The sequence below is a fragment of the Rouxiella sp. T17 genome, from assembly GCF_036663475.1.
Taxonomy (GTDB): Bacteria; Pseudomonadota; Gammaproteobacteria; order Enterobacterales; family Enterobacteriaceae; genus Rouxiella.
Genome location: NZ_JAWUEA010000008.1, coordinates 1 through 55643 on the forward strand (window position 1 = coordinate 1; position 55643 = coordinate 55643).

The 55643-nt window shown below is 43.9% G+C and carries 63 protein-coding genes and 4 pseudogenes (1 of these 67 running past the window's edge); 37 read left to right on the plus strand and 30 right to left on the minus strand.

The features are described from left to right. Positions 1 to 474 precede the first annotated feature (474 nt). The 5 genes from SC206_RS01875 (at position 475) to SC206_RS01895 (ending at position 2717) form a co-directional block, all read left to right on the plus strand. Complete coding sequence (locus SC206_RS01875; protein ID WP_332733632.1) at positions 475 to 720, plus strand: AbrB/MazE/SpoVT family DNA-binding domain-containing protein; 246 nt, start codon at positions 475 to 477, stop codon at positions 718 to 720. A gap of 1 nt (position 721) precedes the next feature. After that, a complete protein-coding gene (mazF, locus tag SC206_RS01880) occupies positions 722 to 1057 on the plus strand; it encodes an endoribonuclease MazF (protein ID WP_332733634.1) in 336 nt (111 codons plus the stop codon). A 200-nt stretch (positions 1058 to 1257) separates the two neighbouring features. Beyond that, positions 1258 to 1461: a hypothetical protein gene (locus tag SC206_RS01885; RefSeq protein ID WP_332733636.1), complete on the plus strand. Its 204-nt coding sequence runs from the start codon at positions 1258 to 1260 to the stop codon at positions 1459 to 1461. Positions 1462 to 1561: 100 nt separating this feature from the next. Continuing rightward, a complete protein-coding gene (locus SC206_RS01890; protein WP_332733638.1) occupies positions 1562 to 1777 on the plus strand; it encodes a hypothetical protein in 216 nt (71 codons plus the stop codon). A gap of 355 nt (positions 1778 to 2132) precedes the next feature. After that, positions 2133 to 2717, plus strand: a complete 585-nt coding sequence (locus SC206_RS01895) for a recombinase family protein (protein WP_332733640.1) — start codon at positions 2133 to 2135, stop codon at positions 2715 to 2717. Between the two features lie 464 nt (positions 2718 to 3181). Here SC206_RS01895 and SC206_RS01900 read toward each other — a convergent pair whose 3' ends face one another. Beyond that, a complete protein-coding gene (locus tag SC206_RS01900) occupies positions 3182 to 5053 on the minus strand; it encodes a DUF7380 domain-containing protein (protein WP_332733642.1) in 1872 nt (623 codons plus the stop codon). Between the two features lie 483 nt (positions 5054 to 5536). Between SC206_RS01900 and SC206_RS01905 the strand changes: the two genes are divergently transcribed. Next, positions 5537 to 7288 (plus strand): ATP-binding protein, encoded by a 1752-nt coding sequence (locus SC206_RS01905; protein ID WP_332733644.1) that lies wholly within the window; start codon positions 5537 to 5539, stop codon positions 7286 to 7288. A 37-nt stretch (positions 7289 to 7325) separates the two neighbouring features. Here the strand turns inward: SC206_RS01905 and SC206_RS01910 are convergent. Beyond that, positions 7326 to 7510, minus strand: a pseudogene (locus SC206_RS01910) (tyrosine-type recombinase/integrase); the annotation flags it as partial. A gap of 10 nt (positions 7511 to 7520) precedes the next feature. On the opposite strand from SC206_RS01910, the pseudogene SC206_RS01915 reads away from it, so the two are divergent. The 3 genes and pseudogenes from SC206_RS01915 to SC206_RS01925 form a co-directional block, all read left to right on the plus strand. Continuing rightward, positions 7521 to 7823, plus strand: a pseudogene (locus tag SC206_RS01915) (LysE family translocator); the annotation flags it as partial. A 376-nt stretch (positions 7824 to 8199) separates the two neighbouring features. After that, on the plus strand, positions 8200 to 8541 hold the full coding sequence (locus SC206_RS01920; protein WP_332733646.1) for a hypothetical protein: 342 nt from the start codon (positions 8200 to 8202) through the stop codon (positions 8539 to 8541). Beyond that, on the plus strand, positions 8538 to 9176 hold the full coding sequence (locus SC206_RS01925) for a LysE family transporter (protein WP_332733648.1): 639 nt from the start codon (positions 8538 to 8540) through the stop codon (positions 9174 to 9176). The genes SC206_RS01920 and SC206_RS01925 overlap by 4 nt, the downstream gene beginning before the upstream one ends. Here SC206_RS01925 and SC206_RS01930 read toward each other — a convergent pair. Further along, positions 9147 to 9965, minus strand: coding sequence for a helix-turn-helix transcriptional regulator (locus SC206_RS01930; RefSeq protein ID WP_332733650.1), 819 nt, complete (start codon positions 9963 to 9965; stop codon positions 9147 to 9149). The two genes, SC206_RS01925 and SC206_RS01930, sit on opposite strands and share 30 nt — an antisense overlap. 545 nt (positions 9966 to 10510) lie before the next feature. Between SC206_RS01930 and SC206_RS01935 the strand changes: the two genes are divergently transcribed. Further along, complete coding sequence (locus SC206_RS01935) at positions 10511 to 10870, plus strand: hypothetical protein (protein WP_332733652.1); 360 nt, start codon at positions 10511 to 10513, stop codon at positions 10868 to 10870. Positions 10871 to 11102: 232 nt separating this feature from the next. Here SC206_RS01935 and SC206_RS01940 read toward each other — a convergent pair whose 3' ends face one another. After that, positions 11103 to 11384 (minus strand): hypothetical protein, encoded by a 282-nt coding sequence (locus tag SC206_RS01940; RefSeq protein ID WP_332733654.1) that lies wholly within the window; start codon positions 11382 to 11384, stop codon positions 11103 to 11105. A 368-nt stretch (positions 11385 to 11752) separates the two neighbouring features. On the opposite strand from SC206_RS01940, the gene SC206_RS01945 reads away from it, so the two are divergent. Beyond that, positions 11753 to 12370, plus strand: a complete 618-nt coding sequence (locus tag SC206_RS01945; protein WP_332733656.1) for a LysE family translocator — start codon at positions 11753 to 11755, stop codon at positions 12368 to 12370. A gap of 140 nt (positions 12371 to 12510) precedes the next feature. Here SC206_RS01945 and SC206_RS01950 read toward each other — a convergent pair whose 3' ends face one another. Beyond that, the gene (locus SC206_RS01950; RefSeq protein WP_332733658.1) at positions 12511 to 12873 is read right to left on the minus strand and encodes a VOC family protein; all 363 of its coding nucleotides are present in this window, start codon (positions 12871 to 12873) and stop codon (positions 12511 to 12513) included. 57 nt (positions 12874 to 12930) lie between these two features. On the opposite strand from SC206_RS01950, the gene SC206_RS01955 reads away from it, so the two are divergent. Next, positions 12931 to 13647, plus strand: coding sequence for a helix-turn-helix transcriptional regulator (locus tag SC206_RS01955; protein WP_332733660.1), 717 nt, complete (start codon positions 12931 to 12933; stop codon positions 13645 to 13647). 164 nt (positions 13648 to 13811) lie between these two features. Here SC206_RS01955 and SC206_RS01960 read toward each other — a convergent pair whose 3' ends face one another. Further along, on the minus strand, positions 13812 to 14705 hold the full coding sequence (locus SC206_RS01960; protein ID WP_332733662.1) for a LysR family transcriptional regulator: 894 nt from the start codon (positions 14703 to 14705) through the stop codon (positions 13812 to 13814). Positions 14706 to 15209: 504 nt separating this feature from the next. Between SC206_RS01960 and SC206_RS01965 the strand changes: the two genes are divergently transcribed. Then, positions 15210 to 16400 (plus strand): MFS transporter, encoded by a 1191-nt coding sequence (locus SC206_RS01965; protein WP_332733664.1) that lies wholly within the window; start codon positions 15210 to 15212, stop codon positions 16398 to 16400. A gap of 345 nt (positions 16401 to 16745) precedes the next feature. Further along, positions 16746 to 17279: a GNAT family N-acetyltransferase gene (locus tag SC206_RS01970; RefSeq protein ID WP_332733666.1), complete on the plus strand. Its 534-nt coding sequence runs from the start codon at positions 16746 to 16748 to the stop codon at positions 17277 to 17279. A gap of 164 nt (positions 17280 to 17443) precedes the next feature. Here the strand turns inward: SC206_RS01970 and SC206_RS01975 are convergent, their stop codons facing one another. The 5 genes from SC206_RS01975 to SC206_RS01995 form a co-directional block, all read right to left on the minus strand. Then, positions 17444 to 18178, minus strand: a complete 735-nt coding sequence (locus tag SC206_RS01975; RefSeq protein ID WP_332733668.1) for a metallophosphoesterase family protein — start codon at positions 18176 to 18178, stop codon at positions 17444 to 17446. A 242-nt stretch (positions 18179 to 18420) separates the two neighbouring features. Next, on the minus strand, positions 18421 to 18879 hold the full coding sequence (locus SC206_RS01980; RefSeq protein WP_332733670.1) for a GNAT family N-acetyltransferase: 459 nt from the start codon (positions 18877 to 18879) through the stop codon (positions 18421 to 18423). A gap of 229 nt (positions 18880 to 19108) precedes the next feature. Beyond that, positions 19109 to 19762, minus strand: a complete 654-nt coding sequence (locus SC206_RS01985) for a LysE family translocator (protein ID WP_332733672.1) — start codon at positions 19760 to 19762, stop codon at positions 19109 to 19111. Positions 19763 to 19841: 79 nt separating this feature from the next. Continuing rightward, positions 19842 to 20693, minus strand: a complete 852-nt coding sequence (locus SC206_RS01990) for an AraC family transcriptional regulator (RefSeq protein ID WP_332733674.1) — start codon at positions 20691 to 20693, stop codon at positions 19842 to 19844. A gap of 220 nt (positions 20694 to 20913) precedes the next feature. Further along, the gene (locus SC206_RS01995; RefSeq protein WP_332733676.1) at positions 20914 to 21591 is read right to left on the minus strand and encodes an HAD family hydrolase; all 678 of its coding nucleotides are present in this window, start codon (positions 21589 to 21591) and stop codon (positions 20914 to 20916) included. A gap of 466 nt (positions 21592 to 22057) precedes the next feature. Here SC206_RS01995 and SC206_RS02000 point away from each other — a divergent pair. Then, positions 22058 to 22801 (plus strand): annotated as a pseudogene (locus SC206_RS02000) (manganese catalase family protein); the annotation flags it as partial. Positions 22802 to 23138: 337 nt separating this feature from the next. Here the strand turns inward: SC206_RS02000 and SC206_RS02005 are convergent. Next, entirely contained in the window at positions 23139 to 23450 is a 312-nt protein-coding gene (locus tag SC206_RS02005) for an antibiotic biosynthesis monooxygenase (RefSeq protein WP_332733678.1), read from the minus strand. 110 nt (positions 23451 to 23560) lie between these two features. On the opposite strand from SC206_RS02005, the gene SC206_RS02010 reads away from it, so the two are divergent. Next, on the plus strand, positions 23561 to 24073 hold the full coding sequence (locus SC206_RS02010; RefSeq protein WP_332733680.1) for a GrpB family protein: 513 nt from the start codon (positions 23561 to 23563) through the stop codon (positions 24071 to 24073). Between the two features lie 217 nt (positions 24074 to 24290). Here the strand turns inward: SC206_RS02010 and SC206_RS02015 are convergent, their stop codons facing one another. Next, a complete protein-coding gene (locus SC206_RS02015) occupies positions 24291 to 25418 on the minus strand; it encodes an FAD-dependent monooxygenase (RefSeq protein WP_332733682.1) in 1128 nt (375 codons plus the stop codon). Positions 25419 to 25518: 100 nt separating this feature from the next. Between SC206_RS02015 and SC206_RS02020 the strand changes: the two genes are divergently transcribed. The 4 genes from SC206_RS02020 to SC206_RS02035 all read left to right on the plus strand — a co-directional run bounded on the left by SC206_RS02020 (position 25519) and on the right by SC206_RS02035 (position 29755). Continuing rightward, entirely contained in the window at positions 25519 to 26427 is a 909-nt protein-coding gene (locus tag SC206_RS02020) for a LysR family transcriptional regulator (RefSeq protein WP_332733684.1), read from the plus strand. Positions 26428 to 27441: 1014 nt separating this feature from the next. Next, positions 27442 to 28356 carry a hypothetical protein gene (locus SC206_RS02025; protein ID WP_332733686.1) on the plus strand — a complete coding sequence of 305 codons (915 nt, stop codon included), beginning with the start codon at positions 27442 to 27444 and terminating at the stop codon, positions 28354 to 28356. An 11-nt stretch (positions 28357 to 28367) separates the two neighbouring features. Beyond that, entirely contained in the window at positions 28368 to 29180 is an 813-nt protein-coding gene (locus SC206_RS02030; RefSeq protein WP_332733689.1) for a sulfite exporter TauE/SafE family protein, read from the plus strand. Positions 29181 to 29182: 2 nt separating this feature from the next. Further along, positions 29183 to 29755, plus strand: coding sequence for a GNAT family N-acetyltransferase (locus SC206_RS02035; protein ID WP_332733691.1), 573 nt, complete (start codon positions 29183 to 29185; stop codon positions 29753 to 29755). Between the two features lie 311 nt (positions 29756 to 30066). Here the strand turns inward: SC206_RS02035 and SC206_RS02040 are convergent, their stop codons facing one another. From SC206_RS02040 to SC206_RS02055, 4 genes are all read right to left on the minus strand, one after another. Continuing rightward, positions 30067 to 30468 (minus strand): helix-turn-helix domain-containing protein, encoded by a 402-nt coding sequence (locus SC206_RS02040; protein ID WP_332733829.1) that lies wholly within the window; start codon positions 30466 to 30468, stop codon positions 30067 to 30069. Positions 30469 to 31013: 545 nt separating this feature from the next. Further along, positions 31014 to 31565, minus strand: a complete 552-nt coding sequence (locus tag SC206_RS02045) for a hypothetical protein (RefSeq protein WP_332733693.1) — start codon at positions 31563 to 31565, stop codon at positions 31014 to 31016. Positions 31566 to 31961: 396 nt separating this feature from the next. Continuing rightward, the gene (locus SC206_RS02050; RefSeq protein ID WP_332733695.1) at positions 31962 to 32306 is read right to left on the minus strand and encodes a hypothetical protein; all 345 of its coding nucleotides are present in this window, start codon (positions 32304 to 32306) and stop codon (positions 31962 to 31964) included. Between the two features lie 38 nt (positions 32307 to 32344). After that, positions 32345 to 33250, minus strand: a complete 906-nt coding sequence (locus SC206_RS02055; protein WP_332733697.1) for a LysR substrate-binding domain-containing protein — start codon at positions 33248 to 33250, stop codon at positions 32345 to 32347. Positions 33251 to 33468: 218 nt separating this feature from the next. On the opposite strand from SC206_RS02055, the gene SC206_RS02060 reads away from it, so the two are divergent. Then, positions 33469 to 34098: a LysE family translocator gene (locus tag SC206_RS02060; protein WP_332733700.1), complete on the plus strand. Its 630-nt coding sequence runs from the start codon at positions 33469 to 33471 to the stop codon at positions 34096 to 34098. Positions 34099 to 34367: 269 nt separating this feature from the next. On the opposite strand, the gene SC206_RS02065 is transcribed toward SC206_RS02060, so the two are convergent. After that, a complete protein-coding gene (locus tag SC206_RS02065) occupies positions 34368 to 34877 on the minus strand; it encodes a GNAT family N-acetyltransferase (RefSeq protein WP_332733702.1) in 510 nt (169 codons plus the stop codon). Positions 34878 to 34940: 63 nt separating this feature from the next. On the opposite strand from SC206_RS02065, the gene SC206_RS02070 reads away from it, so the two are divergent. Together SC206_RS02070 and SC206_RS02075 are read left to right on the plus strand one after the other, a co-directional pair. Further along, positions 34941 to 35519, plus strand: a complete 579-nt coding sequence (locus SC206_RS02070; RefSeq protein WP_332733704.1) for an XRE family transcriptional regulator — start codon at positions 34941 to 34943, stop codon at positions 35517 to 35519. A gap of 232 nt (positions 35520 to 35751) precedes the next feature. Beyond that, positions 35752 to 35895, plus strand: a pseudogene (locus tag SC206_RS02075) (ISNCY family transposase); the annotation flags it as partial. Here SC206_RS02075 and SC206_RS02080 read toward each other — a convergent pair. Both SC206_RS02080 and SC206_RS02085 read right to left on the minus strand, forming a co-directional pair. Continuing rightward, positions 35835 to 36434 carry an SOS response-associated peptidase family protein gene (locus SC206_RS02080; protein WP_332733706.1) on the minus strand — a complete coding sequence of 200 codons (600 nt, stop codon included), beginning with the start codon at positions 36432 to 36434 and terminating at the stop codon, positions 35835 to 35837. The pseudogene SC206_RS02075 and the gene SC206_RS02080 sit on opposite strands and share 61 nt — an antisense overlap. A gap of 194 nt (positions 36435 to 36628) precedes the next feature. Further along, a complete protein-coding gene (locus SC206_RS02085) occupies positions 36629 to 36826 on the minus strand; it encodes a hypothetical protein (RefSeq protein WP_332733708.1) in 198 nt (65 codons plus the stop codon). A 222-nt stretch (positions 36827 to 37048) separates the two neighbouring features. Here SC206_RS02085 and SC206_RS02090 point away from each other — a divergent pair, with 222 nt between their 5' ends. The 4 genes from SC206_RS02090 to SC206_RS02105 all read left to right on the plus strand — a co-directional run bounded on the left by SC206_RS02090 (position 37049) and on the right by SC206_RS02105 (position 38654). Further along, positions 37049 to 37384: a hypothetical protein gene (locus SC206_RS02090; RefSeq protein ID WP_332733710.1), complete on the plus strand. Its 336-nt coding sequence runs from the start codon at positions 37049 to 37051 to the stop codon at positions 37382 to 37384. 67 nt (positions 37385 to 37451) lie between these two features. Further along, a complete protein-coding gene (locus SC206_RS02095) occupies positions 37452 to 37694 on the plus strand; it encodes a helix-turn-helix domain-containing protein (RefSeq protein WP_332733712.1) in 243 nt (80 codons plus the stop codon). A gap of 190 nt (positions 37695 to 37884) precedes the next feature. Next, complete coding sequence (locus SC206_RS02100; protein ID WP_332733714.1) at positions 37885 to 38454, plus strand: hypothetical protein; 570 nt, start codon at positions 37885 to 37887, stop codon at positions 38452 to 38454. Then, positions 38451 to 38654, plus strand: coding sequence for a hypothetical protein (locus tag SC206_RS02105; RefSeq protein ID WP_332733716.1), 204 nt, complete (start codon positions 38451 to 38453; stop codon positions 38652 to 38654). The genes SC206_RS02100 and SC206_RS02105 overlap by 4 nt, the downstream gene beginning before the upstream one ends. Before the next feature lie 36 nt (positions 38655 to 38690). On the opposite strand, the gene SC206_RS02110 is transcribed toward SC206_RS02105, so the two are convergent. From SC206_RS02110 to SC206_RS02125, 4 genes are all read right to left on the minus strand, one after another. Next, on the minus strand, positions 38691 to 38996 hold the full coding sequence (locus SC206_RS02110; protein WP_332733718.1) for a hypothetical protein: 306 nt from the start codon (positions 38994 to 38996) through the stop codon (positions 38691 to 38693). A gap of 237 nt (positions 38997 to 39233) precedes the next feature. Further along, a complete protein-coding gene (locus SC206_RS02115; RefSeq protein WP_332733720.1) occupies positions 39234 to 39392 on the minus strand; it encodes a hypothetical protein in 159 nt (52 codons plus the stop codon). Positions 39393 to 39405: 13 nt separating this feature from the next. Beyond that, entirely contained in the window at positions 39406 to 39879 is a 474-nt protein-coding gene (locus SC206_RS02120) for a hypothetical protein (RefSeq protein ID WP_332733722.1), read from the minus strand. A gap of 314 nt (positions 39880 to 40193) precedes the next feature. Then, on the minus strand, positions 40194 to 40631 hold the full coding sequence (locus tag SC206_RS02125; protein WP_332733724.1) for an NUDIX hydrolase: 438 nt from the start codon (positions 40629 to 40631) through the stop codon (positions 40194 to 40196). 110 nt (positions 40632 to 40741) lie between these two features. On the opposite strand from SC206_RS02125, the gene SC206_RS02130 reads away from it, so the two are divergent. The 5 genes from SC206_RS02130 (at position 40742) to SC206_RS02150 (ending at position 45898) form a co-directional block, all read left to right on the plus strand. Then, positions 40742 to 41149 (plus strand): H-NS histone family protein, encoded by a 408-nt coding sequence (locus tag SC206_RS02130; protein ID WP_332733726.1) that lies wholly within the window; start codon positions 40742 to 40744, stop codon positions 41147 to 41149. A 102-nt stretch (positions 41150 to 41251) separates the two neighbouring features. Then, complete coding sequence (locus SC206_RS02135; RefSeq protein ID WP_332733729.1) at positions 41252 to 41557, plus strand: hypothetical protein; 306 nt, start codon at positions 41252 to 41254, stop codon at positions 41555 to 41557. A gap of 325 nt (positions 41558 to 41882) precedes the next feature. After that, on the plus strand, positions 41883 to 43718 hold the full coding sequence (locus SC206_RS02140) for a type IV secretory system conjugative DNA transfer family protein (protein ID WP_332733731.1): 1836 nt from the start codon (positions 41883 to 41885) through the stop codon (positions 43716 to 43718). A 15-nt stretch (positions 43719 to 43733) separates the two neighbouring features. After that, a complete protein-coding gene (mobC, locus tag SC206_RS02145; protein WP_332733733.1) occupies positions 43734 to 44480 on the plus strand; it encodes a MobC family replication-relaxation protein in 747 nt (248 codons plus the stop codon). A 431-nt stretch (positions 44481 to 44911) separates the two neighbouring features. Beyond that, on the plus strand, positions 44912 to 45898 hold the full coding sequence (locus SC206_RS02150; RefSeq protein ID WP_332733735.1) for a tyrosine-type recombinase/integrase: 987 nt from the start codon (positions 44912 to 44914) through the stop codon (positions 45896 to 45898). A gap of 202 nt (positions 45899 to 46100) precedes the next feature. Here SC206_RS02150 and SC206_RS02155 read toward each other — a convergent pair whose 3' ends face one another. Beyond that, a complete protein-coding gene (locus SC206_RS02155) occupies positions 46101 to 46838 on the minus strand; it encodes a hypothetical protein (protein WP_332733738.1) in 738 nt (245 codons plus the stop codon). Next, a complete protein-coding gene (locus SC206_RS02160; RefSeq protein ID WP_332733740.1) occupies positions 46831 to 48021 on the minus strand; it encodes an AAA family ATPase in 1191 nt (396 codons plus the stop codon). The genes SC206_RS02155 and SC206_RS02160 overlap by 8 nt, the downstream gene beginning before the upstream one ends. A gap of 357 nt (positions 48022 to 48378) precedes the next feature. On the opposite strand from SC206_RS02160, the gene SC206_RS02165 reads away from it, so the two are divergent. From SC206_RS02165 to SC206_RS02175, 3 genes are all read left to right on the plus strand, one after another. Beyond that, entirely contained in the window at positions 48379 to 48690 is a 312-nt protein-coding gene (locus SC206_RS02165) for a hypothetical protein (RefSeq protein ID WP_332733743.1), read from the plus strand. Positions 48691 to 48715: 25 nt separating this feature from the next. Further along, a complete protein-coding gene (locus SC206_RS02170; RefSeq protein ID WP_332733745.1) occupies positions 48716 to 49123 on the plus strand; it encodes a hypothetical protein in 408 nt (135 codons plus the stop codon). 225 nt (positions 49124 to 49348) lie between these two features. Continuing rightward, positions 49349 to 50281 carry a DUF4238 domain-containing protein gene (locus SC206_RS02175; protein WP_332733747.1) on the plus strand — a complete coding sequence of 311 codons (933 nt, stop codon included), beginning with the start codon at positions 49349 to 49351 and terminating at the stop codon, positions 50279 to 50281. A gap of 37 nt (positions 50282 to 50318) precedes the next feature. Here the strand turns inward: SC206_RS02175 and SC206_RS02180 are convergent, their stop codons facing one another. Together SC206_RS02180 and SC206_RS02185 are read right to left on the minus strand one after the other, a co-directional pair. Beyond that, entirely contained in the window at positions 50319 to 50657 is a 339-nt protein-coding gene (locus tag SC206_RS02180) for a type II toxin-antitoxin system RelE/ParE family toxin (protein ID WP_332733749.1), read from the minus strand. A gap of 12 nt (positions 50658 to 50669) precedes the next feature. Beyond that, a complete protein-coding gene (locus SC206_RS02185; RefSeq protein ID WP_332733751.1) occupies positions 50670 to 50939 on the minus strand; it encodes a hypothetical protein in 270 nt (89 codons plus the stop codon). A 479-nt stretch (positions 50940 to 51418) separates the two neighbouring features. On the opposite strand from SC206_RS02185, the gene SC206_RS02190 reads away from it, so the two are divergent. Both SC206_RS02190 and SC206_RS02195 read left to right on the plus strand, forming a co-directional pair. Continuing rightward, the gene (locus tag SC206_RS02190; protein ID WP_332733753.1) at positions 51419 to 51580 is read left to right on the plus strand and encodes a hypothetical protein; all 162 of its coding nucleotides are present in this window, start codon (positions 51419 to 51421) and stop codon (positions 51578 to 51580) included. Between the two features lie 92 nt (positions 51581 to 51672). Continuing rightward, positions 51673 to 51960, plus strand: a complete 288-nt coding sequence (locus tag SC206_RS02195; protein ID WP_332733754.1) for a hypothetical protein — start codon at positions 51673 to 51675, stop codon at positions 51958 to 51960. A gap of 13 nt (positions 51961 to 51973) precedes the next feature. Here SC206_RS02195 and SC206_RS02200 read toward each other — a convergent pair whose 3' ends face one another. Both SC206_RS02200 and SC206_RS02205 read right to left on the minus strand, forming a co-directional pair. After that, on the minus strand, positions 51974 to 53140 hold the full coding sequence (locus tag SC206_RS02200; RefSeq protein WP_332733757.1) for a colicin-like pore-forming protein: 1167 nt from the start codon (positions 53138 to 53140) through the stop codon (positions 51974 to 51976). Positions 53141 to 54734: 1594 nt separating this feature from the next. After that, positions 54735 to 55643 carry the 3' portion of a DUF4236 domain-containing protein gene (locus SC206_RS02205; RefSeq protein ID WP_332733759.1) on the minus strand. 186 nt of this gene lie beyond the right edge of the window, so 909 of the gene's 1095 nt are visible here — the last part of the coding sequence; its start codon lies beyond the right edge, outside the window; it ends in the stop codon at positions 54735 to 54737.

Genomic DNA, 55643 nt, shown 5'->3' on the forward strand with positions numbered 1-55643 from the left:
AAATCGTGGTGTGCCCATACGCTCCTCCTATGCTCAAACTATAGGGCAGGATCGTCTACCGGGGCGGGGGCAGTCCATTATGAGGCAAAAAAGTGTCTACGAAAGCCGGGTCTATTCAACTCACAACACAAATCGGACGGCCAGAGTTAATCCGTTGTAAAAAATCATTTAAATATTGTGCGCGATTGCAATTCGTATGAGTAATGGCGCGTAATAAAACTATCGAAAAGGCATTTGTGCCCCAGTAGCGGCAGCAGGACAGATTGAAAACTTATGCTTCAAATCATTCCGAGTCTGCTTAGATAATTCGCGCCATTTATTGAAACGCTAGTGCCCTCATGTTTAAAGCTCAAAAAATTGAATAACGTGCAGACTCTGCACTTTTGAATATATATCTATTAAGTATCAACAATGTCGAAACTGTCATATCTTTAAGGTAAAGTATCATCATTGTTGATACGTCGGAGGTGGGATATGGCTCAGGTTACAGTAAAGAAATGGGGTAATAGCCCTTCAGTGCGTTTACCTATTGCAATTATGCAAGCTGCAGCTCTCAGCGTTGATGACACTGTTGATATTCAAGTGGAAGATGGGCGTATTGTGATAGTACCGGTACGCGCTAAAGAATATTCTTTGGATTCACTTTTAGCCGGTGTTACCGCTGATAATGTTCATGATGAAATAGATTTTGGCACACCTGTTGGCCGAGAGGTTCTGTAAGATGGTAAAAGGCTATACACCTGACGCTGGCGATATAGTGTGGCTCGATTTCGATCCCCAAGCTGGACATGAGCAGGCAGGTCATCGCCCCGCAGTTGTACTCAGTCCCGCCACCTATAATGGTCGCATAGGATTAATGTTATGCTGCCCTATGACAACCAAGATAAAAGGCTATCCCTTTGAAGTGATTATTCAGGGAAATAGAGAAAGCGCTGTTTTATCCGATCAGGTTAAAAGTCTGGACTGGCGCGAAAGTAACGCCAGCAAAAAAGGTGCGGTAAGTGCTATTGAACTTGCTGAAATACGGGCAAAAGCCAAAGCACTAATCGGAACGTGAATACGCAAAAAAGGAGCCGAAAGGCTCCGTTTTCTTATTCATGTATTCGCCAGTACCCATGCAATACTCATCACGATTGTCCACATGGTCTGCCATTAAAAACTCAATAAGAGTGCGAGGGCCGCAGAATTGGCACTGCACTATAGTGAAGCATCAAACTTAAAAAAACTGACTTTAACTATAATAAATTGGAGAGGAAAATGGCATTTGACTTTAAAAAAGCATCAAAAGAAGCTCGTGATCAGGAATATAAAAAGATAGCAAGATTGATTGGAGAAGATCAATTTTTCACTAAGAAAGAATTAAACCACTTACCAGAGGTGCTTTCTGAAGGGGAGCAGGTACTGGCTTTTTCATCTGGGTTTATGGATGGATCTACCGGTGCTTTTTGCGTCCAATTGTAAAGTGCTCATATTGGTTTCATCTGAATGGTCCGCGGTTGCAAGCTTTGGCTCTGTATGCTTTGTTATATATAGACAATAGACATTTTTTTGGAGTCAAAACATGGGAATTAGTCAGGCTGAACTGGAAAAAATCAATCACGATATTAAAACATTACGAGCCCAAACAATGGCAATGGTCGATAAAAGCACAGCCGAAGGTGCTTCCAGAAAATTATTTCTAATAAGTTTTGAATTTTGGGGCCCCGTTGCAGCAAGTCTAATTATCTTAACTATCGGCGGTGTTGTGGGTTTATTGTGTTCCAAGATTTTTGGATAAACATATCATCCAGTGTTTGTTGTAGTGCCTCACACTCTCTTTGACAAACCCAGCGTCGGCTGATGGGGTCATACCCATTTTGTAGTAATGTGTCCGATGACTTGCTCGACACCGGGAGCAATCGTCACGTACTCCTTTTCACGAATGGGCGATATAACATCCATGAACTCCGATTTAGCGCCTGCTTAACCTCTACTGCTTAACTCCTACAGGTAGTTCATAAGAGTTATTACTTTATACTGACCGAAATCGGTCGGTTTCGTACACGCTACATAGGCAGCGTCCGAAAGTGAGTGAAATTCATTTCGTACATGCTTTATAATACGTACATCCATTTCGTACGGAAAGTAACACTATGTCACGAGTTTTTGCCTATTGCCGGGTATCTACACTTGAGCAGAACACTGAAAACCAGCGCAGAGAAATCGATGCAGCAGGTTTCGCCATCAGACCGCAGCGTTTAATCGAAGAATATATCAGCGGATCAGTCGCTGCTGGAGAACGCCCCGGATTTATGCGGCTGCTTGATCGAATGGAAAATGGTGACGTCCTCATCGTTACAAAGCTGGACCGCCTAGGACGTAACGCTATGGATATCAGGAAAACGGTTGAACTGCTCGCCACATCAGAAATTCGCGTTCACTGTCTGGCGTTAGGCGGTGTAGATCTCACCAGTCCGGCCGGCAAAATGACAATGCAGGTTATTTCTGCTGTCGCTGAGTTTGAACGAGACTTACTTCTTGAGCGCACCCATGCAGGTATTGCCCGGGCTAAAGCTTCAGGCAAACGTTTTGGCCGCCCGCCTGTCCTGAGCGAGGAACAAAAACGAGTAGTAACAGAACGTCTTAATGCCGGGATAAGCACCAGCGCCATTGCGCGTGAATTTAATACTACCCGGCAAACCATACTCAGGGTAAAAGCAGGGCAACAACAACCCTGAATACAGAAACTGCTTCAGACGTGACCGTCCGCTTTGTGCCTAAAGCGGAAGTAGCTAATGGCAATTAGTGTTGATTAACGGGGAGCAGGTCAGTGCGCATGTCTGACTCCTCCCAGTAACTGACACCATAGCAAAATAGATTGGTTACTGGGAGTGAGAGATTTAGGTATGAATTTCAGATTTAGCTGTTTTTTGCCTATATAACTGGGCAATCATCAAACTCGTTAGTACATGCATCGTTGATGATATGTGTCATCACTCCCAGACTAGACAGCATCACTCAATTCAGAGCGTCGCTTATAATTAGTTGAGTATCTCATAAGATACCCACACATCACGCATAGCTTAGTGCTGAGCTCAAGGCGTTAAGCTATGCCACAACTTTCATTCGGGCAATTATCAGATTTCAAAATTACTGGCTGGCCGCTTTGTGCTAGGAACGGATATTAAAAAATAATACTAATTCAAAGAGTAAGCTCAATCTGGGGTGCTATCTGTTCTTCCCAATAATCGAGAATTGGCAAACATATCAGACTATAAATAAACCAACATGCATATACACTGTCTGTACTATAGCAATCACCTGCCGTCAGTTTACCATGTGCAACTTTATGCCGAAGAGATGGGCCTGCTTTATAATGAAATAGTAAATCAATTTCATTAACTATATTTTCCCCCAGAACGGCAACTAAGTCGTCTCGCCTATTATCCAATATCCCAGACAATGAGCGATCCTCCTGATTTTCTCCCTCAATAAATTTTGAGGTATCGCGGCCATTACAAGCTAAAACATGACGTAATGTATTCTCAAGTTGGGGTATGAGAATATATGAAGCGGATACAAAATCACCTTGCCAAAAGCGGGAAAAGCCTAGACTAAAGATATGTTCATGCCCATAAGGAATGAAAGGACTTGAATTAACAATTGCATCAAAGTGTCTTAATTCAAGGGGGAAGTTAAGCATCACAGTAAACCTTGCTGGTTTTATACCAGCCTCAACAACAGTGTGTCGAATGAGATTCATCGTTGTAAGAGAATTTGCCTTGAACCATTCATCACATGGACTATCACCATTGAATGAACTTGAGGTCTTTGTGATTACTTTTCCTTCCCTGTCGATATGTAATGTATTGGGAAAAAGAGACGCAAGGCCCGAAGGTCTATGTTCTAAGGCTGTTTTCTGCAAATCTTTAACGGCTGGAGAAACACTTATAAGAGCAAAGTGATACAAAATTTCTGGTAGATTAAATTCTTCAAATTTTTTTTTAGTTTCATAAAATACCTTCGACAAATCAAAAGGTACACTAATTGTTGACATTTCACTTAAGCTAGCCTGTTGTAAAGAACGCAACTCAATGCTTAATTTTTCGATCCACTCTCGAAACTGTCCTGCAACTTGAAGCTCAATAATAGCCTGACGAGTCCATGAAGCTTTAGCCGCATAACTTGAAACTTGTTCACACATTCGCAAAGTTTCATAAGTTAATTGTTCTAAGCAGCGGCGTCGCCCTTCCATGTTTTTAGCTTTTTCATGGCATTTCGCGGATAGTGCCCAAACTTTTTTTCGAGCCTCGGGATAATCGCTTTTACTTCCTGTGTTAACAAGCAGCTCTCCATCCTGTGCAACTTGTTGCCATGTTTTTAACTTATATCCAGTAGCTAGCTCCCCGATTCTCTGGAAAACCACATAAAGACATTTTTTAAATGCCAACTCATAAAAATTTTCGAAAATGTCTATTAGATAATTCGGGGTGAGGTTGCGCTTACTTATAGAAGTATTAATATATAGAGCTCGCTGTAATAAATTAACTAATTCAAATATAAAACTGTAGTTAGGAGCCTCATTATTTTCCATATTTACTATGCGGGTTTTTATAATTTCACAATAGGCTTTTACAGCTTCAGCGCCAGCTTTGTATTGGGAGCGATCATTTGACCATACAACATCCGCAATACGAGCTCTTAGAGCAGAGTGACCGATATCAAAAATGATGGTAGCAAGTATTAGATTTTGGTTCTTATGCAATGCTGATGGCGTTAGCATTGTTTGTTCACTATCTTGCCATCGCGGACGCCATGTATCTGCAGGATCGTCTGATGACATCCGAAACGTACAAAGTGTTGCCAGAAGATTGTATGCACGTTGGCCAGCTATATTACCGCTTTTGTAGGCATCTGAAGCCAATTTACTAAGCTCAAGCCACATTCTGGAGTCGCATAGACCTAAATACTCTTCTAAAAGAGATGAAATCCCAACATGGTAGAAATCATCAACACTTACTTCTTCCAAAGTAATATTATTATTTTTATCCTGCTGGTCTGATGATTTAAACATAGCCACCTCATTTTTTTGATAAGTAACAGTTTTCCAATTTAAACTGTTTTCAAATGATTTTCTTAGTTCACTTCTTCATGAATCGCCGAGAATTTAAAGCATATCTTTCAGCTATTTATAGAATGTCCTCGGCGCAGCGACCGCCGAAGTGATCGTTTGTGATGAGCGTCCGTTCCTCGCTCAAAGCAGACCTGATAGTAGTTAGTCTATCCGCTCCGTGCCAAAGGCGGAACTTGCTTACATCATGCTATGTTAGTTTGCCGAGAGCAGGTCAAGCGGCCCACGCCCATGACGACGACAAAGGTGCGCTTCCATCATGCCGATGATGAAACGACAGACACGACAGACGAGCACTTTACTTTTAAAGTCATCAAGCTATATGATTCCTGAGAAGATACAGACGAAAAATTACATTCGTAATCGCTAAAAGAAGCGAAATATTCATTTCTAACTAGAAGATTTAGAATCTCTAATGGAGTGCAAATGAGTCTTATTGGTATCGAGGAAAGAGCATTAACGGCAGTAACTTTGGGAGAAAGCCATTTCAGGGAGTTCAAAAGTGCACTTCAGGGGCCACCAGAAAAAAAAGAAAAAAGGCCCACCAAAGATATTTCGACAAATATCGCACAAACTCTTGTTGCATTTGCAAATGCTGATGGCGGCGAGCTACTTATCGGCGTCGAAGATAACGGAGAAATCACTGGAATAAATGATTTCAATGACACTGAAATAAACACCCTCCTGGATGCACCAAGAGTTAGAGTACACATTGATACTCCTTTAAATTCTGTCAGAAAAAAACTAATAACGATAGAGAACAAAAGAGTGATTTATTTTTCAGTTGAAAAGAGCACTGAGGTCATACATATAACATCAGATGGAAGATGCTTACAAAGAAAGGATTTAGAGTCAGTTCCAGTACCTCATGAAAATATAAAATTTGACCGGCAAGACAAATTATCCAGAGAGTATGATAGGCAATTCATTGATGCTGCCAAGGTCGACGACTTAGATATTGATCTTATCCGAACAGTATCTGATGTTATTTTGAAAGGAATGTCTCCTGAGAAATGCCTTCAATACTTGAATTTAGCAGAGTTCGGAACTAGTAAACTAAACTTGAGAAGAGCTTCTTTGCTTTTATTTTCTAAAGAATATATTCGATGGCACCCTAGATTACAGGTCAGAATTATAAGAGTAGATGGGACAGAACTCTTAACAGGAAAAAATTATAATGTTGTAATGGATGAAGCAATAGGCGGGAATATTCTAAATCTTGTTGATAAGTCATGGGAGGCATTGAGACCTCATTTAGTACAAACAAAAATTGATAAATCGGCTCGATTCGAACAGAAAACTATTTATCCAGAGCTAGCCTGCCGAGAGGCGTTGCTGAATGCAATAGCCCACAGAGATTACTCTCAAGAAGGTAAAGGTGTTGAAGTATACATCTTTAATGACAGATTGGAATTCAAAAGCCCAGGAGCATTACTTTCGACCATCAGGATTAAGGATATAATTAATCAAACAGGGGCGCATCAATCAAGGAATACATATATAGCAAGAGTCTTAAGAGAGTTAGGATATATGAGAGAATTGGGCGAAGGAATGCGAAGAATTTATCAACTAATGCAAGAAAATGAACTAACACCTCCAGAAATTAGAGAGAGCCAGGATGGTTTTAGCATAACATTATTTAACAAACCCATATACTCGAATAAGGAAGCATTATTCTTAGAGCAGTTTGATAGATTTAACTTGGATAAAGATATGAAAGCAGTGATCCTTTTAGGTATAGATGAGGCTGTATTCTCTGCGCAGAATATATGGGATGTCGTGGGGATAGTAGACACCGAACATTATAGAAGATTAGTTGAAAAGCTTTGGCGTTTAAAAATTTTAGAAAATAAAGTCGATCGCGAATTGGCTAAAAAAATCAGCCGTAAAGAAAAAACACCTTTTAAAAAATATCCACGCTATTCAATCTCTTTCCCTAGTAGGTCTCCTCAAACTACTCAATCCACAGTAATAAAAAACACCACCATCATTAGTGGAAAAGTAAAGAACGTTTACCCTAAAGGATTTTTTGGATTTGTAGTTGATGAGAAAGGTAATGAATACTACTTCAGACTGAGTGAAAATAAAACAAATGATAAGTTGGCAGTTGATCAACCTGTAAAATTCCAGATAAGTCATAGTAAAAGAGGTGATATTGCAATAAATATTACAAATTAACATGTCAGCGTTAATAAAACTCGCTGAAAAATAAATATCAACATTTTACTAATTCATAAGGAGGAATATATTCCTCCTTAGCTCCATTCAAATAATCAGCCCACCATTGAACCATCAAACGACGTTCATCCAAGTGCTCAGAAGTGTAGCCGCACGTACATTATTGTGCTCAGAATGGCTCAACTGACGCCCTATCACGTCATCACTCCACAAACCCGACTCCACTATCTGCCTGAGGAAAAAGGAAAAAATATCTGACAGGAATGCAATTAAGGAAGCCGTGTTGAATAGACTGACTAATCCAAAATCCCTGCTTTTCATTTCTGAGTTTATCGATTTGACCGCTAGCCCGGTCTGGCTGCAACTACATGTTCTGTGCAGTATCCAGAAACTGACTGGAATTTTGTTTCTTGGATCAGTGACAATGGCTTCAGGAACATTTGGAAACTGGCTTGGTAAACACTTTGGCTTTACCAGTTTTACAGGCGTTGCCATGATAGGACTTTGCATCCGCATGTTCGTCGGTCTGATGTAGTATCAAACTTGCGAAATAATTTTCATTTACCGATGTACCAATGTCCGCTTCTCGCTCACAGCGGACCTAAGCCACCTCACAAGTCTGCCAGGTGCCAGAAGCGGACTTCGCTCTAACCGAATTCTGTTGATTTATGCGGTGCAGGGCAATTCTCTCAGGTATAACGTCCCTTACGCTCTGTCAGTGCCTTAGACTGGCAGGCCCCGCTTGATCATGCTTTTCTACACGCCCTTTAATTTACTGCGGAGTGAAGAAGTCGGTTATGGTTCTGAAGTGAACTGTTCTTTCCGACCCCCATCGCGCAATTCCTTCCAATACCGATTACAGATGCAATGATTAAGTAAGCTTCTCGTTACTGATAATAGAAGGGAATTTCATGTTTACGACGCCGTTCTGGCCCGCTGCTGACTCATACCATATCCACACAATGGATATTTCTCTGCCCGACTTACTTTCGCCCGCGGCGCTGGACCTTTTCCACCAGGCTCGTCTTGCAGAGGCGGCCTGTCAAATTCATCCGGTTTCTACACGGACCGGGAGTACGCCAATAGCAATGACACACTCCGTATTGCAGGGTGATACAGAGGCAGTCCTGGCGTTCCTGCAATGCTATTCACCTCATCATCAGCGTGAAGATGCGGATCTGCTGCTGAACCGGTTGGGTAAAACTGTCGACATGATCGAGTATGACCAGAAGCTCAAAGGCTTTACGTTATGATCGAGTTTTCAAATGGTTTCTTACTGAGCCTTTCGCTGTGTCTTGATATCGGGATTGCCAATATCGCCATGATTACCCTTGCCATGCAACGCGGATATTTTCATGGTTTCTGGCTGGGAATGGGGACTTGTGTGGGTGACCTGGCATATGCATTACTGGCACTGGCGGGAATGGCCGTACTGCTTCAGTATGAAGCAGTACGCTGGATACTGTGGATTGGCGGTGGTGCGATGCTTCTGTGGTTCGCCGGCAAAATGCTGATGGCCGCTTTCAGGAAGGCTTCGGAGCTTAACGTGAGCGAAACCCATCAGTATCGCCCGCTGCTGCGTGAATTTGGCCGGGGCGTGGTGCTTGCCATGTCTTCCCCTACGGCCATTCTGTGGTTTGCGACAGTGGGAGGTGCGCTGATATCTCGGATGGGCCAGCATAGCGTTACGGCAACGTCCTGGTTCCTGAGTGGCTTTTTCATCGCGGGAATGTTCTGGACCTGTGTCTTGTGCCTGGTTGGAAGTTTTGGAGGCAAACTGCTTGGTCAACGCCTGCTTAAATATTCCTACATAGCCTCAGCGCTCATATTCAGCTATTTTGCGCTTTACGTGATTGTGTCAGGGTACCGGGACTTTATGGTGACCTGATCTGACATGCGAAGCATAGTGATGGGGTGTTGTTCCCATCACTTTGCGAAATGCATTAATGAAATGACTCTGATCGTAAAATCCCAGCATTATAGCCGCATCGAGCGGATGCACGTTTCTGCGAAGCAAGTCGCGGGCATGGTGCAGACGAAGCTGCATATGATACTGCAGAGGCGGCATACCCGTATGCCGGGTGAAGAAGCGAACAAGATGATATTTGCTCATCCCCGCCAACTGCGCGAGCATCTCCAGCTGCGGTTTTACGCTTAGGTGCTCCCGCAAGTATTCGATAACAACATTGATTTTCTGTTCATCACCTCTCTGAAGTAGAGCTGGCGTCTCAAGCAGCTCACCACAAAGTAAAATCAGTTCCTGCTCCTCATCCATGCCCCGCTCCAGCCGGGCTGATGTTGCAAAACGGTACAGCCCGTCAAACAGGCGATTGTTATTGATTATGCCTTCTCGCAGAACAGGGGCTTCATGAGCGCTATTGAGATTATCCTCATCTGCAAGCATTTTTATCACTGTCTGGGGTATGTGCACACTGATGAATTCCACGGCTTGACTATCAAAATGCGAAGCCTGAATGGTTCCCGGATTATATAAGGTAACCTGACCACTTTTAACATACGCGGTTTTCCCTGCCAGCCAGATTTCCTCAACCCCCGTCAGGTTTGCGCTGATGACATATTCATCGTGAAGATGTTTCGGAAAGCCCGAATTACGAGCTCTGACCCGTGAACACTCTATGCCATTCCTGCTAAACCACTCTGCAGATTCTAGTGACAACGCATCTGACCTTATGCAGTAATATTGAATAATTATTAATGAATGATAAAACCATTTACTGAGCACTTTTTCAACTGATGGTTTTAGGGCGCCAGCGAATAAATTATCCTCCGGGCGCAGTCTGCCAGTAATCGGACATATTCCTTCCTGACCAGACCGTGCCCGCACGGCCGGGTAAATCTAGCTGGCTTTGCCGGTTAGCTCACCCTGACACACGTCCTGGCAAGCAGAAAAGGGACAGAAGGACGTTGTTCCTTGTGTCCGCTTTGTGCCAAGAGCAGACGTTTCCAACATCAGCATGCACTAATCGGTTGAGAATAGATCTTACTGCATAGCCATGCAGACTCGCCGGAATCATCAGGGAATTTTTCAGGGTTTGAGCCGAGAAAAAAGTGCCAGAAACGCCCTCTGGCCGCAGAATCGCGCTGAGGGGCCCTGCGGGGATGCGGCCAAGAACTCTCATGTTAAATACATCTTTGCTGGACACCGGAGCGCTACAACTGACAGTCTGTAGTCTGGTTAACTGACAAACTACAGGGAGAGTTATGACAAGCAAAACTATCTACGTTGTTCACAGTCCCAGCCCCACGCTGGGACGATCTCCGCTGCAAAGAGGCTATTTCCCGTACGCGCTTACCGAAAATTTTATTAAATCCCTTCAACTGGAGCTGGATAGGATCGGCACGGATTACCGGGTTATTGCTGATGATACCGAGTCCGATATTGAGATTCTGATAACGCGTAATCCCGTTCTTCTCGTCTGCGCCCCAGGTCTTCGCTATCAGTTTTACCATCGGGGCTTCGACAAACAGAAAATTATCTGGTTAGACGTTATGGAGTATTCCTCCGTAGATCCCCGTTCTGTGCTCAAGAGACTTGCGGAACTGGCTTCTGCTGATTTATAACAGGGTTGTTATGTTTATTGTGGCAGAACCTTCCTGTCGCCATCATTTGACGTCCGCTTCCAGCTCGAAGGGGACGTTGCTAACACTGAAATGTTTTAACCTGCGGGCAGGTCACTGCCTATCAACTTTGCCTGGATTTTTTGTTGGCGATGGTCAAGTAAAATACGATCGGATAGCTAAATGGCATGCAATTGTGAAGTTATAAAGCGGGAAAGCTATATCGCCCCAAAAATCAGTCGGCTTCGCCGCGCAGCCGGTGGCGGTAATATTTAAGGGCAACGTATGTCACTATTTGGCCGTACAGGAAACCGCCCAATGCGGCCATCAGTACGCCGCCCACCATACCGAATAAATAGACGCCCGTGCCCGCACAGCCACCGCATAGCGCGATCCCGCACCAGGTTTCCCGGTGCCGGAAAGCGGACTTATATGCGCTCCTCCACCGGCTTCCGCGTTCCCGCAGGGGCAAATCGGCCAGTTCGGGAATGCTTTTCAGGGTCCAGTAGATTTTCACGGTAGTGTCCTTGTGCCATTGATTAATCAGGAATAAACATAACCTGCCGGATAGAAAAATGTTTTGCCATTATTGCCGCTCTGCGTCGGCGGCTGCACGGCAGGATAGCCTGTGTCTCTTAAGTACCGCCGGCACGCCGGAGCATTTCATCAGGCGCGGCCCAGTACCCGGAATTTCGTACGTACGAAATTTTTCCGCTCTTTAAGCCTAGGGCAGGATTCGCAAAGCAATAGAAAAGGTTGGATGACTGTGTGGCTTAGCGGACGTTGTTGGCATAGTGTTATGTTGTTAGTCGTGAGCAGTTCATAGGGTGTGCGGTTCGCGCAATGAGGGAGCAGTCTGACACTGACTAATGATGGAGAAGATGAATGACAAGTGGTTTGATCGCGGTTTCTGCTATTGGCGTAGCTATCCTGTTTGGCGCAATGAGCCCGGGCGTTAGCTTTCTTCTCGTCGCCCGAATGGCCATGTCCAGTTCGAGACGGGCGGCTTTATCTGTTGCTGCAGGTATGGGGTTTGGTGCGTCTGTTTTTGCTGCCATAGCGTTAGCAGGTCTTCACACCCTGCTGACTCTGGTCCCATCACTTTACACAGGACTTAAGATTGCAGGCGGTTGCTATCTTTTATGGCTGGCGTTGAAAATGTTTCGTCGTCCTTCAAACCGTTTTAATGATTCTGCCGGTACAGAGGAAGTAAGCGTCTTGAAAGCGTTTATGACTGGCGTATTTACGCAAATCAGCAATCCCCATACTGCACTGGTATTTGCCAGTATTTTCTCGGCAGCGCTTAGCAAAAATATTCAGCCTGTTATGTACATCATCCTGCCCACAATGGCATTCTTTATTGATGTGCTCTGGTATGCGATCGTTGCATGCTTATTATCAACTGACGGGCCACGTCAGGCTTACATTAAATACCGCAAGGTTATAGATAAACTAAGCGGAGGCGTTATGGCCTTTTTGGGCATACGACTGCTGTTGAAGTGAGTCTGACGAGTACGATGTTTTTATTGGAACGAAGTGCTCAATGTCCGCTTTTCGCTCACAGTGGACGCTGGCCAGCGCCTGTCTGCTTTGTGCCAGAAGCGGACGTTTCAGGTTTAAACATGGGCAGGTAAAAGTCTTTATTAGTCCGGTATACACACCCGGATACGGTGCCCGTCGGGATCTAACGCAACGAACGTCTTGCCAAAAACAGCCTGCCTTGGCTCCTGTTCTATCTGCACACCGCAGTCTAGCCACTGCTGATATAGCGCATCAACCTCCTTAATATCTTTAACCATAAAACTCAGCTCAGTTCGGTTACCTTCACCGCAGGATGCAAAGTCACTCGCCGTTGTTGACCATAGTCCGAGGTTCAGGCCGTTTTTGAAGGAAAAAGCCGCCCATGTTGGAAGCATTACGTCTGGTTCTTTATTAAATAGCTTTTGGTAAAATCCGCTGCTAGTGATTGGGTTATCAACATAAAGAATGATCAGGTTAGGAGTCATGAGTGTCACTCGTCAAAAAGAAAGAGACTTCACTATCGCAGGGGGCATTGACAGAACATGTCAGCATCAGGACCGAAGCGTGCAGAGCGCCTACTCAATCTTCTACAGATTTTATATCAGCATCGATATCCGGTAAGCGGAAACTGGCTTGCTAAAGAACTCTCCGTCAGCCTTCGCACGCTTTACCGTGATATTTGCGCGCTACGTGCTCAAGGGGCTGACATTCAGGGAGAAGCTGGGACGGGGTTTATCCTCTCACGAAGCCATCATTTGCCGCCTATGATGTTTACCCCTGAGCAGCTCGACGCACTGGCGCTCGGATTGCGTTGGGTATCAGCATATGGTGACGCAGGTATCGCAAAAGCAGCTTCTGAAGTTACGGGTAAGATCCGGCAAGGTCTGCCCGCAAAGTTAAAGACGCTGTTTGATGAATCGACACAATTAGTTGGAAGAACTCAGGTTGCCCATCACAATTTTGAAAATCTGAACTCTCTTCGAAGCGCCATCAGGAGGAGACAGAAAATCCGGACTGGCTATACAGACAGGCTGGGTAATGTGAGTGAAAGAACGATATGGCCTTTCGCCTTAGGTTACTTTTCTGGTGATATTGTGCTTGCGGCATGGTGTGAAAAACGTAATGCCTTCCGCCATTTCAACGTAACGCGATTAACATTTCTTCAGCTTGTGCCTGAAAGTTATCCCCATTCCCGTCATCGCTTACTCCAAATGTGGCGCAGTGCGGGTCTGGATAACACAATTCCCGGGCGTGCCTGAACTGGGTGCCAGTGTTCCAGGATATTCAGGCCTGCCCATATTTATGAATATGTCCGCTTTTCGCTCATAGCGGATAGTCCGGCCGCGTCGTGCCAAAGCCGTACATTACCAATGCCAACCTTATCCAGCATTCAGACAAATATCTGGAAGTAAGAATAAAATGTTTATGGAATTGTCAGTTGAGCTTTATATCCATCCAATACTGTAATTAAATGGTCTGCGATTGCTCTGACTCGCCGTGAACCAGCTAAATCTGAATGCATCACCAGCCATAATGCCTGATCCAAACCGATATCAGGATTAACACAATGCAGACCGTTTTTCCTGGCCATAAAATGTGGCAAAACCCCTAAACCTAGGCCAGCTGAAACTGCGGATACCTGTGCCACGAGTGTGTTTGCTTTCACTCTGCATGGCCTGCCGCGAAGCATCCGCGATATCCATCGTGCAGCAGGGAGGTGTTGGTGTGACTCCGACCAGCCCACATAATTAGCGTTATTCAAAGATAAACCCGCGGGTTCACTAGCCAGTATTTTTAGATATGCATCTTCACCATATAATCCAAACCCTACGGTTCCGAGACGTTTTAACGTCAGATTCCCGCTGTCAGGTTTGACCATGCGTATTGCTATATCGGCGTCTCTCCGATGCAAATTGACTGACTGAACACCGCTGAGCACTTCCACCCGTAGCTCAGGATGCTTTTCCAGAAGCCCTTTCAGCGAAGGCACGATAAAATGCGTGGCCAGATTGTCTGATGTTGCCAGCCGGACAAGCCCTGCAACATTACCCTGCAGTTTCGCTGTTTCACCGAAAGCAAGACCCGCATATTCGAGTGCCTCAGCCCGTTCCAGCAGAGCTTCTCCATCATCCGTCAGCCGGTATCCGCTCTGATGCCTGCTGAAAAGTGGTACTGCTAGCGACTGTTCAAGCCGGTCCAACCTTCTGGAAATCGTTGCAATGCCCATTTCCATCGCTTCTGCTGCACCACTTAGCGTACCCGCACGAACGATTGCCAGGAAAATCCGAGTATCATCCCAGTTAAAACCTGTTTTCATATCTTTTTTCCAATTATGGAAAACGGCTCTCCGTTTTCAGGCCTGTTTTATCACTTTCAGTAGGATGATACTGCAGTCCTAACAAGGAGATAAACATGCAAAAACGTAAACTGACATCATTCCTCAACGTATCCGCAATCGGCCTGGGCTGTATGGGTATGAATGAATTCCATGGCTCGCGTGACGACGAGAAATCAATGACAGAATTGCGGTGAGCAAGGCTTTAAACCTTCGCAGATAGCGCTGGCCTGGTTACTTGCTCTGGGCGGAAACATTGTGCCTAAACCTGGCACATGCAATCGCCATCATCTGAGTAAAACGTCATTGCACTGGCACTGGATGTTCTGCTCCGTTGCGCTGAGCAGAAGGGGCTGCGTAACGCCGTATCCGCCATTCCCATTGCCTGAGAACGCTACACGCCAAAAGGAATGACGTATTTGCCTGAAACCGGCACAAAATCTCTTCCGTAAACTTCGCCGAATATCTTTTAAGAGTAATTATTACATGAATGAAACGATTTTAAACGTAAGCCCGGTGCCTGCACGCACCTGGCTAGCTGTCACAGCACTTGGCATAAGTGCATTTTCAATTGTGACTAGCGAGCTTGCGCCGGTTGGCATGCTCAGTACGTTAGCGAAGGATCTAAATCAGACTGAATCTGGTGCGGGTCTTGTCGTGACCGCATACGGCTGGATTGCCGCACTTGCAGCTCTTCTTTCCGGAGCGATGCCAGCGCGAATTCCGCGGAAGGCTCTGCTCGTTGGCCTAATGTTTATGCTTGGACTTTCCTGCATCGCGGCAACCCGGACGCATTCAATGAGCGGGTTTATGAGTGCCCGCATGGCTGGTGCATTGGCGCACGGCGCTTTCTGGGCATTAATTGGCACCGTAGCCGCACAGCTCGTTCCGGCTGAAAAGCTTGGGCTGGCCACGTCAGTCATTTTTGGCGGCGTTTCGGCCGCCAGCGTTTTAGGTGTACCGCTGTCCAGTCTAATTACAGGTATGACCGGATGGCGCAGTGCATTTACAGCGATTTCCCTGCTGGCGCTTGCCACTGCTTGTGTTTTATTTTGGACGCTCCCTACTCTCTCGGCGCCAAAACCACTGAGACGGAGTGTTTACTGGGGGATATTCAAAAATCCGTTGCTCCTTTCCCTCTATGGCGCAACTGCCTGTATTATTTCGGCGCACTTTGCAGCATTCACTTACTTGGAACCCTTGTTGATGAAGAGCCAGGGAGTACCGGCGGGTTCCATTTCAGGTCTGTTGCTGATGTCAGGACTTTCTGGACTGGTAGGAAATATCATTGCCGGTAAGCTAATCGATCGCCATATCAAAGGGCTTATTTCCATTTCACTGCTCCTGAGTGCGGGCGCGCTTGGCATGCTTGGCATGGGAAGTGCGGCACCGCTTCCTTTCTGGTTCACAGGCATGCTGCTTGCAATTTGGGGCGCGGGTGTCTCAATTGTATTCGTTGGATTGCAGACATGGTTGCTTCGTAGCGCTGGAGACGCAGCACAACCGGCGTCAGCTATTTACGTTGCCATTTTCAATGCAGCGATTGGTGTTGGTGCGCTTGCCGGAGGACAGATGTTAGCCATAATAGGTTTTCAGGGCATGGCCTTACTGGCTGCGAGCATCTTTCTGTGCGGCATGACAATTGTCTTAATGCTAAAAGTCCCGAGGATAATCTGAACTGAAGGGTTAGTACCGCATTCTAAAAAAACTGCTTTAACCGGCAGTCATGAAATAAGGGGAGTTAGCAAACACCCCTTTTTATATATGCTTAAACTTTATTAGCACTGGAATGCGCCCAGTCCTTTAAACATTATCTGTTTCAAGGCGAGGCTTTAAGAAGCACCAGCTCCTGAAGAGTTCATCGAATCGACAATGTCCGCTTTTCGCTTGAAGCAGACCTGACAGCTGTTGGTCTGTCTGCTACGTGCCAGGGGCGGCATTGCAAATGTTGCGTCATGTTGGTTAATATTAAAAATGCTACGTTCCAATATCTATTTTCATGGGGAAACAGGGGAATAATCCATGCATTATGTTCATTCTGTAAGGCTAAATTATCGGTGCCTCGAACATAAAGACTGGCCATTTTTCTTGGCATTAAATCAGGATCGTCATGTAATGCATTATATTAGCGATTCACGCACGGCAGAAGAAATTAGACTCCAGTCTTTCGAGAATCGCTTATTACCTTGGAAAAAAGGCAGGGAACACTGGCTATCTATGGTTATCAGTCAAAAGGATACAGATATACAGATTGGTGTAACTGGCTTTATTGAGCGTGGTGAAGGCATCGCAGAAGTAGGTTTTATCCTTGCCGCCGAAGCTCAAGGTAAAGGTTATGGTACTGAATCTCTAAAAGATATTGCCCGCTACGCTTTCAATACTCAGGGCTATCGTAAGCTAACAGCCACTGTCACTTCAGGAAATGAAGCCTCACGCAGGACATTACTGAAGGTAGGATTTCAGCAGGAAGGCACGCTGAGGCGAAACTATTTTTTGCAGGATTGCTGGCAGGATGACTGGATCTTTGGGTTACTAAGAGAGGAGTTCATGTATTAAGAGATTAAACAGTAAAACAGACTCAACTAGCACGATTCAGTAAAATTATAGTTAAATTTGATTGTCAGCAGAGCAAGCTAACAGCCGTTGACCGCTCAGGTCCGCTTTTTTGCTCATAGCAGCCTGATAATTTTATTCAAAAGTTTTTTTACTTCAGTTATCTCTTACATTCTTCCTGTTTTTAACGCGTTAACCCAGTCAGGCCGATTGTTAGCCAAGGCAACCTTCGCGGCCTCTTCCCAGTTATACACTACTTTTTGGAACGCGACGGACCATTTATCGCCGTACTTTTCTAAAATCGCATAGCGGGCATGCGGTGAACCGCTTTCCATCTTATGATAATACGGCTGATCGTCATCATAGGCCTGCAAACCAACGCTACCGGGATTTACTATAAGGCAACCTGATCCCAGGTTAAGGCTACGGGGGATATGTGTGTGACCACAGAGAATAAGAGACGCGCTCTGATGTTCTATATACTTGCTAATCCTTTCGGATGAGGATGCTCTGACATTAGTTCCCGTCACCTCTTCAAGAAGATAAACGCTGTCATTACCTGGAACCCCATGAACCATGAGGATCTCATCATGGAGGGTTAATTCGGCAGGAATTTTTCGCAGCCAATCCCAATGCTCTGGTCTGAGATGCTGATAGGCATGACTGTCGGACAGTCCCATCTTTTCAGGCTGCATTTCAAGCAGCTGCCTTTCATGGTTACCTTTTATGGTGGGGAAATTTAGGGGCAAAAGCCTCTGTGCCGTTTCCGCCGGGCAAAGACCACCTGAAAAAATATCCCCTAGATTAACAACACAATCTACTCTGTGTTTTTCAATATCGTGCAGCACAGCGTCGAGAGCAAAAATATTACCATGAATGTCCGAGATGACTGCCAGCTTCATTGCTAACTTCCTGTTTTATAATATAAAGATAAAATACGCCTGAGTTATTTTAAATTGTTGATAGTAATTTACTGGTGAGGATCGCCACTTCTTACATGCGGGGTTAACGTTAGCTGATTTAGTCATGCATTTATAACGGCTTAATTATTACCGCACTCTTTAACTTCCTAATGGTCATTCTCCACTGCCCCTTATATTTGCAAGGACTGCTCAGTGCCAGAAGAGGACGGCAGGACCAATTATTACATTAAGCGCAATGCTTTTGCGAAACAGACAGCTTCTGTCCTACCCATGTAGGGGCCGTAATTTTCAATGCGGATATATCCATTTTTCTCGTAAAAATTTACAGCCCGATGGTTAATGCGTCGGGTTTCAAGTCTGAGTTCGCTATAACCCATCTCTTTAGCAGAAGTTTCCAGAAAAGTAAGTAAAGCTCTCCCAACCCCAGGCACACTTCGGTCTGAAAACATTCTTTTAAGCTCGGCTACCTTTTGCGTTAATGGCCGAATAGCTCCGCATCCTATTGCTTCGCCATGTGCATTTTTTGCCAATACCCAAATGGCTTTGTCATCATACATTGCTTCAACGGTGAAATTGCTTTTGCCGTTATCACCCGTAATTTCGGCAAGTTCTGCTGACAGCATTTCGATTAAACGATGGGATTCTGAAGAAAATGGATCTGACTTCTCTACGGTTATCATGGTCATCTCCTGGAAAATGAGTGTGGCTGGAATTAAGTATCTTGCCAAGATAAGCATCAGCCCGATAAAGGTTGTGGGACAAGACCGTTCCCAAACTATTCTGAGAATGTTATCTCCGCGTCTCTCCCATAGCGGGCCACAGATCTACCAAAGTAGCTTTGTATCCGAAACGGAAATTAATAATTTTAATTTATAATTCATGCCTTTATCTCACTGGCAGCCAAGCTGGCTAGCATATCAGTTTAATTACATTCGCCGTAATAACACTCATTGCCAGCCCAATAAGAATTACACCTGAGATACGCTCAAGACTGGGTAATATTCTCGAAAAATATTGCAGCACCACACGATTACTAATAAAGACTGCTACCAGTAAATCCCATAAGAGCACAACACAAAACATCCAGATGGCATAGACACTTTTCAAGCCTACAGCAGTGTTGGAGCCTCCGATTAAGGTAGCCAGACTGACATAAAACAGCGCGTTTTTAGGATTAAGAATACCGGACACAAACCCCATGCCGAATTCACGGTAGTGAGTTACTGCAACAGCAGTAACTCTCATACTGTGTTCTATTCTGACGTTGTGCTCAGCTATGGAACTTGTGCCAGCAAAGCGGATAAAAAGCTGGCCGACATACAGCAAATATACGCAGCCAGCGAGCTGGATGGCGATATAGCTTACGCTGCCGGAACGGAAAAGTGTTATGCCGCTGAAAGCCGCGAGAATAAACAATCCGTTCGCTACTGCTATGCCCAGACAGACATTTGCTGCATGACGCCAGCCAGCTTTAATTGAGGTACGCGCAACCAGAAAGAAATCAGGGCCGGGCGAGAGCAGTGCCAAAAAATGTGCTGCGGCGACCAAAAGAAATTGTTGCATTAAGATTTCACCCTTTTAAAGATATTTTTAACAGGGTGCCGATTCGAAACATGATTGTATTGAATAAAATTGCATTTTCTCAGGCGCGGTAACAGCCAGGCGTGACGCCCGTATGTGCCTTGAATACGCGTTGAAAATGGCTTTGGTCGGCAAAACCAAGGCGATAAGCAATATCCGTAAGGTTATGATCAGCCTGAAGCCAGCAGCGCGCCTGATTAATGCGCATATTGAGTTGGTAGGCGTGCGGTGTCATGCCCGTGGCGACGCGGAATGCCCTGATTAGCTGATAACGGCTCATGTCTGAGATGTTTGCCAAATCTGCCAGCGCCAGAGGCTGGCGCTGGGTTTCCTGCAACAGCTTGATCACCCTTCTTAGTGCTCTGTTATCATGAGGAGGGAGTGCAGGAAATGTTTCTACCAGATCAATGTCCGAATCACAGTCGCCAATAAACTTTATTAGCGCTGCATTTTTTTGTTCCACGCTGGCGGCCGAAAACAGTTTGGCATTCAGTTGACAGAAGCGACGATATAAAGACTGATTATCAATCAGTCGAATGTTGCTTTCACTGATAAAGCCCCCTGAGAAACTCCGCCTTTCAGCCAACAGTTTGCTTAGCCAGACAGCATCCAGATGCAGCATCTGGTAGCTCCAACTCTGATCGTTCAGGGGATTACAGGCGTGAACACAGCCAGCCGGAATAAAAACCATCATGCCAGGCCGCAAAGGATAAGGGCCACCTGACGCGCCTGTAAACGTACTACCGCCCGCATCGACTGCGCCAATAGAAAAGGTTGGATGACTGTGTGGCTTATAACACGCCCGGCTATTACACGCCCGGCGACTTTCCACATGGTTCATCGATGAGTCTCGCCAGAATTGAGCCTGGGTGACCGTGCTTAAGATGTCGTGGCCATCATTGAGAAAGTCCATTCTTATGAGCCTCAGTTTAATATCTTCAAAGCTTCAATAAATTAATCTGAAATTCACTTTATGCAAGTATCGATACAGGAAAATTGAAGGCCGCCAGCAACATTATAGACCGGAAGCCTAAAGAAAGCGGATCGCCGATATGGAAGCGAACTGTTACTGTCTCAGCCAAAGGTCCGCTCTCCGCTCACAGCGGACCTTGCCACGCGCGCACGACTTTCATCTATCTGAATAATCCAATTCCATTGTTCATCAGGTTGATAAAATTATCAAACACAGGAGCACCTAAATCCGTCAGCACTTTAGCTTTAGCATCGCGTCCAATACCTATAAAGGGCAGGTTGAGATTGTTTGCAGCTTTTAAGTCCCATAATCCATCACCTATTGATATCACCGAATGCTTATGTGCAGCCGGAAATTTTTTACTACCCAAACGAATAGCTTCCCGCACGATCTCTTCGCGAGTTCTAAACTCTGATGCGGTAACCAAATCAACCTTTTCAGCGTCCACGCCTACTGCCGCCAGTTTTTTCACGGCACCAAACCGTAGGCTGCCAGTGGCAAAAACAACGCTCCAAGAATGATCCTTTAACCACTGCAGGAAAACAGCGGCACCGGTAATTTCAGTGAAAGGTCTCGATGCAATTTCATGCTCAAGCGCGCAGCGATACTGGTATTCCAGCTCGGATAAATCAGGGCGACTTTCATAATGCGCCTCTTCCCAGGCTTCTTCGAAAATAGCGCTATCCGTGTGGTGGGTGTAGTCGCCCCAGTTTGTTCTGAGGTTTGGGAAAGAAAAGGTGCGTAGGGCGATTTCGAATGCACGTTGATGTTGCTCAACGCTGTCGGTCAGCGTGCCATCAATATCAAATATTACGATCCCTGAATCTACTTTATTCATTAACTCATTCCATCACGACAAAAAGTTTTATTTGTTGGGTTAGATAGTAATATCAACATATGCCTGACATTCCGCTATTTATAGTAATTTATTCGCAATTAGAAATTCGTTTAATGGAAAAGCAACCCTTTCCATGAATTTTTGGCTCAGGAAAATTAATGTCTATTTTTCGCTCAAAGCAGACCTGACAGTAGTTGGTCTGCTTTGAGCGAAAAGCGGACATCAAAATCATGATGATGGAGTAGTTCTGCACATTAAACATAACATCCGTTGCGTGCACCCCCTCAGCGGCCCTCAGGGCGTTTTCACGCCCTGACCGGCAAAATCCCCTGTCTTGCCCCCCGAAAACCGCCCAGAACGGCGCCGATGAATTCTGCGGCCGTGCATAGCTATGCACGCCAACCGGCGGCGGGGATTTTAGCGGCTAAAATCCGCCGAACGGCCTAAAAGCACGGGTTTTGAAGGCAAAATACGTGTGGCCATGCAATATTTCTTTCAGGCCATGGGGGCCCGGGGGGATGTTCGCATTCGGGACTTGCTCATCTCGACCGCGACCGAAGAACTTAGCCACATTGAGATGCTGGGTTATGCCGTGGCGCTGAATCTTGAAGATGCGCCTCTCTCCTATCAGGAGGCGTCGGCCAGGGACCCGATCGTCAATGCCATACTCGGCGGGATGAATCCGCGTCACATTCTTTCATCCGGGCTGTCGGCCATGCCGGTCAATGCCAACGGCGTGCCTTTTGACATGAGCCATATTTATGCCTCGGGCAATATTGCCGCCGATATGCTTTCCAATATCGCTGCCGAAGCAACGGGGCGCGTCTTGGCCACGCGGCTTTATAACTTGACGGATGATGCGGGCATGAAAGAGTTCCTGGCGTTTCTGATTGCCCGTGACACCATGCATCAGCAGCAATGGATGGCGGTAATTGAAGAATTGGGGGGATTGAGTGCTTCACTGCCTATCCCCAACAGTTTCCCGCGAGAGAACGAGGCGCTTGAACACTCCTACTATTGCCTCAATACCTCGCTGGACAAACCGCTGCCAAAAGGACGCTGGAGCGAAGGTCCTGCCTATGATGGAGTAGGCCAGTTCACCGCATTTGATGAACCCCCTCTACTGGGTCAAGAGCCCAATCTTGGCATGGCACGCCCAGGTTCAGGTGCCCAGAATGAACAGATTGATGATGCCCTCCCGCCAGGCTGATTTTTTCTGCACGAGATGTTTGTCGAGCGATGAATCTTGATTACTTTGAATTATTTAAGCCCCTGCTACCACGGGGCTTTGTACGTTGGAGAGCAGGGTTTTTATGGCAAAGATTTCATTTCCACATGGCAATTTTTATTATCCTCTCTATGCCGCTTTTATCAGCCTGAGTGAGTTGAACGCTAGAGTATTAAAAAAATGAAGGCAGGTATGTCCGCTCCGTGCCCAGAGCGGACATTTACATCATTTGTAGGCACCCACACTGTTATGTAAAATGTGAGTACTTAGCATACCCCGAAGGGGAAGAGGCCGTCTCATGTCATCAGCCATCAAATTACTACAAAGGGGAGACGGTTTGGACGTTATGCTGGAAGACGTAAGGATCGGATAGCAGCTTGAATTGCTCGTCATCCGGATAGGTGACTGCAATCTGGTACTGTTCGCCTGAGAATGCTTTCACTGCCTCAAGATTTTTCCAGTAAGTTGCAAAGAAGAAATGCTCCCATTCACCCTGCGTCTCTCTTCGTACATATGCCCCCAGATTTCCCGGTGTGCTTTCTGAATGTTCAACACCAGTTTTTTGCAAATGGTTTGCAAAGCCTTCTGCATGTTTGACTGGTACACATCCGTGCCATGTCCTTACAATCATGTTTCTACCCTCATGTTCTGGAAGTGTTTTAAACATAACATATGTGGTAGGAGGTGTGATTCGTAAACGAAATCGAATGTTAAATACTCAGAACTAAGGAAGAGGCGTATATGCGGACGATTATTGTTGTGCCATACGATGATAAATGGCCTGAGATGTTTGAAGCTGAAAGTTTACTGATAAAGACATTGCTCGGTGGAGTGGCTAAAAGTATCCATCATATTGGCAGTACGTCTGTGCCTGGTCTCTCAGCAAAGCCGGTAATTGACATTCTCCTGGAAGTCTCCGACATCAATGAACTGGATACATACAACTATGCAATGACCCGCGCCGGGTATGTTGCTCGCGGTGAGAACGGGATTTCGGGGCGAAGATATTTTATTAAGGGCGATGATCATCGTAGTCATCAAGTGCATGCGTTTGCTATTGGAAATATGCAGGTATTAAGACATCTTGCTTTCCGTGATTATTTAAGACAAAACAAAGACATTGCTGGGGAGTATGCTGAGATAAAATACTCGGCAGCATTACTCAGTAAAAACGATGTTCATCGCTATAGCGCGCTCAAAGCGAACTTTATAGAGCAACATCTACGACTAGCGCTGAATGACCAGGAACGTTAGAGATATATTTTGTGGCCAGGATGGTATGTTCGATGTTATGGACATACTCAAAAGCCATGAGCAAAACGCCCGGTTTCGCTCATGACATATATGAATACTCTAATGGCTGGACGTTAATTGCCAAAAGTGGACATTATTAGATCAGTGTTTAACAATAACATCGCACCGGTCAGTATTTGTCTGAGATACAGTCATACCGCATCCTTATAATCTGGTTTCAGAAGGCTACATGCTTTAAACCCTGCATCCAGAACTGACTGAGTTCTGCTGCGGAAATAGTGGATGCAGGCAGCAGTGGCTCTGGCTGCTCAGAAAAAATTTTTTTAGCGAATTGTCTTCCAACCAACTGCGCTGCTGAAGTTTTGATATGTCTCTGTTGGTAAAAGCCTTGCAGAACAATTTCCAAATCATCTGTCTCCTTCATTAAACAAGTAAGGTGCCATGCATCTTCCAGTGCCTGACACGCTCCCTGCCCAGATGTCGGCAAGGAAGCGTGAGCCGCGTCCCCGATAATTAAAACATTGTCTTGATGCCAAAAGGGAAGAGGATCAATGTCATGCACGAAAATGCCTTTAACAGATGCACTGTCACATGACAGCAACAAATTTCGCACAGGATCAGGCCAGTCTCGAAAACGCCGATGCAACTCGTTGTACCAATGTGCCCGAGGACGTTCATTGTCAACAGGAGCGTTCCACGCCCCTGCCCAATAGCACAATCCATCCTTCACCGGGACGATACTAAAACGCTCACCTTGGCCGCGAAAGTCATCAATAGCGTTGTGCAATGCGTCCTCTCGTTGCCTTCCCACTCCTATCACGTTCACAAAACCATGATAACGAGGGGTTTCTTGCTCCCCATGCAATGACTGACGAACGACTGAATTCATACGTCCGTCAGCTCCGACGACTAAATCAAACTCCAGGCTCAATTTCGTGACGTCCGCGGTAGTGATTGGGCAATTGAATTTAATCTTACTACCCAGACTCTCTAACCTACCGGCCAGTAAGCGCATCAGTTCACGTCGTAAGACAGTAACACTCGGAAAACCGCAAAGTGAATTCACGGCTAAAATATCGAACTGTGTCTGAAGGTGACCATTCCGATCAAACTGGCGCATCATGCACGGTGTACCCCCTACGTGCCTGATCTTTTCGTCCAGCCCCATCTTCTGCATGACGAACATGGCATTGGGCCATAAAGTTACGCCAGCTCCTAAGTAAGACACGTTGTTGCCACGCTCAAACAGGCTGACTTGATGGCCCTGTTTGGTCGCGAGTATTCCAAGTGCCATTCCAGCAACGCCGGCACCTACGATGGCAATTTTTTTGGGCTTGGTCATCATTACTTTCCTGTTACGAAACTTAACGAAAATTGTAATGGCCACCTGATTATTGATAAATATAGAGTTATAGCTTTGTTAAACTCATTTTTTGGGATAATTAATGATTGAGAAATGTGAATTGCAGTGGCTGATGAGCTTTCAGGCTGTTTATGAAAAGCTGAGTTTTAAGCTCGCGTCAGAGCAGCTTCAGTTGCCATCGTCCAATGTCAGTAGACATGTCGCTTTACTTGAACAACAACTTCATGTGCGGCTACTGGAACGTACGACACGTAGGATAATGCCAACCGCAGCAGGTAGAATGCTGTATCAATCTATTACGCCGCTCACGCACGCTTTGGATCATGCTCTGCAAGAAGTCGCCCTGTTTGGTGATTCACTATCAGGCCACCTGAAGATCATTACACCAGACCTTCCATTCATGGCAGATATTCTCGCTGACTTCTGCATCAGGCATCCACGAATACAGCTCAGTTGTGACACACAATTGGATCCAACAGAGGGGCTACTGGATGGATTCGATCTGATATTACGCTTTGGACGTGGGCCTCTGGAGGATTCTTGCTGGGTTGCCAGGGAAATTCTGCGCTGGCCGAGCTGTGTGGTAGCCGCACCAGAACTTTTGGCACGTCACCCATCACCACAATCGGTGGATGAACTAACCAAAATCCCCTGCATTACGAGTATGTCGGTACTCCAGGGAATGCCCTGGAGATTTAAACAAAACCAAAATGTCCAGGTGCAGTCCAGCTATAAGGTTAACAGTGGATGGATGGCCAAGGCCGCTGCGCTAAAAGGACTTGGTTTCGCCATTTTGCCTCTCCATGCCTGTGAATCAGAAATCAATAACGGCTCCCTTGTTAAAATTAACTGTAACCGCGAACCCGAAGATTTGATGCTATACGCGCTCTATTCCGGCAGAAAATACCTACAGGTGAAAGTGAAGGCGTTTCTGGAACACCTGCAAGAGGCTATTGCTCAATTAGGGATACGCAGTAAGGGAGGAACATGATTGGCTAAGCAATCCAGTATTTTGGACGAAGTGAAAAGAAATATTGGTGGAATGTTTTAAAGGCGAAGTTTTTCCGTATAGCTGCATTAAGCGGGCTTATCCCCTTTGTTTAAGATATCTCGATCTAACTCTGCCGTCATAACGTCCGCTTCACGCTCGAAGCTGCCCAATTATGTATGTGTGGGTCGTTAAAGTGTCAAAGGCGGGCATTCATAATATGGGTTCATATATCAAGGCCGCCCATCTATAAAGCAGGGTAGCTCATAATATCTTTGGGACTTATTCCTAGTTCTGTTCAAAAATATCAGCAAACCAAAATTCAGTATTTTGTTATGGGGACGAGGTTGGTTTACCAGTATTTCCGTTAAAACAATCATGCAGAGACGTGGTCCTATGACCTCTTTCATCGTGATAGGGCAAGACGAACTGACCTATTTAATACCAAATTCCGGTGCTTTGCTAAGGATCACAGGTTTAACTCGGCTTAGCGATACGGAGAACTAGGTAGCCGTTCATTCAGTGATAACCCATTGCTTTACAAGTTTTTTTTGCAGGATGTAATATAATGCTTATCTCATGCTGATCTTTCTGCTTAATACGCTGCAAACCATTATTATCGATTAAGCCTGTCTTCAGGCTATATAAGCATATTCTCATCCTTCACTGAATCCAAAACTATTGTAAAGGAGGCTGCCGATCTTGAATATAATATATATCTTTTGAGTATATATTAATTATTGACAAGCTAGGTTGCCGTAGTCCAGATCATCTTTCTACGTTACAAAATATCGTACATCCTATCTAATAAGCATTTTATCTTTTGTAAATCAATATTAGTTGAGGTGTACATTCCGGACTTTAAGCAGGCTCTTGAAAAATCTTCTTATCTTGCGATATAAATATACCCGCACTTTTATGAATGGAATGTAAGGGAAATATTTGTGCATATTTATGTATAAATAATACGAAAAAAATAATTTTATTTAATAGATAGCTTCAAGACAGGGTATGTTTATGAAGAATGGATTTATACTATCAATAGCAGATCGTACCAAAGATGCACTTTCCATATCGACAGAGAAGTTTCGAAAACAGCTGGATGAGGAATGCTTTGTAATATGGAAACTACCACAGTTTAATGCAGAAGAATTAACTCAAACCCCTGTAACACCCTCATATGCCAATTATGTTGAGTCCAAAAACGCTGAACTGCATGGTGCGTATCTTTCTGCACATTTTCAGGCTGGGCTATGGCCTGTCGTATATCAGGGAGAAAATGATGGGCATCTGATAAGGCATGTTTGCCCAATAATGCAGTCAGAAGAAAAAATAAGTTCGCAGGGAGCGAAGCATGATTTTTACCCCCATGTGGATAATCCAGATCTCCATATAACAGGTGAAATAGCCTCTCACAGATTGGGAGGATGTCCTGATACGCTGACATTATTATGTCTGAGGAAAGAAGACGGTGTTAATACAAGTCTCTTAAAGCTTGATGAAATACTGAGTAAACTTTCTGAAAAGGATATAGATAATCTTTCCAGGCCCATTTTTAAAGTAAAGCGGCCAGCAAGTTTTTCTGAAGAGTCAATCGTTGAAGGTCTTCCTATCATAGTTAAAAAAGACAATGTCTGGTATACACGGTTCGACTGGCATAATACAAGTGGTATGACTCTGGAAGCAGAAGCCTCGCTTGAAAAAATGCGATTTATAACATTAGAGCATGATCTTTGGTTCAATGTGCCACTTGAACCTGGCGATGCGGTCACTTTTTTAAATCAGAGGACGATGCATACCCGAAATGCTTTCGAACCTCGTTTTGATGGCACTGACAGATGGCTATTACGTGTTTTTGGTATGAAAACCAGACCAGTAGAGTCTCAACTTCTTGAACCATTAAATTGCCTCCACCATCTGCGCACTCTATAACGGTATTCTAAATGTTAGATCAAATTAATAACTCAATGTTTGTTGAGGGAAGTATTATTTCTCATTACCTCGTTGCCGGGGTAATTCTTCTGGTTATTGCATCATTTATTGCAGGTTACATTGATGCTATTGCTGGCGGGGCGGGGTTAGTATTAATTCCCGCTTTTATGCTGACAGGATTGCCACCGCAACTCGCTTTGGGGCAGGAGAAACTGGTCAGTACAATTGGTACTATCGCGGCCATTAAAAATTTTGTAAAAAATAAGTCTGTTATTTGGAGGGTAATACCGGCAGGACTTATCTCTGCATTAGCCGGTGCGTACGTAGGGGCAAAAGTCATATTACTTTTGCCAGTTGAAACTTTATCAATAGTAATTGTTGCTCTGCTGCCAGTTGGTTTGATTGCTGCAACTGTCAAAGGTAAGATCAAAGAGTCTGTTGATAATGCCGCCAAGACTAATTTTTTTACTATTTTTATAGTCTGCTTTATTGTCGGTTTCTATGATGGCTTTTTTGGACCTGGTACGGGTAGTCTTTTCATCATCGCGTTGACTGTCATAAATAAGTTTGGTTTGCTGCAGGCTTCGGCTACCAGTAAAATTTTTAATTTCTCATCGAATATTGGCGCGTTTGTAGCCTTTGCAATTGCTGGAAAAATGGCTTACTTAATTGGCATCCCGATGATTATAGCGAGCTTGCTCGGTAATCATATTGGCAGTCTACATGCCATTAAAACGAATGGTGAAATCATTCGTAAGGTTTTGTTCATCACCGTAGGTGCCATGATGGTGACACTCTCAGTCAGATATTTTATAGGAGCTTAATAGTGACAATTGCAAACGGAAATATAGTTGTTCGCCTAGCGCAGGCTTCTGACGCCCCTGAAGTAAAAAAGTTGCTTGAACGATATCATTCAAAAAATCTTGAAAGTGAGCAACGCGCAAATGGATTTGTAACCACAGATATGACGGAGCAGCAATTATGCAAATTGAGTGCTGCAGAAAGTGGTGTGGTAATTGCTGTTGATAAAGCGAACGACAAAGTCATTGGGCTGCTGTTAGGTGCATCGTGGAAATTTCTAAGCCCGTGGCCAATGTTTGAATATATGGCCAGTATATTGAACGATTATACTTATCAAGGAGAAAGGTTGGATCCGGAAACTTCATATCAGTACGGGCCTATCTGTGTAGCAGAAGAGTATCGCAGTCGCGGAGTGGGTGAGCTGCTTTTGGACTATCAGCGGAAAGTTTTTGCTGCGCATTACCTAGTTATCGTGACATTTGTCAATGTACTGAACCCACGCTCATATGCTTTCCATACGAGAAACAAATTTGACGATGTTGGTTTCTTCCATTTCAACGGTAATAAATACCATATGATGGCATTACCCACCTCTTAATCTTAAAATTAGCCCTGAGGAATCAGGGCTTTTTATATGAGTATCTATAAACTTCTAGTTGAGGTATGAAAGCCCGATTCGTTTTTAGTGTAAGGCGGGTCTGGAATCCTTTATAAAGTTAGGCAGACAGAACTCCCCTCTGCGATTAAATTTTTAGTGCCAAAAGCAGACATAACGAATATCACTAAACAGCTCATTCCTTATAGCAACTCTATATCGAAAAATATCCCTCATAAAACGATATAAGGTGCCACGAGTGCTTACCGCATTATGGCTATGGCCGATAAACAAGGATTACGGCTGAGAAGCGACTACCTGATGACTCGCAGTCCTCTGGCAACGACCTTTTTAAACTCTTCACAATCCGTATGCTCATGTTCTGTACACCGGGCAACATGCTTCAGGCCTTTGCTCAACAGCTGTAACCTGTGAATAGTGCTGTCAATTTGCCGGGCTCGTTGCTCAAGAAGCTTTCGGTCGATTACAGTCCGGCCTTCCGTATTTAACATTCCAGTCATTTCAGCCAGGGTAAATCCGGCAGCCTGTCCCAGCGCTATCAGCTGAAGTTTATTCAATACATTTCTATGGAACTGCCTTCTCAGGCCATTACGGCCGACAGGCTTGATTAACCCTTTCTTTTCGTAAAACCGTAATGTTGAGGGGGGAACGCCGGAAAGCTCGGCAACTTCACCTGCACCCGGAAAGAGACCCAGGCTGTGGTAGAACCTGGACTTACTACCCGTTTATGCGGAATTTTATCTTCAAGGCGTTCAGTACCCGCCAGGAAAAAAGCTATTACTGGCTTCACCTTGCTGAATACGGGGACTATCCCCTGAAGTTACGGGCCGCACGTGGGAAAATGCTGGTGAACGCATGGGATGACTATAAATCCTGCGTTCTTAAAGTGAAAAAAAGCTGGAAACATAACTCGAGAAGAAAACATCAGCACTATCGCTGATGTCTAACACCGGTCAGTGCTGAAGTGGTCAACAAAAACTGGCCACAGCTTTAGAGTTTTTCCAGTATCGATTTTCCGATGCATTGGGTGATAACCCGCCGTTATATTCGTGCGGCATGAGCGGCCGCCATCAGCGCACTGACAATTATGTGGCAGTCTTGAAAACCGGGCGCGGTTTTTGCTGAAATTTGTAGAAATATTGAAAGAAGTTTGAGACAGCGGCGCATTTAAAATGCGCGGTCGGATGAAATCTCGCACCGCGCTTATTTAAAAGAGCTTCTCATGAATAATGTTTTGCCATTAATTTTTCGCCACTGCCAGCCACTGCTTCATTTTCTCCAGCGCATAAGTTCGCGAACTGACAACCTGATGCGGTACGCCAAACATTTTGCGCATTTTACTTAATGCTTCACAGCGCGACGCATCGGTTTCAATACTCACCATCCCTTTACACCATTTGCTGACGAGCTGGCGGTGGTGAATCAGCCAGTCCCCACGTTGCCGCCAGTCGGCTGGGGTCTCTTCCACGCGCATATGATCATAAACCATCACAAACGGCGTCCCGTTCTCGATGAGTTGCTGCATTTCCACCTCCCACTGGCCAGCATAACCCTGCTTCACCGCACATTGGTTAAAACAGACCAGTGGGAATTCTTTAATATCAAAAACAGTAAAATCATTGGTATTTAATGACATAAAACCTCCAGATAACGATTGGAGCCAATTGGCCAGTAAAGCTGTCAGTCGACTGTGCGCAGAGGTCTCGTCAGAGACTACAAGGCTGTAACTCATTACCGCACTGAGTAATTTATCGTCCGGCAGCGCCTCCAGGCACATTACAACGCGCAGCATGTTGGCAATGTGCGCCTGATTTTGTATGTCATCCGCCTGTATCCCTAACTGCGGCTGCGTGCTGTCGTTAAACCTGCCTCATCTCTTCCAGAGCATCGATTGCCTGTTGAATCGTACGACTCTGCAGCACCAACTATACGGTTGTAGCAGAGCCTGAGTTGCATGGATGTCCCTTGACAGTAAAATCTTGGATCACTGTAAAGAACTCAATACCTGCCTAGAAGTGACAATTACTTAATCAATGAGTGCGTTGAACGCACGCCTTCAGTCATCATGACTACATAGTTGGCGAATGGTTTGCGATGGGCAGTATGCTGTTGGAAGCGGGAGTGTCACGCCAGTCTCAAGCAGTACTGGCAGCTCAAACGTGCGAACCCGCATGCCTGCTGGACTGCACTACGTGCCACAAGCTCCGGCAGCGGCAACAACAAATGAATCTTGCAGGGCAGAAATTGCACTATAAGGTGTTGCGACGAACAGTGAAATTTGCGTACACGTTGAAGCAGCGAAGCCTGCCAGATGAACATTTTCACCATGGCTTGGCACCCGTGTCGCCAGTTTAACTGCCGCACGAACCTGTTCACTAAGGGCCAGCGCGCGTGGCATGTGCACCAGTTCGCCCCCTGCCTGTACAAATAAAAAACAACGCTGCCCAACACTTCGAGAATTTGACAAAGCGTGAGGCTCATCGCAAAAGCGCCGAGATTCATATGCTGTGCCGCAGTTGTTACGCTGCTCCAAGCCTTTGCCATAGCACTGCTTGGAGTCAAGAGCGGTTTTTAATTCAGGTAGTCAATTCCCGCAGATGTCTCGTAAGGAACAGCTTCTTTTAACCAGTCATAAAGTAGACTGATGTTCTTTCGGCGCGGCGTTCCTTTTGGCCAGACAAGCCAGTAACTGTCTCCGGTTGCAACGGCCTCGTTGAATGGCAGAGCTAACAGGCCATTTTTAATTGCCTCCATGCTCAGCAGTAAATCACCGACTGAAATACCATGGCCACTTATTGCCGCCAGATTTCCCTGTTCCAGCGTGTCGAAAACCTTACCTCGGGCAGTATTAAGTTGACCAAATTTTCCTGTTCGTTTGAGCCATCTTCGCCAGTCACGCCGATCAGGTGAGGGATGAATAAGCTCACAGCTAAAAATATCTTTTTGCGCCTGCTCAACCTGCGCCGGGGTACAAACCGGAACAAGCCATTCCTTAAACAACACACTGCTTTCGGCGCCCGGTCCAAAATGACCATTTCCCAGTAAAATTGCGCAGTCATAAGGTTCTCGGCTGAAATCAACCGTATCGGTGTCCATCCAAACGCTGGAAATTTCAATTTTAGGTGTTGAGTATTGCTCACGAAAAGCATTCAGCACATCGAGTAACCAGCGCATAGTCAGGGTCGACGGTGCTTTCAAACGAAGTTCGCGGCTATTACCGCGAAAGGCATAACAGGCTCGTTCTAGAGACTGAAAGCCTTCAGTGAGCTGTTCTGCCAAAACGCGACCAGCATCCGTTACCTCGACACGGGGTCCGTTTCGTCGAAAAAGCTCACATTCAAACCACGATTCCAGCGTTCGGATATGCCGGCTGACAGCACCGGGTGTCACATTCAGCATGGCAGCCGCTTTACTGAACGAGCCAAGGCGGGCGGCAGCTTCAAAAGCACGCAGCGCATAAAGGGGTGGGAGTGCCATGTTAACCATTCATTGTGAGTTTAACTCACATTTAATCGCAGTTTTTTCCATTTTTCAACGTCCTGACATGCCTGAATAATACTACCCATCAAAAAAGCACTGCCAAGGAAATGAGATGAAGAACACAATCTTGAGTGGAAGCAGTATCAGTTGAGGGAGCCCGGCGCGGCTGACTTTAGTCGTAGCCCACTTCATATCCATACGGAGAAAAACAAACCATGAATCTGACTTTACTGGGGGCATACATTATGGCGGTTCTGATGCTACTGCTGACTCCCGGACCGGTTATTGCACTGGTCACTGGCACTGCGGCTCGTCATGGTAGCCGAAAAGCCTTTGCGACTGTAGCCGGCACCAACGCAGCATCTCTGGTTCTCATCGCATTTGCCGCTCTAATGCTGGCAGGTATTTTATCGCTTTCGCCACTCTTACTCTATCTGGTGGGTATTGCAGGTTCATTATTTATAGGTTGGAGTGCCGCTACAAGCCTTCAAGGCGCGCACGTATCAGGTGAAATTAAAGTAAAAAGGGAAGCGAACAACCGTAGTGGCCTTATTAAGGGTTTTTTAACCGGTATTTCAAATCCAAAAGACATCCTTTTTTTCGTCTCTTTTTTTCCACAGTTCATTACAGTGACCCAGGATTTTACTGTCAGTCTGATGACGCTCTCACTTGTCTGGATATTTTTCGATTTTACTGTTCTGTCGCTTTATATCCTCATGGTGAAACGCTGGATTCCGGAACGGCATGGCAGACGCATAGAAATAGTATCGGCATTTTTTCTGCTTGGGATATCGCTTTGCGGTGTCATATATAACGCGAGCGAAATCATTCTGTGGATTATCTGACATAAAAATTAATAAGATTCTCTGACGTTTTTAATTAAGGGAGATTTCTCAGATCAGTTACGCCCACGCCTCTTTACGGGTATGGATGAAAAGACGTAGGCGACAAGTTTAACAGTAAGTCCGCTTATGCTCATGACATACATGAATTCTCTTTTGGCTTGGCGTTAGTGCCAAAAGGGGACATCCGAACATGAGGATGCTCCTACAATGATGGGTCGCTCTTAAGCTTTTCGATTATGATTGAGATGGTGAGTGCTCATCCGGCCCGTTCAAGGTAAGTCACGCGTATTCAAACGCAGCTGTAAAAACGTTAGATCAAGCCAGCGACCGAACTTAGTACCAACTTCTGACATCCGGCCAGCTTCGGTGAAGTCCAACTTTTTGTGCAATGCGATTGAGGGCGTATTTTCAGATTCAATGCCAGCCACCATCACGTGCTTACCTTGCTCTCCAGCCAGTCTGATGAGTTCTTGTAATAGTGCAGTGCCAATTCTGCGGCCCCTCGCACTCTTATGAACGTAAACGGAGTGTTCCACCGTGTTCCGGTATCCGTCCCAGGGACGCCAGTCACCGTAAGAAGCATATCCCAACACTGTATCCGTTTCATCTACCGCCACGATGACAGGAAAGCTGGCACTCTGCCGATCTCTGATCCATTTTATACGGTTTAGAGAATCGACCGTTGTTTCATTCCAGATCGCCGTAGTGTTAAGCACGGCATCATTATAAATCTCCGCAATGACTTCACCATCGCGTTCTTTAGCATTACGGATAATCATGTTAGACACCTCATCGTTAATTAACTAAAGTAGACAGATCGTACACTATAGTAGTTATCCAATATGTTAGATGAAATGTCCAGTAAAGAAGACAAATTAAACGCCCGTATAGGCCAAAAAGTACGACAGGAAAGAGAACAACGGGGGTGGTCATTGACGGATCTGGCCCAGAATTCCGGGGTTTCACGGGCAATGATCCACAAAATTGAACGTGGTGAAAGTAGCCCGACGGCCACCATACTTGCACGAATTTCAGGTGCCTTTGATATGTCAATGTCACAGCTTATTGCCCTTACAGAAGTTCGGACAGGTACGCTTGTCAGACATGAAAATCAAGCTGTGTGGCAGGATCCAGAAACCGGTTATATTCGTCGCCACGTCTCACCGGGGCAAATGCCTCTAGATCTAGTGAGTGTAGAACTTCCTGCAAACACAACGGTTCCTATGCCGGCCATCTCTTATCTTTCCCGGCGTCAGTTTATATGGGTCATTGAGGGTAGACTGACCTTTGAAGAAGGGACACGCATATTTAATATGTTCACTGGCGATTGTCTAGAGCTTGGAGATCCCACTGATTGTGTCTTCAAAAACGACACTAATGAAGTATGCCGATATGCTGTGGTAGTGCTCAAGCCTACCTAAAAAAATTGCTGTTTAGGTACATTATGCAGCTATTTATAGCTGACGAGCATACTCTTAAGGTTTTCAATCATGCATACCCTGAACCACCAAATAGTGTAAATCTCAGGATATGAAAGTCTATATTTCGCTCAAAACTGCCTGTCAAAGTGGCCAAGCTCTACCACAGCTCAGAGGCACAAAAAAACCACCTTAACGTACAATAATTTTCGATATCCAAACTGACGCCATAGTGCAGTCACAATCCGTGCCATCCGGAGACGGCCCTTCACGTAGGCATAAATCCTCTACGACAAAGAAATCTTAGCGCTTTCTGGATCAGGACGATATGCTCAATACACTGGTGAAACTCCAGACAGGATCTGAGGAGATTTTTGGTGGACACAACCAGAAATGATGTTCTGACACAAAATAAATGCACATTTCAATGGGCATTCTATCGTGATTATCCACTAGCCCTTTATCGCTCGCAGCGGTCACGATAACAAAACCCTGAGCCGGACTATCCCGGTCGAAAGGAGTATGACCTATTGCAGCATAGAACAGCGGTGAATCACTTTTATGGTGAATAAAGTAAGGTTGTTTGACGCTGCCGTCGCGCTTCCATTCATACCAGCCGTTGGCAGGAACAATCGCCCTTCCCGTTCGCCATAGAGGTTTAAACATGCGTCCAGTCGAAGCCGTTTCACTCCGGGCATTGATTAAGGGTGCTTTGTTCCACCACTCTGGACCGTATCCCCAATGAGCAGGATCTAAGTGATAGTCGGCGTCAAGATGGTGAAGCAAGAGTACGGAAGTTCCGGGCGCAACGTTGTAACGCCCGATAGATTCGGGATCGAAGAGGATGTCATTGGGTGTCAGGCCAAGAGCATCAAAATATTGGTCTCTGCTTTCATACTGCGCAAAACGGCCACACATAGGTTTGTCCTGTTGAGTGCATATATGTTAAGCATAGCAGTTGATACTTTGGATAGGCCTCAAGAATAGATTTCATTGATGCCAGTTATTAATCATTACGATTAGTTGCCATTCAAATTTTTCATTTAATGACTCATTTTTGTTGAGATATAAATCTTAAATTATATTCAATCGACCAACAATATAAGCACGTTTTAGAAATCATCCATCTTTAATTGTTTTGAAGATTTAATTCCTCGTTGATCTAGCTCTCGTCTTAATAAACGCTTAACCCAACCTACTTTATTATCATCGCCATCGTGTTTCATAGCTATTGATAGTCTTTCAAATAACTCTGGGTCTAAACGAAGCTGTACTACATTTCGCTCTTTCTGCTTATCATTGGTTGACATCGTTAAGCACTCACGTATAGTTTTCAAACTAGTTAAAAAGTTGAATTTCAATATTAAATATTATTAACAACACCTCAATGTGCTAGAACACACTGAGGCGTCTAACCATTCACATTAAACAAGGTAATGCTATGGCTATCGCCGATAGTAACATAAAAGTATATCCAATCCCAAAATGCTTATTAGATGTAATTTATATTTATAATCATAAGGATATATATCATGAATAATTATGAAAGTTCCTCATTTGAAACTCATGATATATTTTGCAAATTAAATATTACCAATCTTAGTGAACAAGAAACGCTTCTTCTCGCTACCTACTGTGAAGAATCGATTGAAGGCTTGTGTCAGACTCTGAGTTTTATTGGTAATACTCTCGTAACACTGGCGGACAAACAGGTGGTAGAGTTTTCAACAGAGAGTCTAAATCAGCTTGGTCAAAGTCTCGCCACCTCAGCTTCATTGATATTATCTATGTCAGCATTGCAGAAGATAGCGGATAAGAAATTGTTGAACGATCCCATGATATCTAACCTAACGGCTATAAGTCTTTAGAGATAAGGTTCATTTGATTGGATAAAAGTCTCATTCTTTCAATTGCTTAATAAAGAGATAGGAAGAAATGAAAAATTGGCATCATGCTGACATCATAGCTGCATTACATAAACGTGGAACCACTTTGGCGAGAGTATCTAGAGATGCAGGGTTGAGCTCATCGACTCTGGCAAACGCCCTATCACGCCCATGGCCTAAGGGTGAATGGCTGATTGCAGAGAGTTTAGATCTTCATCCGTCAATAATCTGGCCGGAACGATACTTTGATAGAAAAGGGAAACTCATAGAAAGAGTACCAAGGACTATATAAAGTTAATTCAGATCTAAGAGAATGACCAACGGAATTTATATCCATTAAGAATATAATTTTTTTTAAAGGTTGAGCAAATCACCCCCCATTGTTTATAGTCATTTAACTTCTAATATAACAGTTGATTGTAATCTCATGACAAATTAGTCTGTGACGTATTATTAAAAGTATCTTTAATTAAAGTTAAAAAATGAAAACAGAAAGAACTCATGAAAGATATGTACTAACCACTGAAATCAGACTTAATGACAGTAGAGTTGATTTGATAATAAAATCATTAAAAGATGAAAGTAATAAAACCAAAGTTATAATTCATTTCGATTACAATGGTGGCGGCGTAATTTTAACCACTCTAAAACTTATAGAAGCAATCGAGAAATGCCCAAGAGATAGGCGCGTCATATTAGTTTTTAAAGGATTTGCCATAAGTGCTGCTGCCTATGTTTTAGCTTATTTTTCTTTTTATAACGTCACTCAGAAAAATGTAATTGTCCAAGCAGATGGACCATTATGTGTTGTGTATCACAAACCAAGAATACCCATTTATAAACTAGATATCTTTTCAAACAACCTCTATTGCGATGTCAAGTACACCCCTGCGGTTGAGTTTGTTAGAGAAATTACTGCTTCCTTTGACGAGGTTTATCAGTTCATGGTTCAAGCTTGTTATATTAAGCGTATAAGAATTGCTCCGCACATGGATTCTATATACAATATCAACGGTGATGTATGCGTACTGTTTAAAAAGGGTGTGTTATGAAAAATTTAGAAAATGATGACTGGAAGCGCGTAAAGCAATATCGTCGTGAAATGCGCACACTTATCCTTAATAAACAAGCGCCTGCACCAAAATTAATCTCTAATAATACTAAATTGATGGACCTGATGCATGAGCTAGATGTAAAACGACTTAACCTTTTGAACCTTGGTCAACAAGATCCAGATTTTGAAATTTTTTAAGTCTTCCTACTAAAAACCTTAGCAGGATGATTCAAGTCAAATACTTTCAAATTCTCTGCTAAGGCTTACTTGGTTAAGCTTGTTGCGTAGCATTGTTGCAGAGGATTTTTTCTGCCTTTCTTTATTCTTTTCTATATATTCATCATTATAAGTTTTAGAGATGTAATGGGCTAAGTAGATACTTAATCCTTTTGCTAATTGAGTTTTACGGTGCCCTCGTTTTAAACATAGCTCACATCTCTTTACCCTAATTGTGGCGTCTTCAGTCCTTATCGGTTTTACTATCCAGTTAAGATTTTTCCTTTCAAACGCTAACATTCTAGTAGCTTTAATTATTTTCATTAACCTTACCCTATTTTCAGACTCTTTCTTCATGTGAATCTTACTCTCACAAAAACATTATCACTTCTATTGAGCCTTTTTAAGCTAAAGTTCTTTAGCGACTAATCACAGCTTGAATTGTTGTAAAAATAATTAAATTTAGCAATAAACCATTATCAATTAAAAAATATTTGATAAGTAATTAATTATTTTAGCCAGCATGACAACCATGAAAAAAACACTTTAATTATAATTAATTCAATCTTTAAGAAAATCATACCCTGAAGCCATCTTTTGCATTTTTGCTTCATATTCCTGAGCTCTTCTTATTGCCTCTTTACCACTAACAGAGTTTTTCATCCACTCAGGCGCTTTGTACGTTACTAATTTCTGACCAGTGACTTTTATAATCTGCATAATAATCAATCCTTTATTGTAGTATCAAAACCATTTCGTGATTGCTGTAATAAGCCTGTTGGTTATTATAACTTACTTCATACTCTTTCACCCAATCAAACATTAATTTGTCATAAGCTACACACAAGGACGAGGTGGAATCAAAGTAATTAAGGTTTGTTTCAAAGTTGATTGTTCTCGGCCGGTGATACATTAAACATATTGGTTCATCAAAGATAAAATTTACATTACCTTTTTGATAAATCATTGCACCCATTACAACAAAAGCTGCTGCTGAATTAGCATAACCCGTTACATTTAAATTAATTTCCCTTGCCGATGACAAAGTTATGGCATTTGTGAGGTCCACAGCTAATTGTGCATTTCCCCCTGCATTCAGATATATATGAATCGTCGTATTTATACCCAAATTCAAGTCATCAATGATGTCTGAAATAACTTGTAAATTATTGACACCAAAATCATATTTCAAGCTGTATGCATCCACAGACAAACCTCTTTTTAAAAAAATGAATAAAATTCAAATCAAACCCTTTTAAGTTTCTTATTTAACTTTAACACAGCCACAAGAAATTACTTTTACAAAGCAATCATTATAGCAAGCGCCCCAAAGCGCAGTATTATTGTTAAAAAAATGAAACATATTTTTATTTTAATAAGTTGGCAGTGAGTACGAATATTACACCCCGCAGTTCGTCGCGGAGGATTCGAGTTTCCACCGCGATAGTCTTGGCGCTGTGACTGGCGAAAGGGATAACGCGGCAGACAACGCCGCTCGATAATACTTATAGCGGCATTGAGTTACCAACCGTGCTCCGAATAAGCTTCACCCGTCACGATGTGATGAATAGCCTGCCTGACATAAGGAATGGTATCAGTGGGTAAATCATGAAAACTCTCCCACCGAAGTTCAGAATGTTTTTCCGGCTCGGCGATATAAGGCGTACCTTGCCACTCCGTACAGCTAAAGAAATGACCTAACCAAGAACGGTTTTCTGTCCAGACGTGCATTGAATGACTGAGTTGGAAATTTTGCGCAGAAATTGTTACGCCAATTTCTTCTCTAGCTTCTCTGGCGGCCGCATTCGCCAGCGTCTCGCCCTCTTCAAGCCCACCGGCAGGTAAGCTAAAGAATCCGTCCATCCAACCGGTCCCGCTTCGGCGGATCATGCAGACTTCATCATCTCTTCTCAGCAGAACAAATACAGCAACGGATAGATTATACCTGTCTCTTTTCATGGCATAGGCTCACAGTGTGTTTACTGTAAATATATACATGCCATTTGGAAAACTCAAAATATTTAACCGCTTCTCAATTCTGTGCAATTCCCCAAATCAAGGAGTACCTCATGGCCGAAACCACGCAGCAGAACGTATATGATTACCTTTCCGTAAAACGTAATATCACCCAGTTTATCAAACAGTCCGACTATATATTCCTGAGGGACCTGCATAATAAACTTTCCCCCGCAGTTGCACTTCTTGAGGAAAAGCATCGCAAGGAAATGGAATCCCAAAAACTTCGCGATGCCAAACGCCAGGAACTTTTAGCGCTGATTGGCAGCAAAGGTTTTTCACTCCGCGATTTAATTGAGGGAGACAAAAAGCCTCAAGTCCGCCGTCCGATGAAGTACCGGTATTCCGATAATGGACAGATGAAAGAATGGTCCGGCGTTGGCAGGACGCCGCGCGCCATTCAAGATGAGATTGATAGCGGAAAAGTGCTGGAGGATTTTGAGATACAGATTGAGCAGTAAAACCATACTTTATAGCCGCCGATAAACCTTGTTCTCCCAACGCCCTAATCTTTATGAACCGTTCCATTGCAAATGGCTAACGGTGATTCTGCTTGTCGTTCAATGCAAAAAGCATTGATAACGAGAAGTGGATTGCAGCAGGTAAATTCAATTTTGAAAAAATTGCTAATTGACCGTCGCGAAAATCCACCGGTAAGCATTCGCCCCAGCGAATCGAACCGGCGGGGGAGCCGAATAAATTTTGCCGCCCCAGCGAGCAAAAAGATGCTCCCCAGAGCAGCGGTTTATTTGGGGGGCAACGCCCCGCACACCGTCGAAGCTAGCACGGAATTTCTGACGAAGGAGGAAAACCCGTTCTGGCGCGCGACCACCCTCTTTGAAGGTGCTTTCCCATTTATTCGTTTGTGAGGAACGAGCAAAAGAAAAAATAGGCGAAAAGCAACGTCTCAAAGGGGGTGGTAGCGCGGCGGTGTGCCGCCTTTGACCCGAGGGGGTTTTGGCGAGGCGTCCAGCCGCGACATTACCCCCATGCCTCCCGCAATAAGGGCGTTCAGCCCGCATGGAGAGGGGCACGCTCCGGTTGAGAGGGCTTTAGGCCTCGCAACATGACCACCTCGTGGTCACGCTTTTCCGACGTTGGCATCTTCTCTCATCGGTCAGCGTCATCGGGCACCCTGCGTGTCCGATGGCACTGACCGATGCCCCCGATCGTCGCAACAATCAAAGGTGCACGATGATAAATAAACTCACTATCAAGATGCTGCCTATAGTCGATAACGTCATGACGTTTTTCGACTTTATGCAGCGTCATCAACTGCTTTTTGCCTTAATAGCGGGCCTCACCCTGCCCTTTATTATCAGGCTTGAAAAGGATGAACACGAAAAAGCGTCAGTGTGGAAACGCCTGATTATTACCTCATCATTTCTCTGCCTGATATTTGGCACGCTCTCGCCCGCTACTACCTATCTGCTGCAACGACTTTACCCCGCACGCTACGTCATCAACTCCCCGATATTGCTTTGGAGTGTACTTATTTTTGCCACTCTTACAGGTATCGTCTTTCATTACATTACAGGACGATTATTCGCACCCGAGTTCGATCGACTGAAAAGACGGCTGGTCACTAAAACGCGGCTTGAACGTAATACCCGCACCGATGTGCGCGAGATAAAATCTCTTCTACCCGTCAGCGCCGAATATGACCCCGAGCAATACATCGATTTAACTCGAGGCGTATTTATCGGACTGAATGAAAATCACGCTCCGCAATATATCCCGCTCGACGATTGGCAGAAACAGCACGCCGACGTGATTGGCACCACAGGCGCAGGAAAAGGCGTGGCAACCGGCCTGCTTATTTATCAAAGCATTCTCGCCAATGAAGGCGTGTTTGAAATGGATCCTAAAAACGACGAATGGGCACCCCACCTTATTCGCAAGGCCTGCGAGGATGCCAACAAACCTTTTTATCTTATCGACTTAAACAAGCCGAACTATCAGTTGAATCTTATCGCCAACATTACTGCCGAGCATCTGGAAGAACTGTTCATTGCAGGATTTAGCCTGGCCGAAAAAGGCGAGGCAGCCGACTTTTATCGAATCGACGATCGCCGCGCGGCGAGAGCGACGGCAAAACTTATCGACGAGATGCCCAATGCGACCCTGCGGGATTTATTCAACAGCGACTATGTGCAAAGCATCGCCGAGACGATTAAGGGATTTTTCGGCAAGACGGAAGAGCTGGCATTACTCAATTCAATAAACGCGCCCGATGGACTGGCGCTCAAAAAGATATTCGATGATGGCGGCTGCTGTTACATCATCGGCTCAATGCGAAATAGCAAGATTATCGCCACCCAGCGCATGATATTGGTGCGCCTGATGCAGCTCGCCGAACTTCGCGACCGTGTGACTTCCACGCCCCGCCCAATCGCCATTCACCTTGCCGAATTGAAGTACCATTTATCTCGACCCGCGTTGGAAGGATTAGGCGCCGCCCGCGACAAGGGCGTACACATTATTATGGACCACCAATCCGTTGCGGATTTACGCGACTGTCCCGCCGATTTAAATGGCGACGCCGTTGTCGGTGCCGTGGTCGAGAATGCAAAATTCAAGCTGGTCTATAAACTTCAGGACCCGGATACCGCGCTGTGGGTCGCGAAAATGTCCGGCACCATATTGGTCGATGACGAAAGCCGCAAGGCAAAAACGAATAAGGTGCTGACCGAAGTCATCGACGATGAGCGAACCATCCGCCAGGCCGAGCGATATTTCATCGACAGCAATATGCTGCTCAACCTGCCAAAGTTTGTGAGCTATATATTTACCGCAACGGATTTACCCAAGGCCTCGCTTATCTCACCATTGAAAGTGAAAAAGAGGCCGTTAGAGATTTATGAGGCGAATTTTACAATTCCACCGCCGGTAAGAAAGCCGCTGGATTTTGATGAACACATTGAACTCCCTTCGCCGCCTAATACTCTAGTGCCCCATATCACGACTATTCCAACTCCTTTCCCAAAAGAACCGACCTCTATTCCATTCCCCTTCGATTTAGACGAATAAACCCAAGGTAAAATTATGCTGATTAGTGACAAGGCAGAGCGCGATCGCCGGAGCCGTGAAAAGGTTATGACTCTTCTGATGTTCCTGAAACAAGAAACCTACAGCGATTTTTCAGTTTTGAAATTCCTGTTTGAATTCAAGTCCGATCGCCCTCTTTACCGGCTGCTCGCTAAAGTCGAAAAACTGGGATTGATTCAAAAACATGTTCACAGCTCGCGGGCTGGCAAGATCTCGATATGGGGTATCACCCAAGAGGGTTTGGCCGCCGTTATTTTAGAAGTGGACAATATTTTCCCTCCTCGCTTTGAACCTTCCAAACTCAAAGGCTGGACTCTCGACCATCATCTGGATAATCAGCTGGTACATCTCACCTTATCCAAAAAGGGCTGCACGGATTGGATTAATGGCGACCGCAATACATTCCTGACTCAATTCAAAGTCAAACATCGACCGGACGGGGTAATAACCCTACCCAATGGGAAACGCATCGCTATAGAAACCGAGCGCAGCTTAAAGACAAAAGCACGCTATCAACAGATCATCGCCAGCCATCTTAAAGCCAGAACGGAAAATCTGTGGTTTTACGTGTTCTATATAGTTCCCGACGAGCAGAAGAAACGCGCGCTTATGCTGCTGTTCGATAACATCAAGTATGTTGTTGAGAACGGGCAGCATGTAGTTCTGGAAGCGAAGCATAGAGGGGTATTTAGGTTTTATACACAGGGCGAGCTATTAAGAATAAATTTAGCCAACCAAACATAAACCACTAAAAAAACTTTACGATACAAGATAAAACATATAATAATATATGAATACCATTATATAAAGTTAGACGTCGCAATTAACAAACTTACATTTGATCATTAATGGCGGTCTAGAAAAAAATTGATTCGGTTTAAGCAATGCCTTTATTTATGGCCTTTATAGGTTAAATGGTGACCGGTCGCAGTAGTTGTGATCATCATGGCTAACTGATCATCATCTCGCGCGGTCAGTCAGAATTCAGGTGAAAAGCTGCAAAATGCAGCGGCTATTTGACTAATAGTGAATTGGTGGCGCTACGTAAATTCTGAGGGGGTAAATGCCCCACAACTTATTCCAGAATTCACGTAGCGACGCCAAGCGTTAATAACTCGAAAGGAATAGAAAATATGACAGGGTTAACCAGAAGCGCCGAGCTTATAAAATTATAAGTGGATGAGGAAATAACTCAACGACTAAATGAGTTTGTAAAAGATAAAGATGCTTTTTCCCCTAACACCTGGAAGCAGTTATTAAGCGTGATGCGGCTTAGCTTGCGTTGGTCAAAAGAAAATGGTCGTACATTTTTGCCTATGGTATCGAATGACTTGCGCGATTACCTGATCCACCTTCAGGAGACCGGCAAATCAACCGGCACTATCTCCAATCACGCTTCAATGATTTCCATGCTTCATCGCCACGCTGGGCTGGTGGCCCCAAACAGCTCGCCCGCCGTTGCGCGCGCAATCAAAAAAATTAACCGTGTGGCTGTCGTGTCCGGAGAGCGAACCGGCCAGGCTGTGCCATTCCATTTTTCTGACCTGTTGGCCGTCGACGAACTATGGGGCAATTCGCCGCGCAAACAGGATATTCGTAACCTGGCCTTTTTGCATGTTGCCTACAGCACGCTTTTACGCCGCAGTGAATTGGGCCGAATTCGCGTCCGGGACATTTCGCGGGCCGAGGACGGGCGCATAATTTTGGATGTGGCTTACACCAAAACCATTGTTCAGATAGCTGGTGTAATCAAGGCCTTAAGCGCCAGTTCGTCACAGCGACTCACCGAGTGCATTGATGCCGCTGGGCTGGCCACGGAACCCGACGCCTACGTATTTTGTCGGGTACACCGCAGCAATAAGGCGATCATTAGCACCACCAGCCCGCTGTCGCCAACCGCGCTTGACGACATATTTATTCAAGCATGGACGGCAGTTGGTCACGCAGATCAGGTAACAAATAAAGACCGTTACAGTGGCTGGAGCGCGCATAGCTGCCGCGTCGGCGCGGCGCAGGATATGGCGGCTGATGGGTATGCAGTGGCGCAGATCATGCAGGAAGGCACGTGGAAGAAAACCGAAACGCTCATGCGCTATATTCGCAACGTTGAGGCGCATAAAGGCGCAATGGTTGATATGATGGAGAAAAGAGCAAATCGCTAACATTATAATTTAACTTATATTAAAGAATAGAGTGTGGTGATATTTTTGTTCCAAGTTAGCAGTTCTTATCGAAGATAAAGCAAGGCTGATGGTTTTTATTGAAATGATTGATATGGGCGAGTAGAAATTTAATAGTATGGGATTAGGAAGTATTAGTCAGTTAGCATGACTAATGAACGCCTAATTATTAGGCGTTCATTAGCTATAGGCAAAGTATGAGCGAGTTGTCATGTAATAGTTTAAGATCGCTTGCCCAAAGGCCTTGTGACATTAAGTCAGGAACTAATTTTTTATAGAGACGATTTTCATGTAATACAGAAGCCGACACAGCAGCAAATAGGGCATCAGACTGACACTGTACTAAAATAGCTCGAATCAAATTTACAACTTTTCTCTTGTTTTTTGTGTTGCGGTTAGCAATGTATTCCTGAAAGTATTTTTGTGCTAATTCAATATTATCTGAAAGAATCGAGCCTATTCCACAACGCGGTATGACGTAATGCTTTACATCATTTAAATTCAAAACTTCAATAGACATTTCACCTAAAGGAGTTTTAGGTATCAACCGGTATCCAGTCATCTCGAAATGATCTGGAGGATTGTCTATACAGGGATTGACTATGGGCTCCTTAACCACATCGTGGTCGCCTTTTGACCCATTGCAATGGCGACAAGATGGCAGCAAGTTTGTCCATTTGATCACCTCATTAGGGTAAGCATCTTTGTGTTTAAAGTGCTCTACTTCCATGTAAGTGCTTTTCTGGTCAAGCATGACTTCACAGTAAGCGCATTTGTTGGTGCTCAGTGTCATACAAGCTTCTCTAACATCATAATGATGCCAAACTCTAGCCTTATTATTGTTTGCAAACTTAGCTGTTAATACGCTAACATTTTGAGGATTGAAAAATATGGGCGTAAAATTTCTATTGAGCTTAATCACTTTCTCCCCCATCGGTATTATCAATTGATGCAAGGCTTAGTGCTAATGATTTTCGAATGATGTTATTAGGATGGAGAATTATATCAAGCTCATTGTATGATTGCAGAGCATGAGCATAATCTTCTTCATCAATACATTCATAGAAATAAGCAAGTTTACTTTCAAGGCTTCTACTAAGCGTACTTTCCATGCCCATGATGTCTTTTAAGACCTCATCTACTGTCCATCCAGTAAAACCGTGCTCATAACCATTATTTTTCCTTTGAAATACATGACCTTCTTTGTCACTTTCCAAAGCGATTATTTGTAATGGCTCTCCATTTTGGACTACATGAGGACTATGAGTAGTGATTATGAACTGAGCATTTGGGAATATACTGGTCAATATGGAGGTTATTTTTGATTGCCAATCTGGATGCAAATGCAATTCTATTTCATCGATTAAAATTATCCCATCGAAAGATTCCGCAATGCACTCACTGTCATCAAATCTGTGCTCTATTTCTCTTATAATCCCTAAAATTAGGCTCATGCAAGATTTGAAGCCAGAGGATAGATACTCATACCAAATTAGCCCATGTGGCGAATTTACAAAAATGTCGAAGCTTCCGGCGTCAACATGAGAAAATGAAAAATTTTTGTTTAATGAGAATATAGCTGTTTTTGCTAGCTCTAAATTTCTTTTCTTATTTTCAGAAACGGCGTTTTCTGCACCGGAAAACAGGTAACGCTTTGCGAGCCAATTTTTAGTCCCGTGCGTTTTAACTCCAGAGGCAGCCTGTAAAGATATAGAGCTTGAATCAGATAAGATATCTTTAGCAAGGGTATCCAAACGTGCATAACTAAAGGTTCTATCTGTATCAAATCTTATCAGCTTCTTTAATTCTAAATCATGAGCGTGAGCTGCATTATGACCATCTGGGTTGCCACTTTGTACAGAAGCTTGATACTGTTTTTTTTGATCACCTTCGGCAAGGTAAAGTTTTAAAAAGCCGGATTCTGCATTAACATTCTTTTTAACATTATGTCGAAGCCCAATGTTGTAAAAAAAACCAATGCTTTCTAGTATTGTAGTTTTACCTACGCCGTTAGGGCCGCAGATTATGTTCATATTGGGTGAAAAGCTTAAATCAAGCCTTTTTATTCCCGCAATGTCACCAATTTCCAAGTTAATTATATTCATACCCTTCCCTTTCTTGGTCATGATAAGCGCGCAAATAACGCACAATCATGATGAGCAATAAATTTTACTTATCATAATAATATGGTCGTTCAATCCAAGTAAACCATCTAGCGTTTCAATGGGCTTAACTTAATGATTTTTTTGGCCTTTACATTCCGCTATCAAGAATTTTTCTTGATCTAGTTAGCATTACCATGTCCTATAAGCACATAAAGGCGCAATGGTCGATATGATGGAGAATAGAGCAAAGCGTTAAATTCTATTTCATCATTAATTGAAATTTACATTGTGAAATAAAGAATTACTTCATACGATACTGGTGGAAATTACACCACTTTGAATTACATAAGGATATCTATGAAGCGCATCAAGCTCGCACTAAAACTGGCCGTGTTATTAACCCTGGCGCCCGCTGTATCGCATGCTCAATCCTTCAATTATAAATGCGGAGACCATAGGCTAACCATAAATTTAGCCCCCAATTCCGCTAGGCTGGACGGTAAAGCCTTCGAGTATAAGGATGGAGATTCAGATGGCGTCTCAACAAACATGACATTTTATGGCGATGGTGATGTGCTGAAGTTCTTAGCTGTTCCCGCGAACGATACATACAAAATGGGTCTTACCAGCGGCGGTAACTTCGAGCAGTCCGATTGCATGGAAAGCTGATTATTCAGAGAAAGGAAATATTTAAATGTTCAAAAAGGGGCTATTAATTCTCTGCCTAGCTTTGCCATCTATTGCGCAAGCTCAAGGCTTATATGATCCGACCAATGATGTACTGACGCACAGTCCACAAGACCTTAGTGACCCAAAAGATGTGTTTTTCGTCAGCTTTAAGTGTCATGGCCATAACATCGTTGATTACGCAAATAGTGTATTAATGGTGGATGGTAAGCCATTCAAATTAACTTCAATAGCACCTGCTTCTCTTAGTTTTAGAGCCACAAGAGTCTCTTACCAACGCAATGATAAAGACGTAATTTCAATCGTTGAGCAGATAACCCCGCTCGATAGCTTTCGTACAAACTATCGTATCGTTCTGAATGTTAATGATATCGACGGGCCAGGAACGGTAATGTGCTTTGTACCTGGTTCATGATAGGTAGTTATGAGGCAAAATAGATGCCGATATGGCGGCCGAAGGGTATGCAGTGGCGCAGACTGTGCAGGAATGAACCCGGAAGAAAGCCAAGACCTTAATGCGCTTTATTCGCAACGTTGAGGCGCATTAAAGGTGCAATGGTCGATATTATTGAAAAGAGAAGTTCTAAACTAGAATTTCATTTCAGCTTTTTAATGCTAATGATTTACAAGGATAGCAGTCATGAGTGAACCTAGGCATCACCACTATTTATCTCAATGCTACTTAAGAGGATTTACTTCTGGGGTAGGTAAACGTGCTCGCCTAACTGTTATAGATCCCACTGCTCGTACTAGTTTTGAAACTAATACAAGAGGCGTTGGTGGAGTGCGCGATTTCAACAGAATTGATATTGATGGTATAGACCCCAACTTCATCGAGAGAGAACTGGCTAAATTTGAGGGTAAAGCAGCAACGGCTTTACGTGAGCTTGAAAATGGCGAAGCATTTAAGGAAGATAGAAAAAATACGATTTTAGAACTAATCTCCTTGTTAGCAATTCGCACACCAGCTATGCGGGAAAATTTATCCAAACCATTTTTACAGATGGCTAAATTCGAGATGGCCAATGGCTTGAGCGATAAAAAGCAATGGGAAGAAGCTCGAGCGCGCGCACATGCAGAGGAAGGAACTGAAGTTGATACTTCTATTACGTTTGAGCAAATAAAAGAACTTCATGACGCAGGCGGCTTAGAAGTATCCATCAGAAGGGAACATCAAATACACCTGGAAATGATGGGTGCAGGCATGATTTTCGAGTTACTTCAACAAAGAGGATGGATTTTAGTAAAGGCAAAACATGGTGAGGGTGATTTTATAACCTCAGACAATCCAGTTGTTTTAACCTGGACGAATCCTGACGAAATGCCAAATTTTGAGTCCCCCGGTTTTGGTCGTGAAAATACGCTTGTTTTTTTTCCTGTCACTAAGCGTTTGATGCTTGTTGGAGAGTATGGAAAAGGAGATGGTGTGTCAGAAATAAGTCGAGATACTATAGCTTTGTTTAATAGCAGAACTATATCTAACTGTAGTGAAAGGATTTTAAGCTCTGATAATAATTTCGTATTTTTTGGTAAAGGAAGAGTTCTAAAAAAAGGAAGTAGTCTTATAAACTAGGAATGAAAACTCCCGGCATTGCGCCGGGTACTGAATGCTACTTAGCCATCATAAAGCGATAAAGAGCCTTTTCTAAATCCTGCTTCATACTGATAAAGAAAAGTATCTCAACCGTACTGCCTTCGATATCGTAAAAAACACGGTATTGGCTGCTAGGATCAATCCTTTCCCTCAAGGATAATCCCATCTCCGCGAGCATTCCATTTATACGGTAACGCTCCGGATCCTCAGCAATTGCTGCTAAGGAGTCACGAAGTAAGCCGTCCGTGAATTCAGCGGCACCTTCAGTACCCATCGAAACAGTTTTGAATGATTCAATGTCTTGAAGGCTAACTAACGCAGTCTGCGAAATATCAAATTGATAACTCTGTGACATTGAGCACTTTCCTTACTTTCGGGCCTCTCGGAGTCTCCTTAGAGCTTCCTCTGGTGACATGCCTTGCCCATTTTTGAGATCCTGTTTGGCCATTATGGCTATCTTAAACAGGGCATTAGCTTGGCGTTCCATATGGCGTTCATTCTCTTCAGCTACGCGTTCGGCCGCGGTCTGAACGAACAATTCAGAAACACCGTTTTTGGTTACATAAACGCCCCCTTCGAACAGTTCTGGAGAACCTAAACCCTCTCTTGCAGCGCGTTGCGACATAGTTACAGACATGGTGAACCCTCGTTTTTAGAAATCTTATCTACAGGCGAAAGCTAACTGTAATAAGACGCCCGATTGATATGGGGGCAATTCGATATGAGTTGCACGTCCCATGCTTTCGCTTCTGGCGATTCCCCGTCGCCACAGGATGCTTCACAGCATTCAATTGTGTTCATTATAGCGCCAGTTAGTCCGCGTGTACATATTTACCATAGATATTACCCACCCTGAGCCATACTCACCTTTCACGAAGGAATTCATCAGCACATCCGAATTGATATTATTTAACTAATTAACGACTTGTTTGTTATCTTTACGACCCACCATAAAGAAATGGTCATGACCAAGGCTCTCGTTACCAGAATATTCAAATAGATGGTTGCCGCCGCGTGGTATTGGCCGATGGCATTACTAATGGCCTTCCCATGGTGGTTCTTAGCATATAGCTGCCGCCCACCAGCGCGTTCGACGACATCTCAATTGAGTACGGGATGAAAACCACGCTTAACGCCATCAAATACGATGGGGTCTTTATTCTTGAGCAGGAAAGCCCTATTTCACTACATGAAGGCATCATCTACATCTACATAGTCACGAAAGTTGAGGCGCGGGCAGATGAATTTGATGACGAGCAGTTTGGGCTGCCATTTTAATGGTCTTGAAAACTTAGGGTTATATTTTGCATGATTGCATACGCTTTGACATGTTATTATGATTTTAAAATGGATTTTTGAAGAGAATAAATATGAAAAAAGATTTTTATGTAAAGAACTTTGTGTATGGACTGGCATTTTACATATTTGTTTATGTAATATTATTACTTACAAGACAGCCTGATCAAGAAACCTTTAGCTCTTACTTTCTGGCATTTGGCTTCATATCTTCTGCATTCTTCCCATTTTCAATTTTAACAATAGAACGTATTAGCCCTTCTCTTACTAAGCCTACCCACTGGGGGCGATGGGTAGGCTTTATAGCTTTATTATTTTCCATTCCTATTGGAATAATTGGATTCCTTTCGAAAAATAAATAAAGACTTAACGGCGTTAGTTAAAAATGGCGTCGTTTACTTTCCCGATCAACTCATCATCGATCATTGCTCCAGTCAATGTCATCAACAAACCAAATCCTAAAACACCGATGACCGAACCAGTCATAACAGCAAATGTCCATGCTACCAGCTCTGTGGCCAAAGCCCCCGCAGCCAACGTCTCTACTTTAACGAAGAAAGGATTATAGTCTCCGCTATTAAGAGAAGTTCTAAGAGTTTGCAATAAATCTGCCGCATCAAGCCCGACGCTCAACAAGCTTAAACCTTTACTATATTTCGCCAGGTTTTGTGACAATGCCTGCTGGTCTAGTGAAGCCAAAGCATTTGCAATTGCTTGGCGATCTTGAACCCCAAACTTACTATTTATATTTCCTTGATAACGGTTATAAGCTGCCAAAGCCTCAGCTGCATTACGTAATTTTTTACCTTGTGCACCATTAGCAAGTTCTTGAGCGGTTTTTGAAGCATTTTCACTAAGGTTAGCTGTAACTTCCTTGAAAAAATCAGCAGTGAACTTAACGGCATCTTGAATTTGGCTCGTTTCTGTCTGGACAGATTGGGTATTTGACTGAACTGTTGAGAGTTGGTTCTGGTCTTCAGCAATCTGTTGGTTAACGTTATTTTTATCCCCTTCCCTAGCGTTTATATATTGCTGTGCTGCGTCGGAATCAGCTTGACTTTCTGGCCACCAGATACGCGCATTATTAAGCATAATATCTTGTTCAATATATGTGACGGCATTTTGTTCCGAAGCGATTTTGGCTTGTAGTTCCGTTGCTAATGCAGTTTTGTAATCGAATAAAGCCTGTGCTCGTTGAGCTGGAGTGGCATTTAGCAAACTTAAATATGCTTTTCCTTTCTGGGCTGATGCTTGTTGAGCATTAGTCAAAGCCTGATCAAGTTCTTTTTGTTTTTGATCGGTATCCTCAATCGCGATACCTAATTCCTGTTTGTGAATAGAGGCTACGTTTTTGGCAAAGGCTAAAGGGTCGATGGTTTGTGACACTGAATTTGGTGCTGTTACGAGCGACATTCCATAACCGTCGGTTGGTAAAGAGCCATCACCTTCTGCGTAGGTAGTACCGTTAGTAATTGTAATGATCACTTGGCCGGTGGCGTCGTAAGGAATGCCTTCTTTATAGTAAGCAACAGGGGTAGTCATAATAAATATCCTTATAAAATAGAAGATTAAAAACACCTGTACATAAACACATGTTTTTATGTACAGGTGTAAATCTATTATCATTTAAGATGACTGTCAAGTAATGATAATCATTATCATTACAGCTGAGGCGACCAATGTTTATGCGAAGAATCGTTTTGAAAGGTTTGTTCGGTGTGATTTGATGAAAGCCAGTGTAGCTAGCTGCATAGACACGTTAAACAAGAAGAATTCAATGTTTAACAAAACAGGAAAGCAGGGAGTTACCACGGTTTGTTGACGGTTTTTTACACAAAGTCATCTTTACAAAAAAACTTTTCTTAACTTGAAATTTGCTAGGTCTTATTCCATGCGGCTTGTCGGACTATTTTTGAGATCAGTTACGTCGATCATACAAAACGCCTATATCTAGGCGGGTTGATATCCCTGAACACTACATGTAATTTATAAAGAACGAATTAAATTTAATAAAGAGAGGTTCTTTATGGACATATCAATGGTTCATCGACGACAACGTTTTCATTCGCAATCCCTTGGAGGGATATATGCACAAACGCAAGAAAGGCAGGAAAAGTCCCAATAAAAAAAGCGACAAGAAAAATCCTCGTCGCCTTAATTTAGGGCAGTGGTATTCGTTAGCTATGTTAGTTTTACCGTTGTTACATGACTTGGTGGCCGCCTCGTCAATCGACTTCACTAACGCTCACTTAACGATAACTACTATTTTTTAATAACTCATTTACCAAAAGCTTGTTACCTATAAGGCAGCAAGCTTTTTTTTATCCTACTCAAGACAAAACTAAATCGCAATGTGTTTAGAATTATTTTACATCCAAAATGTTTGCAAAAATTAATGCAAAAGTGAGCGTCAACTTTTTGTCTGCCTAATCGTTTGATTTATCGTTTAATTTCTGACAATCATTTTTTGGTTACTTCTTTTTTACAAAATGCGTGGCTACGACGGCCGCGATCGCAAAACTTGTCACCACATTGGCCTCCGCCCTGGAAGATGTAACTGTAGTGGAAGCCGTCTCGACCGTGTTAACGGCCATGAGCATTACTGACTTTGTGGCTGTCATGAATGAAATTAACACCACGCTCACCCAGACAGCAGGATCAACATCTATAAGCGGCACGTCAGCAGCAACCACAGTAAGCAGCGATCAGGCCTCTCGGCTTGCATCGGCTTGTCTTGCGCTAGAAACGCGCTCAAAAGCGCTTACATCGCCTAATTCTAATCTCATAGAATTGACCGCAGCCGCTAAACAGTCATTTTAAACGCAGTTGGGATCGCTTTGCTGAATTCCATGCAAGGGGATACGTATATGGGTGCACCAGCAGGCAATCAGAGAGTTCAACGCTAAATACGGCAGTAGTGGAGGAGCAGTACAAGCCGGTAATCCTGCCCGCGCAGGTGTGCTTGCTACCACAGAATGACATAGCGAAATATGGCGATTATCCCTCAAAATTTCTGCCACAGTTGCAAAATCTTCTTACGGCCGTAAACGACCACAATAAAATGGTTAATCAGTTGAACGGTGCATAAAATTAAATAGGCCCGTTGATCTTCGGGCCTTCCTTAAAAAGAAAAATACTAAGGATTCCAATAAATTTGGCTAGGCTGTTTTTGTAAGGCTTCTTTATAGGCTTCAAAGGCCCATACAAAATGTAATGCAGCTTTGGAATTTGTAATCTTAAGGCAAATCCTCAAACCTTTATTTGAAGATATTTTGACAACGCCAAACTCCCCGTCATTAACCATGTAGTTGTCTTTGTATCGTAAGTCTGGTTCGCCATTTACTTTTGCGAATTTCCAACTCTGCCCAACAACTTTTAAATCACTAAATTGGGTATCTTCTTCATAAATTGGCACTCTAATCGACTGATACTCAACGTTTATGTCTCTTATATCGATAAGCTCAATGTTACTTCTGTCATTACCGTAATAGATAAAATTATGAAAAACGACGAAACTGTTTTGTCCTAAGCCAAACAGAGGGAACCACGTATCATTAGATTTAATTGAAGAAGGATCAGACCAATCCCATAAATCAATTCTTTTAATATGAGACGAAATTTCCCAAGCAGCTTGAGATTCCCTCAATTCTTTTGCGCTACGTGCAAGCAGCATGAGATCTTCATGTATATCATCGCTATTAAAATCAACTCTAAATGCTTTAGTTTCAATTTCAAGTTCAAGTTTTTCTATTTCATTATGGATAGTCTTCAAGTTAGTAAGTAACTTTTTTCGTAAAAAAGGGATGAACCTTGTTATTAAATTGTTGCTTACTTTAGTCACCAAATTCTGTAACCGTTCTAGCTCTAAAACTTTCCCAGAAAGTTGATTTTTATAGGGAGTTACTTTCTGAGCAGCAGCTATGACGTAGTCGCGAAGATCTTCTAAGTTTGAACTGGTGCACCGCGCGATAGGGTCTGGTTGGGCTGTGACCTGTTTCGGCTCGAGGTAATTATTATATTCCCAATAGTCAGGAATTTTTTTGCT

Bases quoted from the DNA above. Each gene is read 5' to 3' on its own strand.
- SC206_RS01875 (WP_332733632.1), top strand. From the start codon at position 475: ATGGCTCAGGTTACAGTAAAGAAATGGGGTAATAGCCCTTCAGTGCGT.
- mazF (WP_332733634.1), top strand. From the start codon at position 722: ATGGTAAAAGGCTATACACCTGACGCTGGCGATATAGTGTGGCTCGAT.
- SC206_RS01885 (WP_332733636.1), top strand. From the start codon at position 1,258: ATGGCATTTGACTTTAAAAAAGCATCAAAAGAAGCTCGTGATCAGGAA.
- SC206_RS01890 (WP_332733638.1), top strand. From the start codon at position 1,562: ATGGGAATTAGTCAGGCTGAACTGGAAAAAATCAATCACGATATTAAA.
- SC206_RS01895 (WP_332733640.1), top strand. From the start codon at position 2,133: ATGTCACGAGTTTTTGCCTATTGCCGGGTATCTACACTTGAGCAGAAC.
- SC206_RS01900 (WP_332733642.1), bottom strand. From the start codon at position 5,053: ATGTTTAAATCATCAGACCAGCAGGATAAAAATAATAATATTACTTTG.
- SC206_RS01905 (WP_332733644.1), top strand. From the start codon at position 5,537: ATGAGTCTTATTGGTATCGAGGAAAGAGCATTAACGGCAGTAACTTTG.
- SC206_RS01920 (WP_332733646.1), top strand. From the start codon at position 8,200: ATGTTTACGACGCCGTTCTGGCCCGCTGCTGACTCATACCATATCCAC.
- SC206_RS01925 (WP_332733648.1), top strand. From the start codon at position 8,538: ATGATCGAGTTTTCAAATGGTTTCTTACTGAGCCTTTCGCTGTGTCTT.
- SC206_RS01935 (WP_332733652.1), top strand. From the start codon at position 10,511: ATGACAAGCAAAACTATCTACGTTGTTCACAGTCCCAGCCCCACGCTG.
- SC206_RS01945 (WP_332733656.1), top strand. From the start codon at position 11,753: ATGACAAGTGGTTTGATCGCGGTTTCTGCTATTGGCGTAGCTATCCTG.
- SC206_RS01950 (WP_332733658.1), bottom strand. From the start codon at position 12,873: ATGACTCCTAACCTGATCATTCTTTATGTTGATAACCCAATCACTAGC.
- SC206_RS01955 (WP_332733660.1), top strand. From the start codon at position 12,931: ATGTCAGCATCAGGACCGAAGCGTGCAGAGCGCCTACTCAATCTTCTA.
- SC206_RS01960 (WP_332733662.1), bottom strand. From the start codon at position 14,705: ATGAAAACAGGTTTTAACTGGGATGATACTCGGATTTTCCTGGCAATC.
- SC206_RS01965 (WP_332733664.1), top strand. From the start codon at position 15,210: ATGAATGAAACGATTTTAAACGTAAGCCCGGTGCCTGCACGCACCTGG.
- SC206_RS01970 (WP_332733666.1), top strand. From the start codon at position 16,746: ATGCATTATGTTCATTCTGTAAGGCTAAATTATCGGTGCCTCGAACAT.
- SC206_RS01975 (WP_332733668.1), bottom strand. From the start codon at position 18,178: ATGAAGCTGGCAGTCATCTCGGACATTCATGGTAATATTTTTGCTCTC.
- SC206_RS01980 (WP_332733670.1), bottom strand. From the start codon at position 18,879: ATGATAACCGTAGAGAAGTCAGATCCATTTTCTTCAGAATCCCATCGT.
- SC206_RS01985 (WP_332733672.1), bottom strand. From the start codon at position 19,762: ATGCAACAATTTCTTTTGGTCGCCGCAGCACATTTTTTGGCACTGCTC.
- SC206_RS01990 (WP_332733674.1), bottom strand. From the start codon at position 20,693: ATGGACTTTCTCAATGATGGCCACGACATCTTAAGCACGGTCACCCAG.
- SC206_RS01995 (WP_332733676.1), bottom strand. From the start codon at position 21,591: ATGAATAAAGTAGATTCAGGGATCGTAATATTTGATATTGATGGCACG.
- SC206_RS02005 (WP_332733678.1), bottom strand. From the start codon at position 23,450: ATGATTGTAAGGACATGGCACGGATGTGTACCAGTCAAACATGCAGAA.
- SC206_RS02010 (WP_332733680.1), top strand. From the start codon at position 23,561: ATGCGGACGATTATTGTTGTGCCATACGATGATAAATGGCCTGAGATG.
- SC206_RS02015 (WP_332733682.1), bottom strand. From the start codon at position 25,418: ATGATGACCAAGCCCAAAAAAATTGCCATCGTAGGTGCCGGCGTTGCT.
- SC206_RS02020 (WP_332733684.1), top strand. From the start codon at position 25,519: ATGATTGAGAAATGTGAATTGCAGTGGCTGATGAGCTTTCAGGCTGTT.
- SC206_RS02025 (WP_332733686.1), top strand. From the start codon at position 27,442: ATGAAGAATGGATTTATACTATCAATAGCAGATCGTACCAAAGATGCA.
- SC206_RS02030 (WP_332733689.1), top strand. From the start codon at position 28,368: ATGTTAGATCAAATTAATAACTCAATGTTTGTTGAGGGAAGTATTATT.
- SC206_RS02045 (WP_332733693.1), bottom strand. From the start codon at position 31,565: ATGCTGCGCGTTGTAATGTGCCTGGAGGCGCTGCCGGACGATAAATTA.
- SC206_RS02055 (WP_332733697.1), bottom strand. From the start codon at position 33,250: ATGGCACTCCCACCCCTTTATGCGCTGCGTGCTTTTGAAGCTGCCGCC.
- SC206_RS02060 (WP_332733700.1), top strand. From the start codon at position 33,469: ATGAATCTGACTTTACTGGGGGCATACATTATGGCGGTTCTGATGCTA.
- SC206_RS02065 (WP_332733702.1), bottom strand. From the start codon at position 34,877: ATGATTATCCGTAATGCTAAAGAACGCGATGGTGAAGTCATTGCGGAG.
- SC206_RS02070 (WP_332733704.1), top strand. From the start codon at position 34,941: ATGTTAGATGAAATGTCCAGTAAAGAAGACAAATTAAACGCCCGTATA.
- SC206_RS02080 (WP_332733706.1), bottom strand. From the start codon at position 36,434: ATGTGTGGCCGTTTTGCGCAGTATGAAAGCAGAGACCAATATTTTGAT.
- SC206_RS02085 (WP_332733708.1), bottom strand. From the start codon at position 36,826: ATGTCAACCAATGATAAGCAGAAAGAGCGAAATGTAGTACAGCTTCGT.
- SC206_RS02090 (WP_332733710.1), top strand. From the start codon at position 37,049: ATGAATAATTATGAAAGTTCCTCATTTGAAACTCATGATATATTTTGC.
- SC206_RS02095 (WP_332733712.1), top strand. From the start codon at position 37,452: ATGAAAAATTGGCATCATGCTGACATCATAGCTGCATTACATAAACGT.
- SC206_RS02100 (WP_332733714.1), top strand. From the start codon at position 37,885: ATGAAAACAGAAAGAACTCATGAAAGATATGTACTAACCACTGAAATC.
- SC206_RS02105 (WP_332733716.1), top strand. From the start codon at position 38,451: ATGAAAAATTTAGAAAATGATGACTGGAAGCGCGTAAAGCAATATCGT.
- SC206_RS02110 (WP_332733718.1), bottom strand. From the start codon at position 38,996: ATGAAAATAATTAAAGCTACTAGAATGTTAGCGTTTGAAAGGAAAAAT.
- SC206_RS02115 (WP_332733720.1), bottom strand. From the start codon at position 39,392: ATGCAGATTATAAAAGTCACTGGTCAGAAATTAGTAACGTACAAAGCG.
- SC206_RS02125 (WP_332733724.1), bottom strand. From the start codon at position 40,631: ATGAAAAGAGACAGGTATAATCTATCCGTTGCTGTATTTGTTCTGCTG.
- SC206_RS02130 (WP_332733726.1), top strand. From the start codon at position 40,742: ATGGCCGAAACCACGCAGCAGAACGTATATGATTACCTTTCCGTAAAA.
- SC206_RS02135 (WP_332733729.1), top strand. From the start codon at position 41,252: ATGCAAAAAGCATTGATAACGAGAAGTGGATTGCAGCAGGTAAATTCA.
- SC206_RS02140 (WP_332733731.1), top strand. From the start codon at position 41,883: ATGATAAATAAACTCACTATCAAGATGCTGCCTATAGTCGATAACGTC.
- mobC (WP_332733733.1), top strand. From the start codon at position 43,734: ATGCTGATTAGTGACAAGGCAGAGCGCGATCGCCGGAGCCGTGAAAAG.
- SC206_RS02160 (WP_332733740.1), bottom strand. From the start codon at position 48,021: ATGAATATAATTAACTTGGAAATTGGTGACATTGCGGGAATAAAAAGG.
- SC206_RS02165 (WP_332733743.1), top strand. From the start codon at position 48,379: ATGAAGCGCATCAAGCTCGCACTAAAACTGGCCGTGTTATTAACCCTG.
- SC206_RS02170 (WP_332733745.1), top strand. From the start codon at position 48,716: ATGTTCAAAAAGGGGCTATTAATTCTCTGCCTAGCTTTGCCATCTATT.
- SC206_RS02175 (WP_332733747.1), top strand. From the start codon at position 49,349: ATGAGTGAACCTAGGCATCACCACTATTTATCTCAATGCTACTTAAGA.
- SC206_RS02180 (WP_332733749.1), bottom strand. From the start codon at position 50,657: ATGTCACAGAGTTATCAATTTGATATTTCGCAGACTGCGTTAGTTAGC.
- SC206_RS02185 (WP_332733751.1), bottom strand. From the start codon at position 50,939: ATGTCTGTAACTATGTCGCAACGCGCTGCAAGAGAGGGTTTAGGTTCT.
- SC206_RS02190 (WP_332733753.1), top strand. From the start codon at position 51,419: ATGAAAACCACGCTTAACGCCATCAAATACGATGGGGTCTTTATTCTT.
- SC206_RS02195 (WP_332733754.1), top strand. From the start codon at position 51,673: ATGAAAAAAGATTTTTATGTAAAGAACTTTGTGTATGGACTGGCATTT.
- SC206_RS02200 (WP_332733757.1), bottom strand. From the start codon at position 53,140: ATGACTACCCCTGTTGCTTACTATAAAGAAGGCATTCCTTACGACGCC.